At 70.9% G+C, this 55132-nt stretch carries 55 protein-coding genes, 1 tRNA gene, 5 pseudogenes and 2 CRISPR repeat arrays (2 of these 63 running past the window's edge); of the genes and pseudogenes, 23 read left to right on the top strand and 38 right to left on the bottom strand.

The annotated features are described in order from the left end of the window. Nucleotides 1-446: a CRISPR direct-repeat array (repeat unit 29 nt; unit sequence CTGCTCCCCGCACGCGCGGGGATGGTCCC) (it extends 372 nt beyond the left edge of the window). Nucleotides 447-573: 127 nt separating this feature from the next. From OG242_RS10685 to OG242_RS10670, 4 genes are read right to left on the bottom strand one after another with little or no spacing between them, the layout of a single operon-like run. Further along, entirely contained in the window at nt 574-1653 is a 1080-nt protein-coding gene (locus tag OG242_RS10685; RefSeq protein ID WP_405897926.1) for a methyltransferase domain-containing protein, read from the bottom strand. Next, a complete protein-coding gene (gene tgmB / locus OG242_RS10680; RefSeq protein WP_405897925.1) occupies nt 1650-2624 on the bottom strand; it encodes an ATP-grasp ribosomal peptide maturase in 975 nt (324 codons plus the stop codon). The genes OG242_RS10685 and tgmB overlap by 4 nt, the downstream gene beginning before the upstream one ends. Continuing rightward, nucleotides 2624-2845 (bottom strand): hypothetical protein, encoded by a 222-nt coding sequence (locus OG242_RS10675; protein WP_405897924.1) that lies wholly within the window; start codon nt 2843-2845, stop codon nt 2624-2626. Before OG242_RS10675 ends, tgmB begins: the two co-directional genes overlap by 1 nt. After that, nucleotides 2842-3375, bottom strand: a complete 534-nt coding sequence (locus OG242_RS10670; RefSeq protein WP_405897923.1) for a hypothetical protein — start codon at nt 3373-3375, stop codon at nt 2842-2844. The genes OG242_RS10675 and OG242_RS10670 overlap by 4 nt, the downstream gene beginning before the upstream one ends. Before the next feature lie 98 nt (nt 3376-3473). Here OG242_RS10670 and OG242_RS10665 point away from each other — a divergent pair, with 98 nt between their 5' ends. Continuing rightward, nucleotides 3474-4844, top strand: a complete 1371-nt coding sequence (locus OG242_RS10665) for a hypothetical protein (protein ID WP_405897922.1) — start codon at nt 3474-3476, stop codon at nt 4842-4844. A 235-nt stretch (nt 4845-5079) separates the two neighbouring features. Then, nucleotides 5080-5413: direct repeats of the CRISPR family, unit length 29 nt; unit sequence CTGCTCCCCGCACGCGCGGGGATGGTCCC. Nucleotides 5414-5646: 233 nt separating this feature from the next. After that, nucleotides 5647-6375 (top strand): DUF2625 family protein, encoded by a 729-nt coding sequence (locus OG242_RS10660; RefSeq protein ID WP_405897921.1) that lies wholly within the window; start codon nt 5647-5649, stop codon nt 6373-6375. 6 nt (nt 6376-6381) lie between these two features. Here OG242_RS10660 and OG242_RS10655 read toward each other — a convergent pair. Beyond that, nucleotides 6382-6641: pseudogene (locus OG242_RS10655) on the bottom strand (IS5/IS1182 family transposase); the annotation flags it as partial. A 402-nt stretch (nt 6642-7043) separates the two neighbouring features. Between OG242_RS10655 and OG242_RS10650 the strand changes: the two are divergent. After that, nucleotides 7044-7967, top strand: a complete 924-nt coding sequence (locus OG242_RS10650) for an aminoglycoside phosphotransferase family protein (protein WP_405897920.1) — start codon at nt 7044-7046, stop codon at nt 7965-7967. A gap of 169 nt (nt 7968-8136) precedes the next feature. Here OG242_RS10650 and OG242_RS10645 read toward each other — a convergent pair whose 3' ends face one another. The 9 genes from OG242_RS10645 to OG242_RS10605 all read right to left on the bottom strand — a co-directional run bounded on the left by OG242_RS10645 (nt 8137) and on the right by OG242_RS10605 (nt 14349). Next, entirely contained in the window at nt 8137-8325 is a 189-nt protein-coding gene (locus OG242_RS10645; RefSeq protein WP_405897919.1) for a hypothetical protein, read from the bottom strand. Between the two features lie 358 nt (nt 8326-8683). Further along, nucleotides 8684-9538 (bottom strand): class I SAM-dependent methyltransferase, encoded by an 855-nt coding sequence (locus tag OG242_RS10640; protein ID WP_405897918.1) that lies wholly within the window; start codon nt 9536-9538, stop codon nt 8684-8686. Between the two features lie 178 nt (nt 9539-9716). Continuing rightward, a complete protein-coding gene (locus tag OG242_RS10635; protein WP_405897917.1) occupies nt 9717-9917 on the bottom strand; it encodes a DUF397 domain-containing protein in 201 nt (66 codons plus the stop codon). A 380-nt stretch (nt 9918-10297) separates the two neighbouring features. Beyond that, complete coding sequence (locus tag OG242_RS10630; protein WP_405897916.1) at nt 10298-10936, bottom strand: DUF6879 family protein; 639 nt, start codon at nt 10934-10936, stop codon at nt 10298-10300. Further along, nucleotides 10929-11198, bottom strand: a complete 270-nt coding sequence (locus OG242_RS10625) for a hypothetical protein (protein ID WP_405897915.1) — start codon at nt 11196-11198, stop codon at nt 10929-10931. Before OG242_RS10625 ends, OG242_RS10630 begins: the two co-directional genes overlap by 8 nt. A 112-nt stretch (nt 11199-11310) precedes the next feature. Next, nucleotides 11311-12366: a cell wall protein gene (locus OG242_RS10620; RefSeq protein WP_405897914.1), complete on the bottom strand. Its 1056-nt coding sequence runs from the start codon at nt 12364-12366 to the stop codon at nt 11311-11313. 666 nt (nt 12367-13032) lie between these two features. Further along, complete coding sequence (locus tag OG242_RS10615; protein ID WP_405897913.1) at nt 13033-13230, bottom strand: DUF397 domain-containing protein; 198 nt, start codon at nt 13228-13230, stop codon at nt 13033-13035. A 73-nt stretch (nt 13231-13303) separates the two neighbouring features. Further along, on the bottom strand, nt 13304-13504 hold the full coding sequence (locus OG242_RS10610) for a DUF397 domain-containing protein (protein WP_405897912.1): 201 nt from the start codon (nt 13502-13504) through the stop codon (nt 13304-13306). Beyond that, nucleotides 13501-14349, bottom strand: a complete 849-nt coding sequence (locus OG242_RS10605) for a helix-turn-helix domain-containing protein (RefSeq protein WP_405897911.1) — start codon at nt 14347-14349, stop codon at nt 13501-13503. The genes OG242_RS10610 and OG242_RS10605 overlap by 4 nt, the downstream gene beginning before the upstream one ends. Before the next feature lie 222 nt (nt 14350-14571). Between OG242_RS10605 and OG242_RS10600 the strand changes: the two genes are divergently transcribed. Then, on the top strand, nt 14572-15225 hold the full coding sequence (locus OG242_RS10600; protein WP_405897910.1) for an ATP-binding protein: 654 nt from the start codon (nt 14572-14574) through the stop codon (nt 15223-15225). Between the two features lie 400 nt (nt 15226-15625). Here OG242_RS10600 and OG242_RS10595 read toward each other — a convergent pair whose 3' ends face one another. Both OG242_RS10595 and OG242_RS10590 read right to left on the bottom strand, forming a co-directional pair. Next, nucleotides 15626-18784: a DUF3427 domain-containing protein gene (locus tag OG242_RS10595; RefSeq protein WP_405901573.1), complete on the bottom strand. Its 3159-nt coding sequence runs from the start codon at nt 18782-18784 to the stop codon at nt 15626-15628. Nucleotides 18785-18864: 80 nt separating this feature from the next. Then, a pseudogene (locus OG242_RS10590) lies at nt 18865-19125 on the bottom strand (very short patch repair endonuclease); the annotation flags it as partial. A 135-nt stretch (nt 19126-19260) separates the two neighbouring features. Between OG242_RS10590 and OG242_RS10585 the strand changes: the two are divergent. Then, nucleotides 19261-19824 carry an HD domain-containing protein gene (locus OG242_RS10585; protein WP_405897909.1) on the top strand — a complete coding sequence of 188 codons (564 nt, stop codon included), beginning with the start codon at nt 19261-19263 and terminating at the stop codon, nt 19822-19824. Here OG242_RS10585 and OG242_RS10580 read toward each other — a convergent pair. Together OG242_RS10580 and OG242_RS10575 are read right to left on the bottom strand one after the other, a co-directional pair. Next, nucleotides 19812-20279, bottom strand: a complete 468-nt coding sequence (locus tag OG242_RS10580) for an NUDIX hydrolase (protein ID WP_405897908.1) — start codon at nt 20277-20279, stop codon at nt 19812-19814. The two genes, OG242_RS10585 and OG242_RS10580, sit on opposite strands and share 13 nt — an antisense overlap. Beyond that, nucleotides 20266-21039, bottom strand: coding sequence for an XRE family transcriptional regulator (locus tag OG242_RS10575; RefSeq protein WP_405897907.1), 774 nt, complete (start codon nt 21037-21039; stop codon nt 20266-20268). Before OG242_RS10575 ends, OG242_RS10580 begins: the two co-directional genes overlap by 14 nt. A 62-nt stretch (nt 21040-21101) precedes the next feature. On the opposite strand from OG242_RS10575, the pseudogene OG242_RS10570 reads away from it, so the two are divergent. Continuing rightward, a pseudogene (locus OG242_RS10570) lies at nt 21102-21357 on the top strand (HAD hydrolase-like protein); the annotation flags it as partial. A 143-nt stretch (nt 21358-21500) separates the two neighbouring features. Further along, nucleotides 21501-21911, top strand: a pseudogene (locus tag OG242_RS10565) (radical SAM protein); the annotation flags it as partial. A gap of 316 nt (nt 21912-22227) precedes the next feature. Here OG242_RS10565 and OG242_RS10560 read toward each other — a convergent pair. Further along, a pseudogene (locus tag OG242_RS10560) lies at nt 22228-22332 on the bottom strand (hypothetical protein); the annotation flags it as partial. A gap of 27 nt (nt 22333-22359) precedes the next feature. Between OG242_RS10560 and OG242_RS10555 the strand changes: the two are divergent. The 3 genes from OG242_RS10555 to OG242_RS10545 are packed head-to-tail and all read left to right on the top strand — an operon-like array spanning nt 22360 to nt 24183. Further along, the gene (locus OG242_RS10555; RefSeq protein ID WP_405897906.1) at nt 22360-22992 is read left to right on the top strand and encodes a hypothetical protein; all 633 of its coding nucleotides are present in this window, start codon (nt 22360-22362) and stop codon (nt 22990-22992) included. After that, entirely contained in the window at nt 22919-23599 is a 681-nt protein-coding gene (locus OG242_RS10550) for a class I SAM-dependent methyltransferase (RefSeq protein WP_405897905.1), read from the top strand. Before OG242_RS10555 ends, OG242_RS10550 begins: the two co-directional genes overlap by 74 nt. Beyond that, entirely contained in the window at nt 23596-24183 is a 588-nt protein-coding gene (locus OG242_RS10545; protein ID WP_405897904.1) for a class IV adenylate cyclase, read from the top strand. The genes OG242_RS10550 and OG242_RS10545 overlap by 4 nt, the downstream gene beginning before the upstream one ends. 83 nt (nt 24184-24266) lie before the next feature. Here OG242_RS10545 and OG242_RS10540 read toward each other — a convergent pair whose 3' ends face one another. From OG242_RS10540 to OG242_RS10465, 16 genes are all read right to left on the bottom strand, one after another. After that, complete coding sequence (locus OG242_RS10540) at nt 24267-24584, bottom strand: putative quinol monooxygenase (protein ID WP_405897903.1); 318 nt, start codon at nt 24582-24584, stop codon at nt 24267-24269. Nucleotides 24585-24725: 141 nt separating this feature from the next. Beyond that, the gene (locus OG242_RS10535) at nt 24726-25217 is read right to left on the bottom strand and encodes a hypothetical protein (protein WP_405897902.1); all 492 of its coding nucleotides are present in this window, start codon (nt 25215-25217) and stop codon (nt 24726-24728) included. A gap of 103 nt (nt 25218-25320) precedes the next feature. Next, the gene (locus OG242_RS10530) at nt 25321-26835 is read right to left on the bottom strand and encodes a serine/threonine-protein kinase (protein ID WP_405897901.1); all 1515 of its coding nucleotides are present in this window, start codon (nt 26833-26835) and stop codon (nt 25321-25323) included. Between the two features lie 84 nt (nt 26836-26919). Beyond that, nucleotides 26920-27447, bottom strand: a complete 528-nt coding sequence (locus OG242_RS10525) for a GNAT family N-acetyltransferase (protein ID WP_405897900.1) — start codon at nt 27445-27447, stop codon at nt 26920-26922. 112 nt (nt 27448-27559) lie between these two features. Further along, nucleotides 27560-28390, bottom strand: coding sequence for an endo alpha-1,4 polygalactosaminidase (locus OG242_RS10520; RefSeq protein ID WP_405897899.1), 831 nt, complete (start codon nt 28388-28390; stop codon nt 27560-27562). Further along, nucleotides 28387-29049 (bottom strand): spherulation-specific family 4 protein, encoded by a 663-nt coding sequence (locus OG242_RS10515; protein WP_405897898.1) that lies wholly within the window; start codon nt 29047-29049, stop codon nt 28387-28389. Before OG242_RS10515 ends, OG242_RS10520 begins: the two co-directional genes overlap by 4 nt. Continuing rightward, entirely contained in the window at nt 29046-29972 is a 927-nt protein-coding gene (locus OG242_RS10510; protein WP_405897897.1) for an NAD-dependent epimerase/dehydratase family protein, read from the bottom strand. The genes OG242_RS10515 and OG242_RS10510 overlap by 4 nt, the downstream gene beginning before the upstream one ends. A gap of 7 nt (nt 29973-29979) precedes the next feature. Beyond that, complete coding sequence (locus OG242_RS10505) at nt 29980-30693, bottom strand: NDP-sugar synthase (protein ID WP_405897896.1); 714 nt, start codon at nt 30691-30693, stop codon at nt 29980-29982. Nucleotides 30694-30725: 32 nt separating this feature from the next. Beyond that, a complete protein-coding gene (locus OG242_RS10500; protein ID WP_405897895.1) occupies nt 30726-31727 on the bottom strand; it encodes an SDR family NAD(P)-dependent oxidoreductase in 1002 nt (333 codons plus the stop codon). Nucleotides 31728-31848: 121 nt separating this feature from the next. Then, on the bottom strand, nt 31849-33321 hold the full coding sequence (locus OG242_RS10495; protein ID WP_405897894.1) for a hypothetical protein: 1473 nt from the start codon (nt 33319-33321) through the stop codon (nt 31849-31851). Beyond that, a complete protein-coding gene (pelF, locus tag OG242_RS10490; RefSeq protein WP_405897893.1) occupies nt 33318-34841 on the bottom strand; it encodes a GT4 family glycosyltransferase PelF in 1524 nt (507 codons plus the stop codon). The genes OG242_RS10495 and pelF overlap by 4 nt, the downstream gene beginning before the upstream one ends. A gap of 99 nt (nt 34842-34940) precedes the next feature. After that, nucleotides 34941-37088: a hypothetical protein gene (locus OG242_RS10485; RefSeq protein ID WP_405897892.1), complete on the bottom strand. Its 2148-nt coding sequence runs from the start codon at nt 37086-37088 to the stop codon at nt 34941-34943. A 415-nt stretch (nt 37089-37503) separates the two neighbouring features. Continuing rightward, a complete protein-coding gene (locus tag OG242_RS10480) occupies nt 37504-38028 on the bottom strand; it encodes a hypothetical protein (RefSeq protein WP_405897891.1) in 525 nt (174 codons plus the stop codon). A gap of 483 nt (nt 38029-38511) precedes the next feature. Next, nucleotides 38512-38880, bottom strand: coding sequence for a hypothetical protein (locus OG242_RS10475; RefSeq protein WP_405901572.1), 369 nt, complete (start codon nt 38878-38880; stop codon nt 38512-38514). Between the two features lie 8 nt (nt 38881-38888). Beyond that, nucleotides 38889-39146, bottom strand: coding sequence for a hypothetical protein (locus tag OG242_RS10470; RefSeq protein ID WP_405897890.1), 258 nt, complete (start codon nt 39144-39146; stop codon nt 38889-38891). A 69-nt stretch (nt 39147-39215) separates the two neighbouring features. Beyond that, nucleotides 39216-40223 carry a hypothetical protein gene (locus OG242_RS10465; RefSeq protein WP_405897889.1) on the bottom strand — a complete coding sequence of 336 codons (1008 nt, stop codon included), beginning with the start codon at nt 40221-40223 and terminating at the stop codon, nt 39216-39218. Nucleotides 40224-40352: 129 nt separating this feature from the next. Here OG242_RS10465 and OG242_RS10460 point away from each other — a divergent pair, with 129 nt between their 5' ends. From OG242_RS10460 to OG242_RS10440, 5 genes are all read left to right on the top strand, one after another. Next, entirely contained in the window at nt 40353-40550 is a 198-nt protein-coding gene (locus OG242_RS10460; RefSeq protein WP_405897888.1) for a DUF3311 domain-containing protein, read from the top strand. After that, nucleotides 40547-42046 carry a sodium:solute symporter gene (locus OG242_RS10455; RefSeq protein WP_405897887.1) on the top strand — a complete coding sequence of 500 codons (1500 nt, stop codon included), beginning with the start codon at nt 40547-40549 and terminating at the stop codon, nt 42044-42046. The genes OG242_RS10460 and OG242_RS10455 overlap by 4 nt, the downstream gene beginning before the upstream one ends. Nucleotides 42047-42112: 66 nt before the next feature. After that, complete coding sequence (locus OG242_RS10450; protein WP_405897886.1) at nt 42113-42448, top strand: DUF6412 domain-containing protein; 336 nt, start codon at nt 42113-42115, stop codon at nt 42446-42448. 240 nt (nt 42449-42688) lie between these two features. After that, on the top strand, nt 42689-43459 hold the full coding sequence (locus tag OG242_RS10445; RefSeq protein WP_405897885.1) for a YidC/Oxa1 family membrane protein insertase: 771 nt from the start codon (nt 42689-42691) through the stop codon (nt 43457-43459). A gap of 137 nt (nt 43460-43596) precedes the next feature. Next, nucleotides 43597-44457 (top strand): fumarylacetoacetate hydrolase family protein, encoded by an 861-nt coding sequence (locus tag OG242_RS10440; protein ID WP_405897884.1) that lies wholly within the window; start codon nt 43597-43599, stop codon nt 44455-44457. Nucleotides 44458-44519: 62 nt separating this feature from the next. On the opposite strand, the gene OG242_RS10435 is transcribed toward OG242_RS10440, so the two are convergent. Both OG242_RS10435 and OG242_RS10430 read right to left on the bottom strand, forming a co-directional pair. Beyond that, nucleotides 44520-44999, bottom strand: a complete 480-nt coding sequence (locus tag OG242_RS10435) for a heme-degrading domain-containing protein (protein WP_018518004.1) — start codon at nt 44997-44999, stop codon at nt 44520-44522. Next, nucleotides 44996-46108 (bottom strand): Gfo/Idh/MocA family oxidoreductase, encoded by a 1113-nt coding sequence (locus OG242_RS10430; RefSeq protein ID WP_405897883.1) that lies wholly within the window; start codon nt 46106-46108, stop codon nt 44996-44998. Before OG242_RS10430 ends, OG242_RS10435 begins: the two co-directional genes overlap by 4 nt. A 55-nt stretch (nt 46109-46163) precedes the next feature. On the opposite strand from OG242_RS10430, the gene OG242_RS10425 reads away from it, so the two are divergent. The 5 genes from OG242_RS10425 (at nt 46164) to OG242_RS10405 (ending at nt 51185) form a co-directional block, all read left to right on the top strand. Further along, complete coding sequence (locus tag OG242_RS10425; RefSeq protein WP_405897882.1) at nt 46164-47279, top strand: ROK family protein; 1116 nt, start codon at nt 46164-46166, stop codon at nt 47277-47279. 381 nt (nt 47280-47660) lie between these two features. Further along, entirely contained in the window at nt 47661-48722 is a 1062-nt protein-coding gene (locus OG242_RS10420) for a hypothetical protein (protein ID WP_405897881.1), read from the top strand. 306 nt (nt 48723-49028) lie between these two features. Beyond that, the gene (locus OG242_RS10415; protein ID WP_405897880.1) at nt 49029-49817 is read left to right on the top strand and encodes an HAD-IIA family hydrolase; all 789 of its coding nucleotides are present in this window, start codon (nt 49029-49031) and stop codon (nt 49815-49817) included. 125 nt (nt 49818-49942) lie between these two features. Continuing rightward, complete coding sequence (locus OG242_RS10410; RefSeq protein ID WP_405897879.1) at nt 49943-50503, top strand: hypothetical protein; 561 nt, start codon at nt 49943-49945, stop codon at nt 50501-50503. A gap of 1 nt (nt 50504) precedes the next feature. Next, on the top strand, nt 50505-51185 hold the full coding sequence (locus OG242_RS10405; RefSeq protein WP_405897878.1) for a class F sortase: 681 nt from the start codon (nt 50505-50507) through the stop codon (nt 51183-51185). Between the two features lie 310 nt (nt 51186-51495). Here OG242_RS10405 and OG242_RS10400 read toward each other — a convergent pair. Next, nucleotides 51496-51569 (bottom strand) — tRNA-Lys (locus OG242_RS10400). A gap of 184 nt (nt 51570-51753) precedes the next feature. Here OG242_RS10400 and OG242_RS10395 point away from each other — a divergent pair. The 3 genes from OG242_RS10395 to OG242_RS10385 form a co-directional block, all read left to right on the top strand. Beyond that, a complete protein-coding gene (locus OG242_RS10395) occupies nt 51754-53064 on the top strand; it encodes a peptidoglycan-binding protein (RefSeq protein WP_405897877.1) in 1311 nt (436 codons plus the stop codon). Nucleotides 53065-53089: 25 nt separating this feature from the next. Then, nucleotides 53090-54856: an SPFH domain-containing protein gene (locus tag OG242_RS10390; protein ID WP_405897876.1), complete on the top strand. Its 1767-nt coding sequence runs from the start codon at nt 53090-53092 to the stop codon at nt 54854-54856. 166 nt (nt 54857-55022) lie between these two features. Further along, on the top strand, nt 55023-55132 hold the start of the coding sequence (locus OG242_RS10385; protein ID WP_405897875.1) for a lytic polysaccharide monooxygenase. The gene runs 481 nt beyond the window's last position; the window shows 110 of its 591 coding nt (coding positions 1-110); it begins with the start codon at nt 55023-55025; its stop codon lies off the right edge, out of view.

The following is a 55132-nucleotide window of genomic DNA, read 5'->3' as shown; positions in this document are numbered from 1 at the left end:
CCCGCACGCGCGGGGATGGTCCCCCGGCCTTGGAAGCGGGCGACGTGGTGGAGGTCTGCTCCCCGCACGCGCGGGGATGGTCCCGCGCTGGCATGGCTGTTCCCCTCCGACGAGGACTGCTCCCCGCACGCGCGGGGATGGTTCCTCGACCAGCTCCTCGCCCGCGGCCGCCACGCCCTGCTCCCCGCACGCGCGGGGATGGTCCCTTGAGCCCGGCGGGCTGGGCAGTGCGCCCCATCTGCTCCCCGCACGCGCGGGGATGGTCCCCCCACCACCCGCCTGCCCGCGTCCGCGATCGACTGCTCCCCGCACGCGCGGGGATGGTCCCAACGCCAAGGCCGACGTCGCCACCAAGGCCGCCTGCTCCCCGCACGCGCGGGGATGGCCCTCCGCACACTCGCGAGCCGGGACCAACGGCTGCCCCCGGCCCGCGCGGGGGCGGTCCCGGCATGGCCCTGAGGCTACCGCTGCCGCTTCCGTACGCTCGGGGACAACCGCCACCGCACCGCGACAACGGCCGAATTCAGGGCTCCGCCCGACGTACTGCACACGCCCCCTCCCGCACCGCAGCAACTACATCGCCCACGAAGGCCCACCCACCTCCCCGTACCAAGCCCGCTGCTCCGCCGCGTTGACCGTAAAGCCGAAATCCTCCCGCGCAGGCTCACCGTCGGGAAACACCGCAGCCAGTTCCTCCACGACCTCCCAAAGGTGCCGCGGCCCCGTCTGTCGGACTCTCCCCGAGACGTGGACCGTGGCGGTCGAGCCGTCCTCCGTCCAGAGCCCCACTCCGGTCAACTCGCCCTCGTCGTCCCGCCAGGAACACGAGCGGTAGCCGGGAAGGGCCAAGGACAGGGGGAACCTCAACCGGTCCAGTACGTCGGTCACGGGCACCGACGTGGTCCTCCCGAGCTGGGTCTCCAGCCCCGCGAAGTCCGGTGCCTTGCCGGGTACGCGGCGCGGCATGAAGAATGCGGGCACCGGCAGGAACCGTCCGGACGCCTCCCCGCCCTCCGAGACGACGGCCTTCGCGATGCCGAAGCCGATGGGGGCGACGACGACCGCTCCCGTACGGGCCTGCTCCAGCAGCGCGGGAGGGATGCGCCGCAGAGCGGCCGTCGCGATGACGCGGTCGTACGGAGCCCGGTCCGGGCAGCCTTCCGCACCGTCCCCGGCGAACACGTGGGGGCGATAACGCCCCCGCTCCAAATGCTTCCGCGCACGCCGGACGAGCTCCGGATCGACATCTACGCTCACCACGTTGTCGCTTCCGAGGAGCGCCGAGGCCAGGGCGGCGTTGTACCCCGTACCGAGCCCGAGTTCGAAGAGCCGGTGGCCGGGCTCCGCATCCAGGGCGTCGAGCATGGTCAGCATCAGCCGGGGCTCGCTGGACGATGACGTCGGCACACCGTGCTCGTCGAGCTGGGTCGTCAACGCGGTGTCCGAGTAGACGGCTTCGAGATAGCCGGGGTCGCTCTCGGAGACCTCGTACCAGCGGCCCTGCTCGTCCTGCTGAAAGAAGCTCGGTACGAAGTGCTCCCTCGGAACGTCGGCGAACGCGGCCAGCCACCGGCTCTGCCGGCCACCTTCACCGAGGGCGGCGGCGAACCCGGCGCGCAGCGCGGCCGACGTGAGGTCGTTCGTGTCGGTCATGTCGAGCTTCCTTGCAAGTAGTCGGCGTGCGCAGCCGCAATGGGCAGCCCGGTGCGATTCTCGACCCACGACCAAGTGCCCGCCGGGTTGTTTTCGAAGAACACCCATTCATCGTCGGGCGTGACGGCGAAGTCGAACGAGCCGAACACGATCCCGTACGAATCCATGAATCGCCGGACGGCCGCACCGACGGCGTCGGGCACTTCCGTCGTGCCGTACTGAAGGTTTTCGTAGTCGGTGCGCCAGTCGGTTCGAGCCTTCTCGGAGGTTCCGATGATCGTTCCCCCGAACAGATTGCCGTCCACGACGACAAGGCGCACTTCGTGCTTTTTGGGGATGTCCTCCTGGAAGTAGTGGGCTGTCAGCCGCACACTTTCGTCGAAGTCGGCCGCGTCGACCCGATGGGTGGCCACCATCAACTGCCGGTCACCGCCGGTGTCCAGACGGCCCCCGAGCACAGGTTTGCAAATCAGCGGGCCGCCTGCCGTCTTGGCGAAGACGCGTGCCTCGTCGGGGTCGTTCGTGATGATGCTGCGCGGTACGCGGAGCCCCGCACGGGTTGCCGCGACCAGCTGTTGTGGCTTGTGGGCGGCGATGCGGTCGTGGTGCGGATTGTTGATCCAGCGGACAGGCAGGGCGGACAGCAGATTGAGCATGGCCGCGTCTGCCTGGTTCTGAGCCCAGGTCGCGTACGGCTCGGTCACGGTGTCGGCGATGAGGGGGCGTCCGGGCCGCCGGTAGTAGACGGCCCGAACGTCCTCCAGCCGCACCGATCGGTGCTCGTCGGTCAGCGTGCCTTCCCATCCCGCCGCAGTCGGTCGATGGCCCGCCGTGAGCGAGACGTGCTGGGGGAAGTCGGCCGAATCGAACCGCATTACGGCAACGCCACGCTGATTGAGCTGGTCCACGACCATGTCAGCGGCGGCGTCGAGCCGTTCTGCGACGACGAGAACCGGACGGGCGGCGCCCATCAGGAGGCAGGCGCGAAGTAGGGGTCGGCCACGTCGTCGCCCTTGCCGTCCAGGTTGGTGTCGGTGGTGGATGCGGCGTGGTCGGCCGTGTGCCAGGCGGAACCGTCCGGCTGGACGTTGAGCTGGCGGTCCTCGTCCCATGTGACACCGGCGATGGAGGTGGTCACGAGGCAGGGCGGCTCAGCGGCGCGAGCGGCGAAGGGGATCGTGGTGGTCGTCATGTCTTCTCCTTGATGGTTGTGCATCGGCTTTCTGGCGGTCGCGCGGAAGGAGGCGTGAAATCCAGGTCCGGCGTTCTTCGGCTGGTCGCTGGATTGGTTGCGACCAGCCCTGGTTCCTGCACCGGGTGGACGGAAGGGGCGGAGCGGTGCGACGGCACTTTCCGGAGCCGTTCGAAAACGTCCAAAAAGTGCTGGGTAACGCGGGCCGTCTCGCGGAGATGCGCGAATGCCTCGAACGCCGGGCTTGCCTCGATCGGGCGTCGGCCGAGGTCGAGCAGGGCGTACGCCCGCCGGAAGAGCTCACGGACGGCGACGTCGGAGTCGTATCCGAGGTCCTCGCCCATGAGGAGGTTGAGATGGCCGCGGACCTGGCGAATGTTCGCGTCGATCGCCTCCCGTGTAGAGGTGGCGAGGGGTAGTTCGAGCGCGTGGATCAGCCCGTCGCGGATGCACTCCACGTCCACCGGAATGCTGTCCACTTCGGCTTCGGCGGTTGGGTTGTCGCGTTCCTGCGCCATGGTGATCACCATGAATCTCCCTCGGGGCCGTTCGACGGCGGTGTGTGAAGAGGCAACCGCGGAGAGTGCGGGGACGGGTACCTTGGAAGCGAGGGCAAAGCATGAATCCCATGAATGCGCGGGGAGTTGACGTGGCTACAGCGTCCGAGAAACAGCGCAACACCGGCATGAAGAACCTTCTTGGCCAGGCGCAATGGTCCGAGACGCAACTTGCTCAGGCCGTGAACCGACTCGGCACCGAGGCCGGCATGGGTCTCACGTACAGCCAGTCCACGGTGGCGCAGTGGATCAGGGGCGCGCAGCCGCACGAGCGCGTCAGGCCACTGATCATCGAGGCATTCGAGCGCAAGCTCGGGCGGCCGGTCCCCTATGCCGAGGCCGGACTCAAGCGTCCGAAGGCGGCACCGGGTGCCGCGCAGGGTGACGCTGTTGAATCGCTGCTGCAACTCGGGAAGGCGGACATGGACCCCTCACGCCGTGGCGTACTCGCTGCCGGTCTGTATTCGGCCGTGCTTTCCGTTCCGCTGTTCGCCGACGTGGCCCACGCCGACGACGGCGAGCGGATCACGAAGCCCACGGGACGTATCGGCAGGGGCGAGGTCGAGACGGTCAGGAGGATGACCGACAAGATCGCCGACATCCTGGACGAGCTCGGTGGCGGACACGCACGGCCCATGGCAGCCGCGTTCCTGGTCAACACGGTGGCCTCGTACCTCAAGGCCGGGGCCACGGAGGAAGTCCACAACGAGATGCTGTCGGCGGCCTCGGACCTCACGTACCTGACCGGTTGGATGGCCATGTACGAGCGGGCCCATGGGCTCGGGCAGAAGTACTACCTTCAGGCGCTCAGGCTCGCGGGGGAGTCCCGCGACCAGGTCACGTACTGCCGAACGCTCCGGGGCATGAGCCTGCAGGCGTCCAACCTGCGCCACGGCCGCAAGGCGCTGGAACTGGCCGATTCTGCCGCCGAGGCGGCACCACAGGCCGGCCCCCGGCTGGTCGCCTTCCTGCGTGGCCAGCAAGCACATGCGTCCGCGATGGTCGGAGACAAGCGGACCGCCGTCGCGCGGCTCCGCGAGACGGAGGCCGCGCTGTCGAGGGCGGACTCGCGCCGGGAATCCGTCGGCGGATACGGCCAGGCCGCCTACCTCTTCCATGTCTCGCATGTGCACTACGAGAACCGGGAGCTGGCGCAGTCCATCAAGGCGATGAAGCAGTCGATCAAGGCCACGCCTCGCCAGGAGAGGCAGGGGCGTCTGCACGCCAACGCGGTCTTGGCGCAGCGGCAGTTCGAGTTCGGCCACATCGAGGAGGCGTGCGCCTCCTGGCGGACGTTCCTCGACGACTACGCGGTGCTGTCGACGGCGCGTGGGGACGAGCACTTCGAGACGATGCGCAGGAGCCTTGCGCTGCACGGGAAGTCTCGTGCCGTGCGAGCGATGAGCGAACGGGTGCGCACGGTGGCTGCTTTGAAGGCGTGAGCCGACTGGGAAACGGTGGGCCTTCTGCTGGTGGAGGACGAGCGTGGTGGGGAGTCGATGGAATGGCCCAGGTCTGAAGCTGCCCAGGCAAGAAGTGGTTAAGGGCGGGGCAGCCGTGTTGCTGGCCTAAGGTGCTTGGTATATCGGTTGTGACGCTGTTGAGGTGGTTATGTCGGAATCGGCGAAAGTGGTCAGAAACGGCGCCCACGCGAGGTAAAGGTGCAGGTCGCGGAGCCTGCTCCCCGCACGCGCGGGGATGGTCCCAACCCGACCCGAAGGGGCCCGCCATGGACTGCCTGCTCCCCGCACGCGCGGGGATGGTCCCCGTGGCTCCGCAAGCTGGTCGAGGACCTCCGGCTGCTCCCCGCACGCGCGGGGATGGTCCCCGCGCATACCGTGCGCTCAAGCAAGAGGGTCTCTGCTCCCCGCACGCGCGGGGATGGTCCCTTGCCGGGGTGCCGACTTTCGATAAGGCTTCGCTGCTCCCCGCACGCGCGGGGATGGTCCCAGGCCGGAACCGGGCGGGTGCTGGACGATGCCCTGCTCCCCGCACGCGCGGGGATGGTCCTCCGCACACTCGCGAGCCCGGATCAACGGCTGCCCCCGGTCGCCCGGGGGCGGTCCCGGCATCCCCCGAGGCTTGCGCTGCCGCTTCCGTATGCTCGGGGGCAACCGCCACCGCACCGCGGCGACGGCCGAATGCAGGGCTCCGCCCGACGCATTGGACGTCATCTCGTTTGGTGATTCGAAGCCAGGGCGACCCGGCGGGCTGGGCATGCGGCGGTGGTGCGACGATGCCGGGATGCGCGAGGTCAATGAGCTGATCAACGTCGACGATCCGGCCTGGCCGGCCATTCTTGAGGAGCTGTCCGGTACCGGCGTTCCTGTCGAAGTGCTTCCCGGTGATGCCGAGGTGGGCCGCGCCGGCCTACGGCAGTTGCAGGTCTCCGCCCGGTCGAACCTGGGCGGAATCGTGTTGAACTGCGGCGGTCTGCTTGTGGACAGCGGGTGGCTGCGGATCTTCGGCAGTCCGCGTGGCACCGAGGCTGAGGCACTGCCGAGCCTGGCGGAGGTCAACGCCTTGCCCTCAACGTTCGATCCAGCATGGCGGCCCGGTGGAGGACTCGTGGTCGCGCACGATGTGCTGGGCGGGGTCTTTGTCCTCAATGGGGCCGATCCCCGTGCGGCCGGTCGGCCCGGCGAGCCGGGCGAGGCCGTTTACTTTGCCCCCGACGCCCTTGGCTGGACGTCTCTGGGTGCCGGTCACTCGGCCTGGCTGTCCTGGATTCTCGCGGGAGGACTTGAGGAGTTCTACGGGAACCTGCGGTGGGACGGCTGGCGCAGCGAGGTCTCCGCGCTGACCGGGCGGCAGGGGCTGTCGTTCTTTCCGCCGTTGTGGTCGGCCGAGGCCCGCCAGGACCTGTTGGCGACCAGCCGTCGCGCGGTGCCCATGGCAGAACTTCTGGGCCTGAGCCGTGACTCGTGCCTGCAGTTCGACGGCGTGGACCCGGGCTTCCTCGGCGTCGCATGAAATGGCTCACCCGCCCAGGCGCCGGTAGCGGATGAGGGTGGCGGCGATGCCGGCGAAGGCGAGGAGGGGCTCGGCCTCGCGTTCGTAGCGGCGGTGCAGGCGGCGGCACCCGGCCAACCATGCGACGGTCCACCGGGTGACGGCCCAGGCGCCAGGGACTCCACGCCCTTGCGCGCGATGCGCGGGGTGATGTTCCGGGAACGCAGCCAACGGCGCAGGTGGTCGTAGTCGTCGCCGTGGAACTGCTGCTCCCACCCTGGGCGCTTCAGAGGGAGGCGGGCAGCCCATCTGCTACGCGGCTGCCTGGGGAGCAGGAACAGCGCTAGGGAACCTGGTTGGCGGGTAGAGAGGTCTGAGTGGGTGGCCACAGCATTGCCCATGCCCATACGAACAGGACAGGATGGTGGCTGACTCACGGGACCGAGGCGCTCCAGACGGCCTGGATCTTCGGCCAGGGCCGTACGGTCCAGGTCGGTCCGACGGGGAAACGTTGGGTCAGCAGCGTGCTCGGGAACACCGGGATTCGCTGTCGGCGGCTGCCGTACGAGCCGTACCGCCGAGGGCTGCCGGGCCTGTGCTTGACGGCAACACCTACGTGCTGACGCGCACGACGAGGAGGAATAAATAGCCCTCCCCGCGCCGCAGTTCGCCCGACTACCATGGCCCGCATGCCCCAGACTCACGCCCCCGCCGACCTCACCCCCGACCTCATCCGCGCGCTCCTCCGCGACCAGCACCCCGACCTCGCCGAGCACCCCCTGAGCCTCGGCGCGCGCGGCTGGGACAACCAGTTGTGGCGGCTGGGGGACGAGCTCGCCGTGCGGTTGCCGTGGGCGACGGAGTCCGCGGACGAGCTGTTGCTGAAGGAGCACGCGTGGGTGCCCGTGCTCGCCCCGGGCCTCCCGCTGCCGGTTCCCGTGCCGCAGCGGCTCGGCGTGCCGTCCGAACGGTTTCCGCGGCCCTGGCTGGTCACCACCTGGGTGCCGGGCGAGCCGGCCGACCGTGTTCCGGCGACGCGCGCCGAGGAGGCGGCAGACACGTTGGCCGGGTTCCTCACGGCCCTGCACCGCCCGGCCCCTGCCGGAGCGCCGGCCGGCCGGTGGCGGGGTGGGCCGCTGGGCCCGTACGGGGAACACTTCGAGCACTCCCTCGGCCTGGTCACCGAGCGGGGCCTGACTTCCGACCCGGGCGGCATCCGCGAGGTGTGGGAGGACGCGGTCGCCGCCCCCGACTGGGAGGGGCCCGCGCTGTGGCTGCACGGCGACCTGCATCCCGCCAACGTGCTGACGGCCGACGGCACGTTCTGCGGGGTCATCGACTTCGGCGACCTCTTCGCGGGCGACCCGGCCTGTGACCTCTCCGCAGTCTGGGCCCTGCTCCCGGACGGCGCAGCCGACCGCTTCCACGCCGCCTACCGCCCGGCCCCCGACGTGGCAACCCTGCGCCGGGCCCGCGGCTGGGCCGTCCTGCGCGCGCTGGGCGCCCTCCTCATCGCGGACGACGGCGACCGGGGCCTGCCCAACGGGAAGCCGACGTGGGGGCCGCCGGCGCGGAGGGCGCTGGAGCGGATGGTGGCGTCGGTGGGGCGGTGATCCTCCTGCTCGGGGGCCGCGGACGGCGTACGGTGACGGGCGCGGCAACCATCGACGCCGTACGCGGGCCGGACGGCGGCGACCCTCGGAGTCGTACAAGGGTCAGAGCGTCGTGACCGCCAGCAGCGCACGTTGAGCGGAGCGCCGGTCCGGGCCCGTGGTGGGCGGGTCAGCCCCCGTACGGCCCTGTGCCCTGGCTCTGTGCGTGCCCCTGCGCCAGGCCCTGCGCGTGCGCCTGCTGCGCTGCCCCGCGTGCGGCGGCCCCGCGCTCGCCGGCTCCGCCCCGGCGGCGGAGGACGATGAGGCAGACGGCGACGGCTACGACGAGTACGGCCACGATCGAAACGATCAGGAGCATGATTTCCCCCGTTCTGCTGGAGGGGCCGTGGTACGGCTCCTCGCTGTTGCTCCATGGTCTCCTGCCGGCCGCTCCAGGGGAAGCACGGTTGTGATTCGATCGCGGACCGGGCGTGCTCAGGCGGCCCCCGCGGAGGCGGCGAAGGCCGCGAGCGCGGTGAAGTCGTCGTCCCGCAGTCCGATGCGCGGGTTGACGTGGTGGAGGAGCGCGGGGGCCGGCTCCGGCGCACCGACAGCGGATGGCGCATCAGCCGGATGGCGGTTCGGGCGGTCTGGACGACGGGGCAGCCGGCGGAGTCAGCCGCGCGTGTACGGGAGTTGGCGGGGGCGGAGGCGCCGGTCGGCCCGGCCTGACGCGCTCAGGTCACCGGCAGGCGGGTGGTCGCGATGTTGAGCCGTGTGCCCGCCGCAGCCCGCCCGTCGGTGTCCAGCAGGGCGGGGACGGCGGCGAAGAACTCGGCGCGCAGGCTCGCGGTCTGCTCCTCGTCGAGCTCGACCATGTTGTAGAAGGACCGGGTGGCGGCCGCCCAGATCTCGTCCGGGGTGCCGCCCATCTCCAGCACGACGGTGTCCCAGCTGACCGGCGCGAACCCGGCCGGGCAGAGCAGCTCGTCCAACGCCTCGCGGGTGAGGAGCCTGCCGCTGCCGAGCTGGGGCAGGGACCGCTCGGGCGGCGCAGCCCTGAAGTGGGGGCGGGCGAGTTCCAGGAACAGGCGCATGGCCTGACCCTCGACGGCCCCGCCCCCGACGGCGACGGCGAACCGCCCGCCGGGCACCAGCACCCGGGCCGCCTCGGCCGCCACCCGGTCCACGTCGTGCATCAGCATCAGCGCCATGTGGGACACCACGGCGTCGAAGGAGCCGTCGGCGAACGGCAGCTCCTGGGCCCGCCCCTGCCGCAGGTCCGCGCCGCGGAGTGCGGGGCGCGCGTGGGCCAGGGCCAGCTCCTGGTCCGAGAGGTCGATCCCGGCCAACTCCTCGGCCCCGGCGGCACCGAGCACCTCCAGCAGCGCACCGTCGGCGCACCCGAGGTCGAGCACGCGGCGCGCTCCGGCGACCTGTGCGGCAAGGACCTGGTAGCTCGTACGGCCGTCGGCGAGGGGGGCACCCTGGACGCCGGCCGACTGCTGGCCGGGGGTGGTGTCGTGGAAGTTCCGCAGGAACGTCTCGGCGGCATCGGCGGCGGAGCTGGGCGACGCGGGGGTCGTAGTCATCTGCCGCACCCTACAGACGGCCGCCGGAGGCCTGCGCCTTGACCGGGAGGCGCGTCCGTTCCGCCGCGCGCCGGGGCATTGGCCCGGACACTTCTGACATGGCCGGCTGCGTGCGCCATGACGAGACGCGGCATACGAGGGCGCTCGCCGACTCACCAGTCGCTGGGGGAACCCCGTTTCACCACAACCCGCCCTGGCGCACCGAACGCACGAAGTCGCCCCACGTGGACGCCCGTACGCGGGACTGGCCCTGCTCTGGCTGCTTGCTGTCCCGTACGGCAGCACCGTCGTTGACGAACGTGGTTTGGACGCACTCCGTGCCGCTTCCACCGCTGTATGACGACTTGAACCATTGGTAGCCGTCTTCGTGTTCCAGCACAGCCCCCTGCAGACGTCGTTCACAAGCTCCCTCTGCCAGCAGCCTTGGGTGAGAGTCTCACTGCCAATGGCTGGACGTTCAGCGCCCTGTGAAGCAGGTTCCGCAGTGCTCGCGGATGTACGCCAGGCCGCGCGGGTGCGGCTCGCAGGCCGCGACCGGACGGTCGAGCGGCGTGCAGCTGGTTGTGGACGGTGGCCCTCGGCGCGCTCCAGGCGTCGGCCGTGGCCTGGGAGAGTGCAAGGGGGAGAAGGCGCTCATGTACCGGTCGGACTCGTCCCACAGGGGCGGAGTACGAGATCAGGACGACGCGCATGCGTAGCCCTCGTGTGCGAGCGGTATTGGCCGAAAGTTCACGTGCCCCGCGCGGTGGCGCCGCTGGGTTACGGGTGGGCGGTCCGGCGTTGACCGGCGGGCACCGCCGGGGGAGGCAACGAGGCGACCCGGCGGCTGAAGAAGCCGTCCAGCGGCTCGCCGGACCGGTGCATCTCCTGGATCGCCCGTCGGTATCGGGAGACGTCACGTGGATCGTCGAAGCGGATGCCGCCGACGAGCTCTCCGGAGTCGTCGTAGAGGACCTCGTACATCACCGAGGAACCGAGGACCACGATCTCCGGGAGCGGGCTCTGGTCCTCGTATCGGAGGAGGCCGTCCTTGCTGAGGACTCTTGTGTCCTCCCCGCACTGAGCCTTCAGGTGCAGCAGATGGAGCTCCCACTGGAGGTAAGGAGAGAGCGGCTCTTCCACACAGCGGACACGGTGCAGGGCGAACCCGCTTGTACGGATGCGCTGGAGGTAGTCCTCGTAGTGCCCTCGCTGCCCCTCGATCAGCGCCAGGGCCCCGGCCCAGTCCCCCCGGTGGAAGGCCTCCCAGCTCGCGACTCCGGGCTCCCGGAAGCTCTGCCGGCGTTCGAGCTTCCAGAACCCCTCGGAGCCGGATCGCCAGAAATGGCGCTCGAAGTCCTCGGAGTAGTCCTGGAGCCCGAGGCGCTGACCCTGGCTTTCGGTCTGCAGGCTAGGCATCGGGGATGTCCTCCTTAGCCGCGGCGGCCGTCCTGCGGGGAATGATGACGATCCGTTCGTCGGGGGCGACGACGAGCCCCGGTGGAAGGTGTGGCAGGTAGGAGTCGGTGAGGTCGCGGCCGACGACGGCGATGTCGCCGTTTGCCAGCTCCCAGATGTCCGGGCACCCCTGTTCGCCGCCCGTGGTGCCCAGTTCGGCGGGGGATTTGCCCAGACGGCGCACCAGCGGCGAAGAAGGATCGGCTTCCCAGCCCCGAGTCATCACAGCCCTCCCATCAGTCCTCCTGAAGGTAACGCAGGTCACATCCGGTGCGGCTTCGAAGAACGTCTTTCGGTCACCGGCACGTGGAGCCGCAAAGCGTGGCGCGTCCGCGTCACGGTCTCCGCCAACCGCCCGATGCGCGTTTGACCGCGTACGCGCACAGGCGGGTGCCGTAGAGGTCCAGCGCGTCATCGGGGTCGGTGGCGTAGTGGGCGGCGACCTCCTCCCAGCGGTCCCAGCTGTAGAGGCGGGCGTGGCGACGGTCGTCGTCGGTGCGCTGGTTCTCGCTGAACTCCGCGGCTTCGGAGCGCTGTTGAAGCCATTCCTGCCATGCGGGGTTGGCGGTGGGTTCGGTGGTCTGCGGGTGGGCGTCTGCCGGCAAGTCGTCGTACGGAGAGGCGGACGCCCGGTCGCGGAGTCGCGCGGTGATGTACGCGGCGGGGTTGGCGGGGCGCCAGGTGAGCCACCAGGCGGTCAGTTCCGCGGCAATATCGTGGGCGTCGAGGCCCCGGTCGATCAACGGCCGCAACGCGTGGGCGAGTCGGCGCAGTCCCTCGCCTTGCGTCCATGGGACGTGCGGTCGGACGCGGGCTGCGATCCGGATGTCGGCGGCGACCCGCATCGGGCTCCTCGGCGCCGAACCTCCGGGACGGTCGGCGGTCCGCGCCCTCGCACGCGTGCGCGGGGTGTCTTTCAACCTCCCCCTCACCTCAACTGCGCCTGTACGGGGGTGAGTGCCGAGAGAATGGGGCTCACGCCCACGCCGACCCGCCCTCTCCGCCACGGTGTTGCTCGCGGGCGCCACCGGCACCCCGACCACCCGGGCCCCGAACCCCCGTCCGCCGACGCGGTGGCCGTGTGCCCGGTCGTACGCGTACGGGATGGTGGCCGCGTAGACCGTCGCCGTGCCCGCGTACGCCCGACCGGGCAGCCGGAGGTTGCGTCGCGACCCGTGACGGGCCCAGGCGAGGCATCCCAGCTCCCGGAGGTAGGCGACGTGCCGCTTGACCGTCGCTCTGGACAGCGCGCAGCGTGTGGCCGTCCCGTCGAGGTCGTACAGGACGGTCCCCTCGATGTAGTCCATCCGCCGCGCCAGGTCCCGCGCGACGCGTAACGTCGCCTCGCCCGCCTTCGGATGGAGCCGGGCCTCCTCCACCAGCCACACCACAGCACGCAGCCACGCCCGGGGCTGAGCATGCCGGGCGGCGGTCGCCGCGACCTCCTGTATCGAGGCGGGAACGGGCTGCCAGTGGGAATCGGGGCACGGGTGAGAGACGCGGCTCGGGGCCGCGCCGGGGATACGACGCATCACAGTCCAGGGGTGGGAACGGGGCAGGCCGCGGCGGGCGCGGGCCATGGGGACCCTCAACAAAAATGATCCCATGGTGCGGTCGGTTAAGTGGCGGCTTACGGAATTTCCACAACGAACACGCAGCCGCCCACCGGCCCCTCGGTATCGTTGCCCTCACGGCACGGGCGAAGGAGAGACATGGGCACCCCACCCGAGCGACTGCTTGACACCGGGGGGGTCGCGGAAGCCGCGGGGATCACGGCCGCCACGGTCCGTCTCTATCTCAAGCGCACGCGCAAGCGTGTGGCCGGCGACCTTTGCCTGAGGCCGGCGGACTTCCCGCTCCCCGACGACCAGTTCGGGCGTTCTCCCGCCTGGCGGGAGAGCACCATCAGGGCGTGGCTCGCAGTCCGCCGCAGGCCGGGCCGCCCGACTCCGGGCGCGTAGGCGATCCGGGGGGCGCTATCGATCGGCCCAGTCCCGGGCGGGGTGTACTGGGCCAGTGGCCGAAGCTATGCGGCCGAGGGCGCTACGGGAGACGGTTCAGCCCAGTTCGCGGGCGCGGGCCGACCTGACGAATTGCGCCCAAGCCCTCGCGTTGACGCGGATTTGTCCCTGCAGGGGCCGCTTGCTGTCCCGTACGGCGGCACCCTCACCGACGAACGCGGCCTCCACGCACTCCGTGCCGCTGCCGCCGCTGTACGACGACCTGAACCACCGGTGGCTCTCTTCGCGTTCCATCACAGCTCCGGTGAGTCCGCGCGATGCCGGCCGATTGGCTCAGCGTCTGCGCCTGTGGGTGCGGCCTGCTGCGTCACACCAGTGTTCCTCCTCGTACCGAGCGCACGAAGTCGCCCCATGCGGCGGCTCGTACGCGGAACTGTCCCTGCTCCGGCTGCTTGCTGTCGCGCACGGCGGCACCGTCACCGATGAACGCGGCCTCGACGCACTCGCCCCCCGTCCCGTTGCTGTAGCTGCTCCTGCGCCACTGGGGGAGGGCGGGGGCCTGTCTCATCGGTCATGCTCCTTCAGGATGGTGCGCATCAACGAGGCCGACCGTTCGGGGCCGAGCGCGAAGGCTCTCAGAAGGTCGAACGCCTTGTTGTACATGCTGACATCCGCAGCGCTTTCGAGGTAGACGGAATCGGTCAGCCCCTCGCGATAGACGACGTCCGGGTCCTCCTGCTCAGGGAAGCCCAGGATGGTGAACGGGCCTGTCGCGGGGTAGGAACCGGCGTCGAACGGCAGGATCTGCACGGTCACGTTGCGCAAGGACGCGGCGTCCAGGAGGCGTTCGATCTGCTCGACCATGGTGGAGCGGTCGCCGATGACGTGGCGGAGGGCGCCCTCGTGGATCACTGCCCACAGATCCGGCGACGGGGTCGCGGTGAGCAACCGTTGGCGGCGCATTCGTACCTCGACGAGGCTCGCGATCTCCTCGTCCGACTGGTCTGCGGATGCTCGGCTCAGTTCGGTGGCGTACGCGGGTGTTTGGAGCAGGCCCGGGACGAACTCGCTCTGGTAGCTGCGGAGGTCGGACGCCGCCTGTTCGAGGCCGACGTAGACCGAGAACCATGCGGGGACCGCGTCGCCGTGGCCGTGCCACCATCCCTTGGTCTTGGACTCCTTGGCGAATGACTTGAGCAGGTCCCTGAGTTCGGCGGACGTTCCGTAGAAGCGGCACAGGGCGTCGACGTCCGAGGGTTGGACGCGGCCGAGGCCGGTCTCCAGCCGGTTGACCTTGGACCCGCTCCAGTCGAGCTCCTTGCCGACGGTATTGCAGGTCAGGCCGCTCTCTTCGCGGAGTTTCTTCAGTTCGATCGCCAGTCGTCGGCGACGGGCGGTGGGGGAACCGGCCACTTCAACACCTACTCCAAGTCGGGGAGTTACATCCCATCGGAAACGGCGAAGTTCGCCAATCACTCGTTGGAGGGAATCGCTTCCTGCACATTGCACGGCGGGATGTGTAGATGTCACCGTGTGGCGCATGGCGTCTGTGAGTCACCGCCCTTGGGCACAGGGTGAGGGCAGGGGCTCGATGGAGAAGGGGCGGTGTGCGCGGTGAATGGAAACGACGGATGCATGACGCGGAAGCCTTGGGAACTGTCGTTCCTGGCCGAGTCCGCGGGGGTGGGCGCGGTGAGACGAGCCGTGCGCCTGTGTCTGAGGCGGTGGGGACTCTCGTGTGTCGCTGACGTGGCCGAGACATGCGTCAGCGAACTCGTGGCAAATGTGATCGGACACGTCGGCGAGGGCACCCCGACCACCCTCGTGGTCACGATGAACGGTACGCACGTACGGGTGGCGCTACGCGATCCCGAGACGCAAGCCCTTCCCACCCTCGTGCACGCGGGACCCGATGACGAGTCGGGACGCGGCATGGCAATGCTGGAAGCGGTGTCGGACCGGTGGGGCGTGCTCCTCGGCGCGGAGTCGAAGCTCGTCTGGTGCGACCTCGCCACTTCCCTCGCTACGCCCGACGGGCACGTCGAGAGCAGGAACATTGCCCGGGGCGAGGCGTGCCTGACGCTTTACGCCGACGGCGCGGGTGCGGGCTCAGCGCGGCCGGGCCGAGCGAGCGCGGCTGTCCTGGAGGAGGCGGCGATCAGCCTGATCACCGACCTCCTCCACTGGCTGCACGTCCACGGTCGTGATGTCGACGAGGCCGTGGACCGGGCGCAGGACCGGTTCGAGTCGGACAGTCGTGGAAGCTGTCGACCGTTCCGCAGTTCGTGACCAAGGTCCGTGACGTGATGGGCATCTACCTGTCGCCGCGAAAGAAGGCCCTGATCCTGACGATGGAAAGAAGTCGCAGACCCAGGCCCAGGACCGGGCCCAGCCGGTGTTACCGATGGCGCCGGCCACGCCGGCGAAGACGACCCGTGACCACGTCCGGCACGGCACGACCAGCCTGTCCGCGACCCCTGGGCACCGTCTCCGGCTCGGTCACCGCCAGCACTACCGCCGCCCACCGCCACCAGGAGCTCCTCCGCTTGCTGGAGGTAATCGACGCCGCGGTCCCCAAGAACCTCGAACTTCACCCGGCCTGGGCAACTACGCCCCGCGGCGACTGTTCCACCCTGGGGCACTGCGCGCCTTCCTGCGCCCCCAAGACGGTTGGCCTGCCGAATGCCTCTCATCCAGAAGCGATTGCGGAATATGTCACCACGTCGGCGGGCATCTCGTGGCGGAGCTTCCAAATGATGCCCATGGGGTTGCTTCCCTCGTGCGTGACGTAGTCAGCTGGTCCGAGCAGCATCCAAGGATGAGGGCCTCCGATGTCCGTCTTCTTGTACCGCCGGGCGAAAAGGAAGATGTGGGTGGCCTTCTCCTGATGGGTTTGGTAGCGAACGCCCGTCGCGGACGTCTCTGAGGTTTGATTCTGGGACTCCCAGTGGAACTCGGACTCGTTCAGCGCGTAGTCCTTGTACCGGGTCTCCGGAGAGAAGTCCTTCTCATCCTTCTCCAGGGTGACGAAGAGGGCGTCCGTCTGGGTGTTCTCGCACCACTTCGCCCCTTCGCGGAAGATCCCGGGCAGGAAGCCGCCCAGCTCCGCCTTCTTCAGGGCTGTGAGGATCTCTTCGCGGCTGTACGAAGCATGCACGGTCAGGGGTAGATCGGCGTGCGCACCGCGGAGTGGGATGGGCAGGTGGTCGGCCAGCTCCAGAGCATGGGCGAGGACCTGGCGGACCTCGTCCCGGAGGGCATGCTGATCGCGGAGGGATTCCAAGCCCTCCTCGTAGCTTGCGAACCCGCCGGCCAGGGGCCAGAAAGAGAAAAAGAGCATGCGGGCGTACGCCTGCTCTTGGCTGGACAGTTGGTCGTACGCCGGGGCGTCGTCGCTGAGAAGCTTGGTGTACGCCGAGACACGGGCCGGGTCGTCGACGTGGAGGAACGCCGGTACACGCTTCAGGAGCGCTGCCTCGCCCTCGGGCGCGGTCGGGTCCAGGAGCTTGGCGCGGCGAAGGAGGCCCGTCCAGGAGTTTCCGTTGCCGCGGTACAGCTCCTTGATCTCTCGACCGCTCTCCCGGAGGTAAGCCGAGAGCCGCAGCTCCGCATACTCGGAGACTTCGCGCGCGAGCTGCGTGACGTTGACCTTGAGCTGGTTGCGGACGTTGTCGAGGATCAGCTCCTTGGCCTTCTTCTCAAGGATGATGTGGCAACCCGAGGGCAGTTGCGGGAAGTCATGTTCGATGCTTGTCAGCAGACGGTTGCGTGTCAGGTTGGTCAGGGCCCGGAGGGGTGCTTCGAACCGAAACTCCTTGCGGTGTTGACCGATGAAGTCGAGGACGGTCAGAACGGCCTTGTTCTCGGTCCTGCGCAGCCCACGCCCCAGCTGCTGAAGGAACACGGTGGCGCTTGAGGTCGGCCTGAGAAGGAGCAGGGTGTCGACATCGGGGATGTCGAGTCCTTCGTTGAGCAGGTCGACGGAGAAGATCACTTGGAGCGCCCCGGTGCGGAGCTCTTCGAGTGCAGTCCTGCGTTCGGCCGGTGGGGTCTCACCGGAGAGAGCGACCGCCTTGAGGCCAGCGCGGCGGAAGAAGTCGGCCATGAACTCGGCGTGAGCCACTGTGACGCAGAAGCCCAGAGCCCGCATCGTTCCGGGGTTGGTGACCTTGTCCTTCACGGCCTTGACGACGAGCCTGGCGCGAGCATCGTTACCCGTGAACAGGTTGCCGAGCGCCTTCGTGTCGTAAGCCCCCCTCTTCCACGTGACGGCACTCAGGTTGGTGTTGTCGGTGATGCCGAAGTAGTGAAACGGGCTCAGCAGTTCGTTCTCAAGGGCTTCCCAGAGCCGCATTTCAGCTGCGATCCGGCCGTCGAAGTACTCATCCTGGATGCTCTTGCCGTCCATCCGCTCGGGAGTGGCGGTGAGGCCGAGAAGTTCCATGGGGGCGAAGTGCTTCACGATCCGCCGGTAGGTGTCCGACGTGCCGTGATGGAACTCGTCGATCACGATGACGTCGAAGTGGTCCGGAGCAAGGCGGTCCAGCGTATGGCCCTTGAGTGACTGGGCGCTTGCGAACACGTGCGTCCAGTTCTCGGGCACCTCGCCGCTGTAGCAGAGCTCGCCGAAGTTCGCGTCCACCAGAACGTTCTGGTAGACGCGCAGGGACTGCTCCAGGATCTCCTTGCGATGGGCCACGAAGAGCAGGCGGAGGTCCCGGCCGTGCTTCTGCCGCAAGTGCTTGTAGTCCAGGGCGGCCATCACCGTCTTGCCCGTGCCGGTGGCTGCGACCAGGAGGTTGCGGTGCCGCTCGTGGACTGTGCGCTCGACTTCGAGGCGTTCCAGCATGTCGCGCTGGTGGGGGTAGGGGCGAACCTCCAGCCCCGAGAGCGTGATGACGTTGTTGCCCCGGCGGTCGGAGGGAGCACCGGCCTGGGCAAGAGCCTCGTCCAAACGCTGACCGTCGGTGTCGGGGTCGTACGCCTCGAAGGAGCGCTCGCTCCAGTAGGCATCGAAGGTCGCCTCGAACTTGCGAAGGACCGAGGGGGTTGCCACCGAGGACAGTCGGACGTTCCATTCGAGGCCGTCGAGGAGCGCTGCCTTCGACAGGTTGGAGCTGCCGACGTACGCCGTGTCGAAGCCGCTCTCACGGCGGAAGAGCCAAGCCTTGGCGTGCAGGCGAGTCGAGCGGAGCTCGTAGTTCACCTTCACCTCGGCGCCGAACTCGCGGACCAGGCGGTCGAGGGCACGGCGCTCCGTTGCTCCGATGTAGGTCGTCGTGAGCACCCTGATCGGGACGCCGCGGTCACGGGCGGAGGCGAGTGCCTGCTCAAGCACGCGTAGGCCGTGCCATTTCACGAACGCGCAGAGAAGGTCCACGCGGTCCGCTGTGGCCAGCTCCGCCCGAAGCTCAGTGCCGAGGCTCGGGTCCTCGGGTGCGTTGGTGATGAGGGCTGTGTCGGAGAGCGGGGTGGCCGGCCGTATGGCGTAGACGCCGGGGGCTTCCTGTTCGGCGACCGCGAGCAGTTGTCGCGGTCCGTCGAGGACCACGTCGACCCACTCAGCAGCGCCCTTGACGGTTTTGATTGATTCGAGGATGTGATTCGCGGCCACGACTTGCTCTGCGGGCTCGAGTCCTTGCAGTACCTGACGCACGGTGTTCGCGATGTGGCGGGAGAGAACGTGAGGCGTGGAGCCGGCTCCCACGACATCGTCGATCGCGCGCCAACCTGCGGCGTCGAGCTGCTTCATCCGCTCCTCGAGCCGCCGGGTGATCAGCGTCTCGTACAGCCCAGCCACCGGCGTCGCTGCGTTCAAAGCACTACTGGCCACGGGCCGCCCCCTCATCGCGATACCTACGCACGCAGTTGTATCAAGGGGGTCTGACACGCTGCGCGGCGCTCCCAGAAGCGCAGGACCGTCTACCCCTCGGCGTTCGACTTCGGTTGCGTCGCGTGCTCCGGACAGCCGTGCCAGAAGCACCCGTCCAGGAACACCGCCACCTTGGCCCGGGTGAAGGCGATGTCGATCGTCCGCCGGGACATGTGGGGCACCCGCTCGTTGAGGCGGTATCGGTAACCGGACGCGTGCAACAACTTCCGGACCGCCACCTCGGGCGCGGTGTCGCGGCTCGCCTGATGGCTCATACGGTCGGACACGGCGGGGGAGGAAGGTCTGGCAGTACTCATCACGGCCAAGTCTCCTACGCCGGTCTGCTTCGCGGTCGCCGACGGCGGAATCGCCCTTGCTCTAATCGATGGTGCGGAAGCGTCGGCATCCTGGCATGCGACTGACCTCGGCCCCCGCTGGGCATCGAATGGGCCATGGACGAAACGATGTCGGCGTGGGCGACGCAGGTAGCCGAAGAGGAGCTCAGTGTCACGCTTCCCCGACGGTGGGCGCACTCGCAGGGCGTGGCTGCACGTGCCGCCGGGCTCGGCCCTGCCCTGACAGGGAACGCTGAGCTGTTGATCGCTGCGGCTGTGCTGCACGACGTGGGTTACGCGCCTCGGCTGGCAGAGACGGGTTTCCACCCGCTCGACGGGGCGCGGTTTCTCCGGGACGAGCACGGTGCCGATGAGCGGCTGGTCCGATTGGTAGCGAACCATTCGTTCGCGCTGCTGGAAGCCGAAGAGCGCGGGCTGGCGGATGTTCTGGAGTGCGAGTTCCCCTCGCTGGATGAAGGGCTACTTGTGGATGCGCTCGTGTACTGCGACATGACAACGACGCCCGATGGTGAGAGCACCACCGCAGCTGAGCGGGTGGCGGAGATCGTGGGTCGCTACGGGGCGGACAGTCTCGTGGGGCGGTTCATCCGCAGGGCGGAGCCGGACATCCGCGCAGCTGTCAGCCGGGTGGAAGCAGCATTGGCGGCTCAGCCCAGATAGGGGTACGCGCCGGTGAGGTAGTCGCCGATCTGCTGGCGCATGCTGGGGTGGATGTCGTAGTGGTCCAGATCGCTCGGCTGGACGTAGCGGACGCCGTCGGCTTCGTCGTTGACCGTGGGCTCGCCGCCCACCGGCCGGCCGATGTAGGTGTTCTCGTACTGCTGGCGGATCTCGCCGTCGGTGTAGGCGACGATGTGGTTCGGGTTCGTGTAGACCCCCAGGAAGCCGGTGATCTCGGCGATGATCCCGGTCTCTTCCAGGCACTCCCGCACCGCGCACTGCGCCGCCGTCTCGCCGATGTCCTGGGCTCCTCCGGGCAGGGCCCATTGGCCGGTGTCCCGGCGGCGTTGGAGGAGTATGGCGCCGTTGTCGTCGACGACGAGCAGGTTACTGGCAGGGATGAGCGTGTTCGCCTTGGGGGCCTCGGGGTCGTTGTAGTACTCAGTCCTGCCCATGTGAAGAGGGCCCCTCCTGGTCGGGTGTCCAGGGCCGTGCAGTGGCCCAGACAGCTTCGAAGCTCTGAGCGTAGTTGTCGAACCAGCCCGCGGTGTCCGCTCTGCGGAGATGAAGCAGGGGGTTGGCGCTGGCCGGCTGGCCCCAGACGTGCGGGTTGATCAGAAGGTCATCGTCGTACCGGAACATGGAGGTGTAGAGCGTGGTGTCGTGCAGGCGCACTTCGCAGCCGGCCTCGGACAACAGGGGCCGGTAGTAAGTGAGGGAGGCGCGGATCTTGGCGGCGAGTGTGTCGCCGATTCCTTCTTCGTGGCCCCGGATTGCTGCGGCCCGGCCCTTCGAGTCGCCGAAGCAGAGCCGCACTCGCACCCCGCTCGACGCGCGCTCGGCGAGCATCTTGGCGACGTGGGGGTTGGACTGGGCGAAGAAGGTGCCGGAGAAGACAAGAACGCTGATCTGCTCCTGGGCGCCCTTGAGCAGCGACAACCACATGTCCCGTGGGACGCTCGCCCGGTTCTGGTAGGTCCCGACCAGCTTCTGCCCTGACCCCGTGAGCTGCTGCGGAGTGCTTGGCGTCGGCGTGGGCCAGAGGAACAGTTCTTCCACCCGTAAGTGCTTGGCGACGCGGAAGCGGTGGCGGGGATGGGGAACGCGTCCGCCGAGCCACCGGCCAACGGTCTTCGGGTCCACCTCGCAGACTTCGGCGAGTGACTCGGGTGGGATTCCGCGCTGGGCGAGCACGGAGCGCAATCGCTCGTTCACGGAAGCCATACAAGCCGAGACCGGTCAGGAGCGGCAAGGACGTTTCGGGACGTTCCACAGAAGACCTGGTCGCTGTCGCCCGGGAGCGTGCCCAGCGGCTGCGGGGCGCCCCGGATGGCGTGCCCGTTGTGCTCGTCGGAGACACCCCGAGGGACGTGGAGGCCGCACTCGCCACGAGCTCCGAGATCATCGCGGTCGCCTCCGGCGTCCACGGCCCCCAAGGGCTGGCAGACGCCGGTGCCCATACGGCCGGCCCTGCCCGACCTGACGGACATCGGCCGTGTGCTCGGGATTCTGGAGGCGCTCTCCGCGCGCTGAAAACGTCCCAGGACGTCCTCGAAGCGTTCCGATACGCGGTGACGAGGTCCGTGCCTGTCCCTCCAATATCAGGTCTCCCACCAGGCGAACGCCCGAAGGAGGCCGTCGTGATCAGCGAGGTCACCGGGATCCGCAGGATCCGGATGCTGTACCTGCAGCTGCTGTACCGCTGCAACTTCGAATGTCTTCACTGCTTCCATGGCAAACGGCTCCAGCACGCCGACGCCTTCACCACGAGCGAGGCGGTCAACCTCCTCACGCTGATGCGTGACGAGTACGGCACCGAGGCCGTCACCCTGCTGGGCGGCGAGCCGTTCGTCTATCGGGACCTCGCCCAGGTAGTCCGGTACGCCAAGCGGGACCTGGGCATGCAGGTCGAGATCTGCACCAACGGCTACCGGATCGAGCGCCGGTTGACCGAGATCGCCCCCGACTTGGACCTGCTCCGGGTGTCGCTGGAGGGCATCGGTACGACCAACGACAAGATCCGGAAGTTCGGAAGTTACCGCAGTGCCCTGAGCGCACTCGAAATCGCTCAGCAGCTCGGCGTCCGCGTCGGCGCGACCATGACGGTCACCTCTCGCAACATCGACGAGGTTCTGCCGCTCGCCCGCACATTGCAGCACTACGGGGTGGAGCAGCTGAAACTCCACTGCCTCCGGCCGGTCGGCAACGCAGCGGATCACCCCGAGCTCCTCGTGAACGACGCCACGGCCTACACCCGTCTGCGGGAGCGCCTGGCCTCGGCCGAGCTGGGCATCGAGGTGATCCTCGACGAGGACCTGTCCGAGCTCGGTGCACCGGAGGCCTGCCTCCCCGTCGGAGGCCCTGTGGAGATCGAGCGGATCGAGGCCGACCCGCGCGGCGCGCTCACCATGTCCTGCAAGGCCGTCGGCAAGGACTCGCACGCCTTCTGGTACGACAAGCTCGCCGATCACATCGACCACCGGCCGTCCGCCACCGACGAACTAACCCTCGCGGTGCCGGACGTGGTGTACGGACGTGTCTGACCCGACGTTCTTCGCGAGCGTCGAAGGGCTACGCGGCACCGGCAAGTCGACGCTCGCCCCCCTGCTCGCGGCCGCCCGTGGCGCGGTACTGGTCCCGACCGTGCCACCCAACTACCAGGTACTGCGGCAGGAGGTCGACCGGCTGGGAAACGTAGAGGCGCGCATGTGCTTCTACCTCTCGGCCCTGTTCACTGCCACCGATCAGATCCAGCGGTACCTGTCCGCCGGCATCCCGGTCGTCGTCGAAAGCTACTTCGCACGCTGTCTGGCCAACCACCGCGCTTTCGGAGCCAACCTCTCCGTGTCCCTGCCGCCGGGCATCCCGCGTCCCGTCACCTACTACCTGGTCTGCGCGGAGGACGAGCGCCAGCGTCGACTCGCCCGGCGCGACAAGCCTGTCTCGCGGTGGGACGCGCTCGCCGAGATCACCGCAGACAAGATCACCGACGGCTACGCCTCGTTCCCGATGCACCGCGTGAACACCACCGGTCTCACCTCTGACGAGGTACTCCGAGCCGTCCTGAGCACCCACCTTCAAGGAGAGCAAGCCAGTGCAGACACCCAGCATGTGGCGGCACACCCTCACCTTCTTTCCTCAGTTCCTCGCCGCGCTGAAGGAGCGTAGGGAGCCTGACTCCACCGTGACGGTCGTCGGCGCGAGTGACGGCAGACTCGTCGTGCCACTGGCAGCGGCCGGCTACCGCGTCATCGCCATCGAGCGCGACCCGCTCGCCCTCCACGGCGGTGAGGTCCAACTTCCGGGTGGCAGAACCGGTCACGCGATGGGAATGATCGAACGCCTGAAACAGGAAGGGCTCTACGACCGCGTCCAGGTCGAGGAGGAGGACTTCCTCGCCTCCGAACCCATCACTACCCCCTGTGATGCCGTCTGGACGAGCTGCTCGTGGCATTACAGTGCCAACCATCATCGGCCGTTGGGCGAGTTCGTCGACCGCATGCAGCGCCTGGTCCGGCCCGGCGGTCTGTTCGGCGCGGAGTTCATGATGCCCCTCACGCAACGCCACCACGTGCTGGAGCACTACACATCCCCCGAGAAGCTGCGGCGTTACTTCATTGGGGACTGGGACGTCCTGCTCACCCTGCGGACCAACGAGTTCACCGAGCAGGCGCACGTCGGACAGTTGCAGGACCACAACCACCGCATGGGCCTGCTCCTCGCCGCCCGTGCCTCCTCCGCCCCCTCCCAGAGCTACGGAAAGAAGGACCTGTGAAGCACGAGTACGAGGCCAAATTCCTCTCCGTCGACGTCGAGGGCCTCCAGGCCAAACTGGTCGCGCTCGGAGCCGTCCAGGCATTTCCGCGCACCCTCCTCACCCGGAAGATTTTCGAGAACGACGCCCTCGAAGGCGGCGCCTGGGTCCGACTGAGGGACGAGGCCACCCGCTCCACTCTCACGCTGAAGCAGGTCACCGACTCCACGACGATCGACGGCACCACCGAGATCGAGACCGAGGTGTCCGACCTGCACGCCATGGCCGAGATCCTCCGTAACGTCGGCCTGCGCGAAGTCCGCTACCAGGAGAACTACCGCGAGGAGTGGCGCCTGGGTGAAGTCGCCTTCGACTTCGACACCTGGCCGGACCTTGCCACCTTCGTCGAGATCGAAGGACCCGACGAAGCATCCGTCCGACAGGCTGCAGATCTGCTCGGCCTCGACTACGCACTGGCCCGGTTCGGCAGCGTTGACGAGATCTACAAGAGCGAGTCCGGCCGGGACATCCTCGCCGAACCGACGCTCCTCTTCGCCGCCGCCGACAAGCAGGAGCGGGCAGGGGCGGCTGCACCGAGCCAGTGAGCCCTCTCCACCCTGGGTTCTGCGTCGGGGCGTTGGCGAGGACGGCGTCGAACCCCCGGGGGCCCGGGGCGCCGCCCCCCGGACTACCCCCCGGCCGGTCGGACCGCGGCCTGCTGGTCGTACAGCTGGACGTCGCGCGCGGTCGCCAGTGGCATCAGGCGGGCGAGGCCGATCTCGCGGAAGTGGTCGGAGTCGCGGTGGGCCGCGAACGCCGCCGCGTCGGCGTACTTCTCCAGGCTCACGTATCGCTCGGGTGAGTCCTCGGAGCGGAACACCTCGTAGGAGAGGCAGCCGGGTTCCGCGCGGCATGCGGCGGCGAATTCGTGGAGGACCTGGCCGAACTCCTCGGCGTCCTCCGGCTTGCATGAGACGTCGGCGACGACAAGCACGTGTGAATCCATGGTCAGCACTCTATGTGCGGGGTCCGCGGGGCCGAAGCAGCTTCGGCCCGACCGCCCCTCCCCTCCCCCTGCGTCCGGCGAATCCCCAGGTGGGCGACTCAGTTCGAGACACTGTTCGTGGCCGGAAGAAAAGGAACAAGCTCAGGACAGAGTCGAGCGAGCCACGAAGTCCTCACCGCCGTAGAGGGACTCGTACCGGATCTCAACGCGCAGTCTCGTGGAGATGAGCTCCCAGAACCATGCGGATTCCTGCCCGTTTCGCTCTTCGAGATGCAGCAGGTAGCTCCTCTCGCCCGGGATGAGAGCTGCCCCTGTGACCAACGTCTTCACTTTCGGCAGCTGGGGGAGGCCCTGGGCTATCTGGTAATACGTGGGCAGATCCCACTGGCCGACGACCCGCCTGTCGAGAGTGACCGACGTTCGCGTCACGACCGCCGGTCCGATCCCCGCGTTGATCACCTCCAGGCCGGCCACGTCGTCCCGGTATCCCGCACGAACTGTGCGGATCAGCAGCAACGGCCGCACCGACTGCCGGTTGTGTGTCCGGGATGCCCGCGCCTGCCCCCAGCTGATCCAGAAGGATCCCAGCGCTATGACGGTCGCGCACACACCTACACCGGTTTCGACATTCATCCAGACCCTCCCGCGACTGGTCCCGTAGAACAGCGAAGACGCGTCGGTCCGTCAGGCGGTTCTACCGTGCTGCGGCCTCCGCGGCCGCCACCGTTGTTGACGGTTACCAGCCCTCCTCTGCTTCGAGCGGGCGCTTCATATGAGTGGCTACCGCGTTCCGCAGATCGATGCGGCGGGGCTCGGGGAGCGGTCCGAGCACGCAGACGGGCACCCAGTCGTCCTGCCCGGGGGGTTCGGAGCCACGGCTGACCTCCGGGACGGGTATCCCGCCCGGCCAGCCGGCGGGACGGTACAGGACCGAGGGTGGCGCCCCTGCGGTCGGCTCGGACAGCCGCAGGTGAAGCGCGAGGATCGCGTATCCATCACTCGCTTCGGTGCTGTGTACACGGGCCAGAGTGGTCGCGGCCCATGGGATGTGCTGTGTGCTGAACGGGTCGGTGGTCGTGATGCCGTCCTTGTCGACGCGCAGCGACCTGGGAGCCATCTGTTTCTTCAACGTCCTGGCCATGAACCATGTCGTGAATTGGTAGCCGAACACGGCCCCGAACATGAGCTCGAGCCCCGCTGCCGACCGCATGCCTTGGCCCCACAGGTAAGCGGCGGTCATGAACACGGCGAAGAGAACCAAGTGGTAGACCCATTGGTTCCAGACCGTGGTCGTCTTGTGCGTGCAGAAACTCCACGGGGACTCGTCGCCGGTCCAGGACACCGTGAAGGCGTGCGCCGGTTGTTCCTCCCGCTCGACAGCAGGTCCCTGGGGAGAGGTCTTCTCCTCGTCCCTCGGGACGGTCCTCCTTCTCTTCCTGGCGCGCGGAGCGTGAAGAAGATCGAGGGCTTCGGTGACGGTGGGACGGGCGCGGGGATCCTTGGCCAGCAGCTCGCGCAGGAGAGGTGTGAGGCGTCCGGCAAGGACGGGTGGCGAGGGAGCCTCCCGGGCGACGGCTGCCAGTGTGGCGGTATGGGAATCGCGCCGGAAGGGGGAGACGCCTTCGACGGCGTGGTAGAGGGTGGCGCCGAGGGAGAACAGGTCGCCGGCATGGGTACCGGGACTTCCGCCGAGTCGCTCCGGGGCCATGTACTCCAACGATCCGATGACGGAGCCGTCCGTGGTGAGGCGGGTGTCGGCCGGGTGCGCGGCGATGCCGAAATCGGTCAGCATGATGCGCCCGTCCGTGGCCAGCATGATATTTGCGGGCTTGACGTCACGGTGCACGACGTCGACCTGCTGCGCCGCGCCCAAAGCTTTGAGGAGTACGTCGGCGAGTTCGACGGTCTGTGCCACCGACAGCGGTCCCTTGTGAAGCCGGTCCTCCAGGGAGCCGCCCTCGACGAGTTGCATGACGATCCAGGGCCGGCCGTCCTCGACGGCGACATCGTAGACGGGGACGATGCCCGGATGGTGGCGCAGTCGGACGGCGTTACGTGCTTCCCGCTCCGCGTACGCGAGGCGTTTCGCGTGCTCCCCGGGGCGGGCAGCGGAAGGGAGAAGGACTTCCTTCACCACCACATGGGCGTCCAGCAGCGCGTCGTGTGCCCTCCAGACCCGTCCGAAGCCGCCTTCGGCGATCGGCCGTAAAAGCCGGTAGCGGCCGGCGATCATTCGTTGTGAGCCTGACATGCTTCAGCTCCCATCAGTACCCGGACGCCCGACGCTGACGTGAGCGGTCCTCATTTCCCGGCGTTCAGGTAACGCCAATCCGGGTCAGAAGGAAAGGGGCCCGGACTGAGCGCCGGGCCCGCCCGCCCCCACCTCCCGCACATAGGCCAACCCCCGCTCCCCGCTCAGCTCCACCTCTTCGCCCGTCTCCACGAATCCCGTCCTCCCCAGCACCGCCCGAGACCCCGCGTTCGTCACCGTCGCCCTCGCCCGGAGCGTCGTCAGGCCGTACGCCGTACGGCACAGGTCGAAGAGCTGGCGCACCGCGGTCGTCGCCAGGCCCCGGCCCGTGGCCTTCTCCGCGAGGCGGAAGCCCAGTTCGGCGGTGCCGTCCGCCACGTCCACCAGGTTGAAGCGGCCCAGGACCTCGCCCGTCTCCTCCGCCACCAGGACGTGGAAGTGGCAGGCGCCCGAGTCCTGTTCGGCGAGCAGGGCCGCGTGGCGGGACGGGTAGTCCGTGAAGAAGGCGTCGCCGCGGTCCGGGACCGACGCCGCGAAGAAGGCGCGGTTGGCCTCCTCGAACGCGAGGACGGCGGGGGCGTGGTCGGCGCGCAGGCGCTGGAGTCCGGACATGGGCGCAGCGTACGGAGACGGGGGCGGCCCGGCACCCCGTATTCGGACCGCCCCCCGCCGGCCCTGTCCCAGGTCCAGGCCGCCCGGAGCGAAGCAGAGGCGTAGCGCACGCTCAGCAGGGCCTGCGCCAGGTCCCCAGCTCCCACTTCTTCCGCATGGAGGAGAGGCCCAGCTTGCGGGACGTGGGGCAGAAGCGGTCGGTCGGCTCGGTGTACTCCACGTGGAAGACGGCCTTGCCCGCCTCGATGAACGGTGTGAGCCTCGTGCACTCGCCGTACTGCGCGCACTGCTCGTTGACCGCGAAGTCGAAGGTGCCCACCAGTTGCGGGATCTGCGCCAGATCGTTCTTCAGGCCCACCGCCAGGCCTCGTTCGTGGGCGATGCCGGCGATCATGCGGTTGTACCGCAACTGGTCCCGCGCGGTGAGCGGGAAGCCCGTGTCCTCGGTGTACCCCTCCACGAGGTCGGGCTCCACCGCGTCGAAGCCCTTCTTCCGGCACATGTCGAACCGCCGCTCCATGATCGGCCGGAGCAGGGCGGTCTGCCGGATGTCGAGCCAGCGCTCGCCCTGCCAGCCGTTCCGCCCGCCCCGTACCGAGCGGGGGAAGGCGTCCTTGTCCGGCCGGTAGTCCTCCCAGGCGCCCACGTTGATGTAGCAGATCACCTTGCGGCCGGCGCGGTGGAGCCGGGCGACGTCCGCGGCGTCGTTCTCGAAGCCGTCGATGTCATAGACCGGCACGTCGGCCGCCGTGGCGTCGACCTTCCCGTCGAGCTGCCACTGCCAGGCCAGTCCCGGACGAGGCTGCCACCGGCCCCCGCCCGGTCCGCCCGACGCCGCGTCCCGGCTGCCGCCCGTACCGGAACAGCCGGACAGCAGGGTGGCGGGAACCGCGACCGTCAGCACAGCCAGCAGAACGCCCCACGTCCGGGCTCCGCGCCTCACCGCCCCGCTCCTGACAGCACCGGTGTCAGCCGGGCCCACGGGTTGGGCGGCTCCCCGGTCACCGGGCCCGACACAGCGGCGCCACGCTCGTGGGCGGTGCGCACGGCCAGCGGGGCCAGTGCCTCGGGTACGCCGTACACCAGGTGACAGAAGCGGTCGGGCGAGCAGCGTGTCGTCCAGTCGGGTCTGCTGAACGCCGACACGTAGGTGGACCAGGGGCCCTCGAACGTGACCAGGAGATCGGCGATCCTGGCGTAGCCGGGAGCCGGATGCACCCCCGGGTTGAGGACCACCGGCGACGCGCCCCGCCGGCGCAGCGCGCGTACCAGTTTCCGGTAGGCGGGCAGCGCGTCCCCGGCGGAGCTCACCCGGTCCAGGAAACAGCCGTCGGTGGCGTACCACTCCCGGTGCCGGGCGGCATCGGCCATGACATCGGCGGCCGGCCGGACGCCGTAGTCGGTGTCCACGTAGCCGAGCACCCGGGCGCCCGCCCCGCGCAGAGCGCCCGCCGCGGAGACGAAGGCGGGATCGGGAGCGCCGCCCGGCCCGTCGGCGGGATTGAGTACGACCGCGTAGGTGCGGTCGGCCGCCTCGATGAGCCGGTGCCAGGCGGCCGGGTCCACAGCCGGGTGGACGTACAGAGGGATCAGCAGGCTCACGACGGCGGTTCGCCTCCCTCGCGCGGGGCCGGCGGGCGTACGGGGGCGGACCACAGTGCCGTCAGGGACTCCCGCAGCGCGTACGAGGGACGCCAGCCGAGGGCCGACCCGGCGGCGGAGATGTCGGAACACTGCCAGGACACCTGCTCCGAGCGGGCGGAGCCCGCGCCCTGTTCCTCGACGCGACCGCCGAAGCCCGCGATCTCCGCGAGGGTGTGTACGAGGTCGCGCACCGGTACGGCGTCTCCGCCGCCGATGTTGAGCACGCGCGGCAGCGGCCCGGACGCGGTCACCGCCCGCTCCACCGCCCGCGCCACGTCCCGTGCGTCGACGAAGTCGCGGTACGCCGACAGGTCCCCGAGGCGGAGCACCGCGTCCGTGTCCGGACCCGCCTCGCGCAGGAGGCGGGCGACCCGGCCGGGCAGTCCGCCGGGAGGCGCCCCGGGCCCCACCGGGTTACCGACCCGGAGGACGACTGCGTCCAGAGCCGAGGCCGAGACGGTGACCGTGCCGGCCAGTTTCGTGGCCCCGTAGGCGCTGAGCGGGCGAGTGGCCGCCGACTCCGCCGTCGGGACCCTGCCGGTCCCCGGGCCGTACTCGGCGGCCGAACCGAGATGGACCAGCCGGGCCGAGGGGCAGGCCAGAGCCATCGCCTCGCACAGGACGGCGGGCCCCCGGGCGTTGGCCTCCGCCAGCGTCACCGGGTCCCCGCCGGTCGCACCGGCGCAGTTGACCACGGCGTCCGGCGCCGCCGACGCCAGGGTCTTCGCGAGCCGGCCGGCGGAGTCGGTGGCGAGGTCGACGGGGACACCGGCGGCGGGGGACCGTCCGCCGGTGAGGACCCACGCGCCCTTGAGAGCACCCAGCCGCTCGGCGACGTGGGCTCCCAGATAGCCGGTGGAACCAAGGACGAGAATGCGCATGCGGTGCTCAGGCTCCCTTGAGCAGCAGGGACTTGCGGGTGGTGAACTCCGCGTTGGCCCGGTCGTAGTCGTCGGGACGGCCGATGTCCAGCCAGTAGCCGTCGAAATCGTAGGCGCTCGGCGGGTTGCCGGAACCCAGCAGGTCCAGGACCAACTCGTCGAAGCCCAGCGGCAGCCCGGCGGTGTACCCGTCGAGCGTGGCCCGGCTCAGCCCGTACACCCCCATGGAAACGCGGTAGTCCACGCTCGGCTTCTCGGTGAAGCCCACGACCTTGCTCGCGTCGGTGGTCAGCACACCGAAGTCGATGCGCACCTGGCGCGCGTACGTGGCGATGGTCAGAGGCGCTCCGGAGCTCCGGTGGCTGTGGAGGACGTCGGCGTAGTCGAGGTCGGTGAGGATGTCCCCGTTCATCACCAGGAAGTTCTCCGGAAGCCGTTCACGCATCGTCAGGAGCGGTCCCATGGTCCCCAGCGGGGACGCCTCGGTGGAGTAGTCGACCTTCAGGCCCCACTGGGATCCGTCACCGACGTACGCCCGGATGATCTCGCCGAGATGGCCGATGGCGATGGTGCAGCCGGTGAAGCCGGCCGAGGCGAGCTGGCGCAGGACGATCTCGAGGATGGCGTGCTGGTCGCCGATGGGCACCAGCGGCTTGGGCAGGGCCGTGGTGTAGGGCCGCAGCCGGACACCCTTGCCGCCGGCCATGATCACTGCGTACATGGTCTTCCCCTTGCTCGACGTACCGGATGCGGTCAGATGTTGTAGATGCCGGTCTTGTAGCGGGCGAGGTTGCCCGGCTCGCGGAAGAACTCCACCGTCTGCGCGAGGCCCTCCTCCAGGGTGTGCGCCGGGCTCCAGCCGGTCGCCGCACGCAGTCGCCCGGCATCCGCGACCAGACGCATGACCTCGGAGTTCGTGGGCCGCAGCCGCTGCGCGTCCTCCCGGACGTCGAGCGCGGTGTCCATCACCTTGCCGATGAGGGCGACCAGGTCGCCGACGGAGATCTCGCCGCCCGTACCGGCGTTGAACGTACGGCCCACGACCTGCTCGGCGGGCGCGGAGCCGACCGCCAGGAACGCCTGCGCGGTGTCCTTGACGAAGGTGAAGTCCCGGGTGGGACGCAGGTCGCCGAGGGTGATGGTCCGCTCCCCGGCCGCGACCTGGCCGATGACGGTCGGGATCACGGCCCGCATGGACTGCCGTGGCCCGAAGGTGTTGAACGGTCGCAGCGTCACCACCGGAGTGTCGAAACTGGCGTGGTAGCTGTCGGCCAGCCGGTCCCCGCCCGCCTTCGAAGCCGCATAGGGGGACTGGGTGTTGATGGGGTGGTCCTCGGTGATCGGCACGGTCCGCGCGGTGCCGTAGGTCTCACTGGTGGAGGTGTGCACCAGCCGTGGTGTGCCCGCGGCCCGTACCGCCTCCAGCACGTTCAGCGTGCCCGTGACGTTGGTGTCCACGTAGCTGTGGGGTGCCCGGTAGGAGTAGGGGATGGCGATGAGCGCGGCCAGGTGGTAGACGCTGTCGGCCCCTTCGACGAGATGACGGACCGAACCGGGGTCCCGGACGTCGCCGAGGACGATCTCGACCTGGTCCAGGACGGCGGGGGAGAGGGTCTCGAGCCAGCCGTACGAGGAGAAGGAGTTGTACTGCGCCATGGCCCTCACCCGGTGCCCGGCGGCGACGAGCGCCTCGGTGAGGTGCGAGCCGATGAAGCCCTCGGCTCCGGTGACGGCGGCAAGCGGTGGGGCGTTCACGATGGATTCCTCCGGTGGTCGGCGGTTGGTGTTCGGTCGGCGGCAGGTGGTCGGTGGTGGTCCGTGGCGGCTGGGCAACGGACGGCTGCGCTGTGGCGTGTACGCGGCCGGAGGAGCCCCCTCAGCCGTGCGCGGCGGGCCGGCCCAGCTTCCGTACGGCCACCGCTGTGAGACAGAGGACGGCGACACCGCAGCTCAGCGGCAGCGCCGCAGCGCCCGGTGGGGCGCCGGTCAGCAATCCCGCACCGGGGAACGCCGCCGCGGCGAGACACACGGCGGCAGGCGGCCAGGCGGTGCCGAACGCCTGAAGCAGCAGGGAGATCCACAGCGTTCCGGCGAGCAGCAGCAGGGTGGCGGTCTCGGCGCCCACGAGCATCGCCGCCGGCGCCAGAGGGCCGAGGTACACCAGCAGGCAGCCGCCGAGAACGGCGGCGGAGCGGGCCCGGAACCCGCCGAGCGTCCTCGCGGACCGCAGCGCGGCCACCGACAAGCCGCGGTAGCGGTAGAGCAGCCACTCGGCCGGCCCCATGCTCAGGGTCAGCACGATCACGGCCCAGGGATGGTCCCGGCCCGCCAGGAACACGAGTGATCCGGCGGCCAGCCCGAACAGGCCGTACGGCAGGGACGGCCACAGCCCCGGACGCGCGGTGCCGGGCGCGGCGGGGGCGGAGCGGGTTGCGCGCAGCACCCAGCCGGCCGCGGCGACGGCGCCGAGGAGCGACAGCAGCGGCAGCCCGGCGCGCAGCACGCTTCCGGGTTCCCACCACAGCAGGGACGTCCCACCGGCGGCGACCGGCAGGAGGACCGCCAGCAGGAGACGCTCGCGGCCCAATACGAGCAGCACACCGGCCGCCGCGAGGTAGGCCGACTGGACCGTGACGACCAGGGCCGTCACGCCCGGCCCGGAGAGAGCGGCCCCGGAGGCTGCCGCCACCGCGGCGCCCAGCGGCGCCCCCTTCGCGAGGGTGCGGCCCGCCTCCCGCCGTCCGGTCGCCAGGCGCACGTACGACCGGTGGCCCAGCGCCTGGTTCCAGGCCCAGGAGATGAGCCCCGCCACCACCAGCGCCCGCACCGTGCCGTCGGGAGGCAGCAGCCGCCCGGCGAGTGCGTACGCGAGGCCGGGGAGCGCGAACAGCAGTCCCCGCAAGGCGCAGCGCAGATGGTCGGGCCGCCAGGGGTCCTCGGGACGGGGCGGCTCGGGGAACGTCCGCGGTACGCGCCGGTACAACGCCGTCGCCAGCGAGAACAGGTCGGCGTGCCCGTACTCCTCCCGGATCACGTCGCCGGTGAGGCCCTCGGACTCCAGCAGTGCGGCGACCTCGTAGGGGTGGACCGCGGGCGCGACCCGGTCGGCCAGTGCGGCGGCCAGCCCGTCCACCGCGTCGGCCTGCGCCCTGCGGCGGGGCAGGACGGTGGCGCCGGGGTTCAGGTCGGCGAGGCGCAGGGCCAGGGTGCGGTCGTCGGCGAGGCGCAGGGCCGGCGTGTCCTGCCGCGCGTCGGCGAGGCGCAGGGCGAGGGTGCGGTCGTCGGCGAGGCGAAGAGCCAGCGTGTCCTGCTCCGCGCCGCCCGGTTCCAACGACATGGGTCCACTCATACGGCCGCGCTCCTCACCGGGAGTCTGCCCACCGTCGCCGGCACCTGTTCCTCGACGGCCGAGGGCGCTCTCCGGCCGCCGGACTCGGACAGCTCCTCGTAGATGGAACGGAAGGTGTCGATGGTCTGCCGGAGGGTGAACTGCTCGATCACCCTGAGCCGGGCCCTCTCGCCCATGCTCCGGCGTCGTCCGGCGTCGGCCAGCAACTCCAGGGCCGCGGCGGCCATCGCGGCCGGATCGCGGGGCGGCACGACGAGACCGGTGTCGCCGACGGCCTCCCGGACGCCGCCCACGTCCGTGGAGACGGTTGCCCGCCCGCACGACATGGCTTCGATCAGGGTGAAGGGGAAGCCCTCGCTGATGCTGGAGAGCATCACGACGTTTCCCGCCGCGTAGGCGTCCCTGATGTCCTCGACGCGGCCCTCGAAGGTGACCGCGGTGGCATGTCCCAGCTCCGCGGCCAGCGCCTCGCACCGGTCCCGATAGGCCTCCCCACCGCGCGGCGTGCCGCCGAACAGGCGCAGCCGCGCGGCCGGCACCCGCGCCCGTACGAGGGCGAAGGCGCGGATCAGGGTCTCCAGGTCCTTGATCGGATCGACCCGGCCGGCCCAGCTGAGCACGGGGTCGGTGGGTTCCGGGCCGGCGGGCGGGAACGCGGCGGGGTCCACGCCGTTGTAGACCGTGCGGATCGCGTCGGGCGCGGCGCCTCCGTGCTCCTCCCAGAGCCGGTTGTAGCGGTTGCCCGGGGTGATCAGGGCGGCTCGCCGGTACGTCTCCTCCGCGAGCAGCCGGAAGAAGCCCAGCACGAGAGCCTTCACCGGCCACCGGTACGGAGCGGTGCGGTATCCGAGGTAGCGCTCGCGCAGATACACGCCGTGCTCGGTGAGCAGCAGCGGAACACCGTGCCGTTCCAGTGCGGCGAGGCCCGGCAGGACCGCCACGCCTCCGCTGACCGCGTGCGCCACCCCCGCCTCCGGGTACGGCGCGGCCAGCGGCCGCAGGGCGTGCTCCAGGAGCGCGGTCGCGGTCACCGCGTCGTGCAGGGTCGGCCGGGCCTCGCGCACCGCGAGCCCGGACCGGTTCCAGACGGCTGTGAGGATGCCGAGCGCCTGGTCTCCGCGCAGGAAGGGGCTGAGCTTGCCGTCCTCGCCGGCCCGTGCCAGCGCGTACAGCGCCGGGCCGAAGCCGCTCTCCGCGCGCGGGTCGAGCATCGCGGTCAGGAACCGCTCGTAGGACTCGGCGAGCCGTCGGCCGTGGCGCCCGGACGGCGCCTGCCCCTCGGGGGCGGGACCCCACATGGGGACGGAGACGACGCGGCCGACGTGGGCGGGGACGTCCCAGACGACCGGTTCGCGGCCGGTGCCGGTGACGGCGAGCACGTCGAACGCGATGTCGGGCATGCCGGTGACGAGTTGGTCGCACCAGACGCTCACACCACCGTGACTGTGCGGGTAGGTGCCTTCGGTGAGCAGGGTGACGTGCGACGCGCCGGTGCGTCGCGCGCCGTGGGGAATGTGCATCGATCTGCTCCACGGCCGGGAGGTGGGATTGTCGGGCCCGGGGGCGCGGGCCCGCCCCGGCCGCCGCGGTGGCGACCGGGACAGGAGGGCGTACGCCTGTCAGCGCTCCGCGTCGTGGGGGACCTGGGCCACGACGCCGGACGGGACCTTCGTCCGCGGTGCGGTGTCCGTCGGCGCACCGGTCACGGCGGGTGTCCCGTGCGGTCCGTCCGCGGTGGCCGGCGCGTCCGCGGACACGGGCAGGTCCAGGGCGTAGGGCAGGTTGCCGGCCGCGTCCCAGCCGGAGACCCGGCCGGCGTAGGCGGACCCGAAGCCGGTGCCGTCGTGCCGGGTGCCGGCGGGCATGGTGGCCGCGATCGCCACGCCCGCGGGCGTCTGCACGGTCACGCTGTCGCCGATGCGGTAGGCGGTGACCTGGCCCGCGTCGAGGGCGGCCCGCCAGGCGGCCCGGCGCTGCATCTCGACGCCGATGTCCTTCATGCGGAGGTTCACCACGGGGGTGTCGGCGGTGAACAGGTCGTCGTAGCCGTCGAGCACACCGTCGAGCACCGGATAGGCGATGCGGTCCTCGGCGAGGTTCGCCTGGTGGATGAAGTGGGGCTTGGGATCGTTGGAGAGGACGTGCCCCAGTGCGATCCGGGTCTCCAGCGGGACGATGTAGCCGGTGTAGCCGGTGGCGACGTCCAGCGGCGCGTCCAGGCAGGTGGAGGTGGCGGGGTTGTCCTCGCAGATCCCGCCGCCGCCCTGGGCGCGGCTGGTGTAGAGCCAGTTGTACTCGTCGACCTGTTCGGCCTCCCGCCCGGTGTTGTAGAAGATGTTCATCGGGTAGCGGGAGATGGTCGTGGCGGGGCCGACCTGGCGCTGGACGGGATCACGGGAGTTGTCCGAGCCCAGCCACTGGATGCCGGTGTCGGCGAGGGCGAGCTGGAGGTTGGGGTTGTCCACCGGCTGCTGAGGGGCCACCTTCAGGCCGGAGTGCTCGCCGGTGACCAACTCCTTCTGTTCGAGGGGGAGTCCGGCCGCCACGCCCCACGCCTCGTTGGTCGCGATCTCGTCGACGATGTCGTTCCGGCTGACCCACCGGGTGGATCCGTCCGCGTTCGTCGCGCACTTCCACGGCACCACGCTGATGTCCTGCACGCAGCCGAGGAAGGCGTGGGTGTAGGTGTGGTTGATCCAGCGGAACCGGCCTCGGTCGGCGATGAGCTTGTCGGCGAGGAGGTCCTGGCCGCCGTTGTCCTCGCGGTGGTCGGCGCTGCCGGAGGCGTTGTAGGCCAGGTCGAAGGTGAAGTCGTGGCTGTTCTGCCAGGCGATGGCGTGATCGACGTCGGCCGGGACCATGCGGATCGGGTCCGGGGTGCCCTCGCCCGGCTGGCAGTCCACGTCGCCGGGGGTGCAGTTGAGCTCGGTGTCCCAGCGGTCGTCGGCGGCGAACACGTCGTCCACGTGGACCGCGAAGTAGTTGCGGTCGGCGCCGAGGTGCACGCCGCCGGTCATCCACTCCACGATGCCCCTGGCCAGCAGCCGGAACTGCTGCTGGTAGCGGTTGTAGACGAAGGTGACGACGAGTTCCTGCCGTCCGTCGTGCCGGTACTCGCCCACCAGGGAGCCCTTGGTGGCCCTTCCCGGGATGGCCGCCTGGACGTACGGGGTGAAGTCGGTGCCCGTCACCGGCGTCGAGAGGTAGGCGTAGGACTCGCCCACGGTGGGGGAGTTGTCCTCGAACGGAACTGTGCCCTCCAGGTAGCCGAAGGGCCCGGCCTTGCCGGCCTGCGTGACCTCGGCCCGCAGCCCGTCGACGCTGCCGGCGTAGCCCGTGCCGACCGCCGCGTTGAGCCCCACCTGCGGACGGGCGTACGTGTAGGCGTCGACCTGGGGGATCGAGTACGCCTGCTCGTAGGCCACGAGGGTCGCCATCTCGGCGGAGCCCGTGGGGAAGGGGTTGTCGTTGGGCAGGACGACGGCCTGGTACTTCGCTCGCGGCCGGCCGTCGACGGTGTCGGCGAGGAAGCCCGCGTCGATCACGGCCCGCCCGGAGTCGTTCAGATCGACTTCGGTGTACGGCGTTCCGGCGTCCTCCAGTTCGGCGGCGATGGCGTCGGTGGAGGGCCCCCCGTCGCTCACGACGAGCACGCGCAGATCGACGCGCGGTGCCGGATCGTCCGCCTGGGCGGCGGCAACGGGTAACCCGATGGTCGCCATCAGCGTGCCCACTACGAGTGCGGTGGTGCGAATGGTCCGCTTCATGCGGTGGAAATCCCTCCCCAGGGCAGGGGAGGTCGGGCCCCTTCCGGAGCCAGCCCCACCCCATGACCATGCCGCTGCCCCTTCAGGGCACCGGTCGTCGACGCATCCGTCGAGTCACATGATGAGGTCTGTGTGGAGTTTTTGTGTGACTACCAGGAAACTTGACGGAAAAGCATATGTCTCGATCAATCCGACAAGGTGGTCGTCTTCGTCGCCTCCGACGCTCTCCGCCCTGGGTTCGAGGGTGGGCGGCATCAGTGGACTAGACCAAAAGGCGGCCGGCTGTGGAGCGGGATCAAGTCACTGCCGGACGGCAGGCCGACGGCGGCCGGCGTGGAGCAGGGGCCGGCCGCCGTCGTCCATGGGGTCCCCGCTCAGTGGGGGCGTGCGCCGCCCGCGATGCGCGGGGGTGCGGTCACGCGCACAGCACGCGGGTCTCGGGCGTGTAGACCGGGCCGCCGCTGATGCTGGTGCTGTCGCTGAACTCCGCGTAGAAGTAGGAGTAGAAGCCGATGTTGCCGTTGCAGCCGGAGTCGGCGGCGACCTGCAGGGTCAGGGTGACGGTACGGCTCTGACCGGGCGGAATGGTGGTGCCGTAGTTGCCGCCGAGGTTCGCCGGCCCGACGCCGGAACACGGGACGGCCCCCGCGTCCGTCGCCAGACTGCACCCGGCGAAGCTGTACTTGAGGTCGGGGCGCTGGGTGGTCAGCCAGGTCGGATCGATGGACTGGTAGATGAACCAGATGTCGTACGTCTGATTGTTCTTGATCGTCATCGACAGGTTCACCGCACCGCCGGGCGTGGTGGTGGCCGCGTCGGTGGTGAACGACAGTTCGGCCGGAGCCGGGTCGGCGCTCGCGGAGGGTGCCAGGCCGAAGAGCGAGAGGGCGACGGCGACGATTGCGGCGAGACCGAGGCGTCTCGTGCGAGTGAGTCTCATGGGCCGGGACAGTAGGTGCGGCCCGCGCGCACCGTCTGCACCCCGAGCCGCGCCGTGTTCATGGTGCGGCTGAAAGTGACCGGATGGTGAAGGTCTTGTGTGCCCGTCTTCACGCGGTGAGGTGGAGGGGTGTTTCCGCACGACAACGCCATGATGCGGCGCGGTTGCGGAGAGTTGCCGCGCGTGGCCCTGCCGGGAGGTGCGGGCGCGAGCTCAATGGCGGGATCCGAGGGCTCGCGACCCGCGCAGCGGTGCGGGAAGGCGCCCGTTCATGGAGGGGGCGGCTTCGGCGCACCCTTCCGGCTCCGGGCTGAGGCGGAAACCGCGCCCGCGAGCGGTCAGCCGCTTCGAGCGCATAGCGCGGACCCAGTCGGCTGCCCTCGCGGGTGGGCGTGCCCGGCACGTACCGCATGCCGATCTCGTCCCCGTAGTAGATCGCGGGCAGCGTCGGGCGGTTGCGGGTTGCGGGTTGCGGGTTGCGGGTTACGGGTTCAGGTCCAGGATCCGGACCGGCTCACCCAGCCATGTCCGGGGGGAGGTGGTGGCGATGACCGCGCCGTCGGGGCGATCTGCGGTTGGCTGTGCGGCATAGCCGCTGTGCGCGGTGGACCACGTCTTCTGCCGGGCCACTGCCAGAGCCGCGGGGAGGTCCAGGTCGAGCACCGTGATGCCGGGCAGGGCGGCCAGGTGCTCGGCGGTCCCGGGGCGGTCGCGGTCGGCTTCGACGAGCGCGCAGGTCGGGGCGTAGAGGAACCAGCCCGATTCCGCGTGTGCTCGGTGGATGAGGCGGGAGGCGAGGACGTTGCCCTGGCCGGCGGCGGTCATCGCCGTGGCGTCCAGGACGATGTGCATGGCGTCGGTCACCGGCTCGTCGCCCGTGCCAGTCGGCGGTCCAGCTCGCTGTCCAGTTCGTTCTGTTCGGCGGAGGTCGGGGCGTAACCGTTCCACTCGTGCAGCATGGTGCGGGCTTGTTCCGCGCGCTGGGCGCGCTCGGCCGGCGTCAGCATGGTCTCGGCCAGTCGGGCCAGGTAGGCGCGCAGTGACAGGCCCTCGGCGGCCGCGATCGCCGCGAGCCGGTCCTTGGCCTCTTCGGGGATACGGATATTGGCATCGGACATCGTCGTGTTCCTTCCCATGCGGCGAGGGTACGGGTACGCACCCGTACCCGTCCAATCGGTTGAGGTCCCCTACCCCACCCGCCCCCCATGGCACTCCCGGTACGAAGCCCCCGACCCGCACCAGCACGCCCCGCTCTTCGGCGGCGGCCACGGCACCGCGCGCCCCCGCGCGGCCAGGGTCGTCGCGTACTGGGGGAGCAGGTCCGGGTCCGCCGGGGACGCGGCCTCGGAGGCGGCGAAGGCCTCGTACGACGGGACCGTGCCCGTGACGATGCCGAGGTTCGGGGTGCCCGCTGTCTGGAGGTCGCGGAGGGCGGTCTCCAGGCGGGCCAGGTGGTCCGGGTGCGAGGCGTATTCGCTGCCCAGGCCCGGGTACGCGGTGAGCAGTTCGCGCAGTTCGTCCGTCGGCCAGTGCAGCACCGCCACCGGGAACGGGCGGGACAACGCCGTCCGGTACGTGCCCAGTTCGGCGCGCAGTCGGGTGATCTCGGCGCGCAGCTCGCCCGGGTCCGACGAGCCCAGCGACCACAGGCGCTTCGGGTCGTGGAGCTCGTCCAGCGGGACCGCCGCCGTGTGCAGGGTGTCGGCCAGCTCGTCCCAGGCGTCGTGCGGGGAGCCCATCAGGCGGCGCACCCGGTGGCGGCCGGTCAGCAGCGACTGGGTCGCGTACGGGACCTCCTCGCCCGGGGAGATCAGCAGGCGCAGGGCCGTCGAGAAGAGGTCGTGGGCCGCGTCCAGCTCGTCGTGGGCCTCCAGCGTCTCGGCCGCGATCTCCCACGGGGCCGCCTCCCGCGGGGCCGCCACGCGGACGCCGTCGATGAGCGCGCGGGCCTCCGCCTCGTGGCCGTACTCCCAGAGGTTCGCGGCGCTGAGCGCCTTCACCAGGAGGGGGTGCTCGGTGCCGGGGGCGTTGAGCAGTTCGTCGTAGAGCGTCGTGGCGCGGGCGCGGTCACCGGCGAGTTCCAGATGGGCCGCGGCCTGGAGGAGCAGCGGTTCGTGGTCCTCGGGGTACTGCGCCGCGGTGCGGAGCAGACGCTCGGCTTCGGTGATGTGGTCGGCAGGGGTGTCGGGGCGCATGAACCACACCGTACTGCTGTGCGGGTGCGCGGCGGAGGGCTTGTCCGGGGCCCGGGGGAGTGACCCGCGTCCCGGTCCGGGGACGTTGACGCCGCACGGGGTGAAGGGGCGCGCCGCCGACCCTCTAACGTGCTCCTCGTGCTCAGACGACGTCCGCAGTTGTTGTGGTTGCTGGTCCCCTACGTCCTCTACCTGGGGGCGCTGCCGCTCGTGAACCGGGTGAGACCTGTCGTTCTCGGGCTGCCGTTCCTCTTCTTCTGGCTGCTCGGGGCGACCCTGCTGACCCCCGTCGCCGTATGGCTGACCCGGCGGGGTGACCGCCGGTGAACGCCGCCGTCGCGACCTCCGTCTTCGGGGTCTTCATGGTCGCCACCGTCGCGCTCGGGCTGCTCGCCGTACGCGGCAGGCGCGGCGGGGGAGGGCTCGCCGAGTGGTCGGTGGGCGGGCGGAGCCTGGGCACCGTCTTCATCTGGGTGCTGATGGCCGGTGAGGGCTACACCAGCTTCAGCTACCTCGGCGCCGCCGGCTGGGGCTACAACTACGGGGCGCCCGTCCTGTACGTCGTCGCGTACATGTCCTGCGGGTACGCCGTCGGCTACGTCGTCGGGCCGATGCTGTGGGCGTACGCGCGCAAGCACGGTCTCGTCGGGATCACCGACATGGTGGCGCACCGCTTCGGGCGGCCCTGGCTCGGCGCGCTCGTCGCCGTCCTGGCGACCGTGTTCCTGCTCCCGTACATCCAGCTCCAGATCACCGGCATGGGCGTCGTCGTCTCGACGATCTCCTACGGGGCGATCAGCCTGAACTGGGCGTACTTCATCGCCTTCGCCGTCACCACCGGCTTCGTCGTCGTCAGCGGGCTGCGCGGCAGCGCCTGGGTGTCGGTGCTGAAGGACGTGCTGGTCATCGTCACGCTCGGCTTCCTCGCGATCTACGTGCCCGTGCACTACTTCGACGGCTACGGGCCCTTCCTCGACCGGATCGTCAGCGAGAAGAGCGAGTGGCTGACCTTCCCCGGCCACGGGGACAGCGGCCTCGGACAGGCGTGGTTCATCACCACCTCGTTCCTGAACTCGCTCACCGTCGTGATCTTCCCGACCACCGTCGCGGGCTACCTCGGCGCGAAGAACGCGGACGTGCTGCGCCGCAACGCGATGTGGCTGCCCGCCTACAACGTCCTCCTCTTCGTCCCGATGCTGCTCGGCATGGCGGCCCTGTTCGTGGTGCCGGGGCTCGTCGGCGCCGAGTCCAACCTCGCCCTCTTCAAGCTGGTCACGGACTCGCTGCCCGCCTGGTCCGTCGGGATCATCGGGGTCGCCGCCGCGCTCTCCTCGATCGTGCCCATGGCCGTGTTCATGCTGGTCATCGGCACGATGTGGGGCCGCAGCGTGCTCTCGCTCGTCCCGCGCTGGGAGCGGCGGCAGAAGGGCGCCGCGCAACTGGTCGTCGTGGTCGCGGGGGCGCTCGCGCTGCTGCTCACGTACACCGCTCCCAACACCCTCGTACGCCTCTCGCTCATCTCGTACGAAGGCATGGCGCAGCTGCTCCCCATGGTGCTGCTGGGGCTGATGTGGCGGCGGCTGACCCTGCTCGGGGCGATGTCCGGGCTGGTCGTCGGGGTCGGCGTGGTGTGCGGGTTCGTGTTCACGGAGAACGATCCGGTGTGGGGTGTGAACGCGGGCATCGTCGCCCTCGCCGCCAACCTGGCCGTCGCGCTGGCGGTGACGTACGCGGGTCCGCGCGAGCGCGACGAACGGCCGGACGACGAGGTTCTGGCCCGGGACGAGTTCGAGGCGGACGGGGTGGTCGTCAACGCACGTTGACCCGCTCGGCCGGTCGTGTATAACGGATGGACCGGCGGAAGCGAGTACGGAAGGGAGGCACCGTCCATGGACGCCAGCAGCATGAACCGCGTACGCGGCGGTCTCTCCCGCGTCCTGCGCCCCGCGGGCCTGCTGCTCTTCCTCCTCACCGAGGTGCTCCTCGCCGAGGGCGGCAGCCTCTCCGCCGCCGTCGCGCTCGCCGCCACCGCGGCCGCCGGCACCGCGCTCGTCGCCTGCTCGGTCATCAGCGCCCGCTGCGCCACCCCGGTGCCCCGCACCCGGGTGCGCACCGCCATGCGCGACCGGGAGAAGCGCACCGCGTTCCTCCCGCAACGGGACCCGGACGCCCAGGGGCGCAGCCGCCCCCGAGCCCCGGGCCGTGCCCTCCTGACGGCCGCGTAAGGGCGCACCGACCCCTTCGCGGACCCGTCACGCCGAATCAACATTCCCGGCTCGACGAGACCCCCGGAGGGCCTAGGGCCTTTCGTTTGGATCATGCCGGGCTCGCGGGGCCTGGTGCCGCGCCTCGCGGCGTTGTCGTCAATCACCAACGCTCCGCGTTGTCTCAATCCTCCGCCTTGCGATGCACGGCACCAGGCCCCGCTCCCTGATCCGGCCTGATCCAAACGAAAGGCCCTGCCCATGTCCGCCTTCATGTCCGCTTTCGCCGCCCTGGTCGGCGCCCTTGCCGACCTGCTCCACCCGCTCTTCCAGAACGCGTCCACCGCCGCCGCGATCGTCCTGTTCACCGCGCTCGTCCGGCTCGCCGTGCACCCGCTCTCGCGGGCCGCCGCGCGCGGTCAGAAGGCGCAGCGCAGGCTCCAGCCGCAGATCGCCGAGCTGCGCAAGAAGCACGGCAAGGACCGCGAGCGGATGCAGAAGGCGCTCATGGAGCTGCACCGCGAGGAGAAGGTCTCGCCGCTCTCCGGCTGCCTGCCGAGCCTGCTCCAGATGCCGGCGTTCTTCCTGCTCTACCACCTCTTCTCGAGCCAGAGGATCGGCGACAAGGCCAACGCGCTCCTCGGCCACCAGCTGTTCGACGCCCCGCTCGGCGAGCGCTGGCACGACGCCCTCGCGCACGGCGGGATGTTCGGCGCGCAGGGCCTGGTCTACCTGGGCCTCTTCGCGCTCGTGGCCGCCGTCGCCACGTTCAACTACGGGCGGACGAAGCGCCAGATGGCCGCCAACCCGGTCACCCCGGCCACCGGCCCCGACGGGCAGCCGATGCCGGGCATGGGCGCGATGAACAAGCTCATGCCGCTGATGTCCTTCTTCACCCTCTTCACCGTCGCCTTCGTGCCGCTGGCCGCCGCGCTGTACGTCGTCACCACCACGACCTGGACCGCCATCGAGCGGGCCTTCCTCTACCGCGACATGCCCGCGCCGGCCGCCGCGGTCGCCACGGCCGCGTAACGAGGGCAGCGGGGCGGTCCGGTCCAGGTTGTGAACAGGGTCTTGCGGAGTGATCGGACGTCTTGGAGGATCGGACAAGCCTGCGATGGCCGCCACCCATCCGACGGGCCTGATCCCGACCGAGGAGACAAAGACTCGTGAAGCTGCTTCGTGTGGGTACGGCCGGCGCGGAACGACCGGCGCTGCTGGACGAGGACGGAACCCTGCGTGACCTGTCGGGAGTCGTCCCCGACATCGACAGCGCCCTGCTCGCCGACGAGGACGCGCTCGCCCGGGTACGCGCCGCCGCGGCCGCCCCCGACGGGCTGCCGGCGCTCGACGCCGAGGGGCTCCGGGTGGGCCCGCCGCTCGCCCGGATCGGCAAGATCGTGTGCATCGGGCTGAACTACCACGACCACGCCACGGAGACCGGGGCGCGGATACCGGACGAGCCGATCCTGTTCTTCAAGGCCCCGGACACCGTCGTCGGGCCCGAGGACACCGTGCTCGTGCCGCGCGGCAGCGCGAAGACCGACTGGGAGGTCGAGCTCGCCGTCGTCATCGGGCGCACCGCGCGCTACCTGGAGACCGCCGAGGAGGGCCTCGCCCACGTCGCCGGGTACGCGGTCGCCCACGACGTCTCCGAGCGCGAGTTCCAGATAGAGCGCGGCGGCACCTGGGACAAGGGCAAGAACTGCGAGACGTTCAACCCGCTGGGCCCCTGGCTGGTGACCGCCGACGAGGTCGCCGACCCGCAGGCCCTCCCGCTGAAGCTCTGGGTCAACGGCGAGCTCAAGCAGGACGGCACCACCGCCGACCAGATCTTCCCGGTCGGCGAGGTCGTCCGCTATCTGAGCCGGTTCATGACGCTCTACCCGGGCGACGTGATCAACACCGGCACCCCGGCCGGCGTCGCCATGGGGCAGCCCGAGCCCAAGCCGTACCTGCGGGCCGGTGATGTCGTCGAGCTGGAGATCGAGGGCCTTGGCCGGCAGCGCCAGGAGCTGAAGGACGCATAGAGCGCCCCGATACATCGGAGGGGTGGGGTCCGTCGCGTACGGACCCCACCCCTCCGCGTACGTCAGCCGCCGATCCGCGACGCGAACTGCTCCAGCGCCTCCACCACCAGCGCGTGGTCCTCCGCCTGCGGCAGGCCAGAGACCGTCACCGAGCCGATGACACCCGCGCCCTCGACCGCGATCGGGAACGAGCCGCCGTGCGCCGCGTACACGTCCGGGTCCAGCCGGGACGCCTCGTCGAACGTCGTCCCCTTCGCCCGGAACCGCGTCCCCACCAGGTAGGAGCTCTCCCCGTACCGCTCGACGACCCGGCGCTTGCGGTCGATCCACGCGTCGTTGTCCGCGCTCGAACCGGGCAGCGCGGCGTGGAACAGCTGCTGCGCCCCGCGCCGGATGTCGATCGCGACCGGGGCGTGCCGCTCCCGGGCCAGGGCGACCAGCAGGCCGCCGAGCGCGTAGGCGTCGTCGTAGCCGAAGTGCGGCAGGGTCAGCCTGCGTTCCTGGGCGATCAGCTCGGAGATGGTCGGAGCGGTGGGGTTCATACGGGCTGCTCCTCGGATACGTGGGCGGAGGCGCCGGCGGGCCGCAGGGTGACGGTGACCCCCTCGCGGGCCGAGCGGCGGGACGCCTCCAGGACGTCCAGCGCCTCGGCGGCCTGGAGGGCGGTCACCGGATTGTCGCCCTTCCCGCGCAGCGCGTCGCCGACCGCCGCGTAGTACGCCGGATAGTCGCCCGGAACCGTGCGGACCGGGGCGCCGCCGCCCGTGAGCGGGGACTCGCCCGCGCCGAGCCGGCCCCACAGCTCCTCGGGCTCCTCGCCCCACGGCTCGCCCCGGGTCGGCCGGGCGCCCTCGCGCAGGGCGGCCTCCTGGGGGTCGAGGCCGTACTTCACGAAGCCGGCGCTCGACCCGAGCACCCGGAAGCGCGGCCCGAGCTGGGCCGTCGTCGCGCTCACGTACAGGTGCGAGCGGACGCCCGAGGTGTGCGTGATCGCCACGAACGTGTCGTCGTCGGCCGCCGCGCCCGGCCGCCGCAGATCCGTCTCCGCGTACACCTGGGCCGCCGGGCCGAACAGGGTCAGCGCCTGGTCGACGACATGGCTGCCCAGGTCGTACAGCAGCCCGCCGATCTCGCGCGGGTCGCCGGACTCGCGCCAGCCGCCCTTGAGCCGCGGGCGCCACCGCTCGTACCGGGACTCGAAGCGCTGGACCTCGCCCAGGGCGCCGTCCGCGAGGAGCGCGCGCAGGGTGAGGAAGTCGTTGTCCCAGCGGCGGTTCTGGAAGACCGAGAGCAGCAGCCCGCGCTCCTCGGTCAGCGCCGCCAGCTCACGCGCCTCGGCCGCCGTGCCCGCGACCGGCTTGTCCACGACCACCGGAAGCCCGGCCTCCAGCGCCGCCCGCGCGAGCGGTACGTGCGTCCTGTTCGGCGACGCGATGACGACCAGGTCCAGCTCGTCGGCGCGCCGCCACAGCTCGTCGGGCGAGGCGGCGAAACGTACGTCCGGATACGCGGCGCGGGCCTGGGCGCGGCGCTCCTCGTCGCGGGTGACGACCGTGTCCAGGACGAGGCCGTCGGTCGCCGTGATCAGCGGGGCGTGGAAGACGGACCCCGCCAGGCCGTAGCCGACGAGTCCGACGCGCAAGGAGGTCATGGGCCCACTTTGGCAACGCTGTTGCCAAAGTGCAAGCGCGGGTCACAATGGGTCCGTGAACAGCAGCAACACCGGCGTGAACCTCCCCGCCCTGCGCAGCCACAACGCGGCCCTCGTCCTCGACCTGCTGCGGGTGGCCGGCGAGCGCGGCATCAGCCGGCTCGAACTCGCCGAGCGCACCGGGCTCACCCCGCAGGCCGTCAGCAAGATCACCGCCCGGCTGCGCGCCGAGGGCCTGGCCGCCGACGCCGGCCGCCGCGCCTCCACGGGCGGCAAGCCCAGGACCGTGCTGCGGCTGGTCCCCGAGGCGGGGCACGCGGTGGGGCTGCACCTGGACCGCGACGGGCTGACCGTGGTGCTCGTCGACCTCGCGGGCGCCGTCGCCGCGAGCCGTACGGCTCCGCTGGACTTCGGGGCCCCGGCGGACGAGGTGCTGGCGGCCGCCGCCGGAGCGGTCGGAGCCGTGCGCGGGGACGGGGCGCCGCCGGTGCTCGGGGTGGGCGTCGCCGTGCCGGGGCCGCTCGACCACCGGGGCGGGGTGCTGCACCGGGTCACCGGATTCCCGCAGTGGGACGGGTACCCGCTGCGCGACGCGCTCGCCGCCCGCACCGGGCTGCCCGTCGTCCTCGACAAGGACACCAACGCCGCCGCCCTCGGTCTCGCCCTAGGAGCGGACGGCCCCGCCGACTTCGCCTACCTCCACCTCGGCACCGGCCTCGGCGCGGGGCTCGTCCTCGGCGGGACGGTGCACCGGGGCGTGCGGACGGGGGCGGGGGAGTTCGGCCACCAGACCGTGCAGCTGGACGGCGCCCCGTGCGACTGCGGAGGCCGCGGCTGCCTGGAGGCGCTGTGCCTGGCCGCCGTCCACCGGGGCGACGCCGCCGAGGCCGCGCGGGTGCTCGGGACCGGCGCCGCCAACCTCGTCGGGCTGCTCGACATCGACCGCGTGGTCCTGGGCGGCCGCACGGTCGCCGCCGACCCCGACGCGTACGTACGAGGGGTGCGCGCGGTCCTCGACGAACGCGCCCGCCGCGATGGGGCGCGCGGCACCCCGGTCCCGGTCACCGCCCACCGCGAGGGCGACCGCCCGGTCGCGGAGGGCGCGGCGCAGCTGGTGCTGGCCCCGGTGTTCGGGCGGGTGGGCGCGGCGGGGGCGCCTGCGGCGGGCTGACCGGGGGGCGTGCGGCGGGCGGGGGGCACCTGCGGCGGGCTGACCGGGGGCGTGCGGCGGGCGGGGGCACCTGCGCCCGGGCACCCGCGCCCGGGATGCCCGAGCGTGGGCACCCGGCACCCGCGCCCGGGATGCCCGAGCGGGGGCACCCGCGCCGGGTGCCCCTCCTCCGCCTCGCATCGTCCGGGCACACGCCCCGCACCCCCTCCGCCGTCCGGGTGCACCCGCGCTCCCCTCCGGGCGGCCCCCGGCACGCCTGCGCCGGGCGCTCGCGTGCGCGTGGCAGGGTCGGGCACCGGCGAGGGGCGTCCGGAACCGCGCCGCCAGCGGCGCCCCGCGCCCCGACAGGCCGTTGCCGTACGAAGTGGAGGCTGCCGCGCCATGCCCCCCGAAACAGCTGAGCCCCCCGAGCCCACCGAACCCCCCGGCACCGGCCGCACCCGGCACGGGCTCGCGCTCGGGCTCGCCGCCGCCAGTGTCATGCCCGTGGTCCTCGGCGGGGCGACCGCGTCCGCCGCACCGCAGCGGAGTCCGCTCGCCGGTCCCGCCACCCGGCTGACCCCGGCGGCCGCGCCCGGATCGGCCGCCGCCGACCAGCGGCCCGCCTGCGGGAACCCCGCGTCGGCCGACTTCCCCATCGACACCCGGATCCACGGCGGACCCGACACCTACGCCTCCGGCGGCGGCTACGGCACCTGGTTCCTGGACCTGACGAACACGACGACGGAGTCCTGCCGCGCGATCCACCCCGTGCTCGTCCTCACCGACGAGGACCGGGCGCTGACCTCGGACCAGATCCAGCTGCAGTTCTCCGAGCGCGCCCGGCCCGGCGTCGAGCACCGCGTGACCTGGGAGACGACCGACCGGGACGAGCACATCGGCGTCTTCGGGGGCGACGGCGACGACGCCTTCCCCGGGTTCACCGTGCCCGCCGGACGCACCGTCACCGTCCAGGTCCGGCTGGCCTTCACCTCGGACACGAGCCCGGGCCGGATCACCGCGAACGCCGCGATCGTCCAGCGCCGGGGCGCGGGGAGCACGTCGGGCGGCGACGGGGAGTGGGTCGGCGAGTCCGAGGACTACCCGTTCACCGTGGTCGACGAGCACAGCGCCGGGGACGGCACGGACACCGGTGACACCGGCGGGACGGACGGCGACCGCGAGAGCGCGGACGCGACGGGCAGGGAGAACGTGGGCGGCACCGGCGAGGACGAGGAACAGGGGAGCGGCACGGTGAAGGGCAAGGGCGACGAGGGATACGCGGACCCCGGTTCCAGTCGGCGCCCCGTCCCGCCCGGCACCGACCCGGCGGGGGTCCCGCAACTCGCCGCCACCGGCATCCCCGTCCCCGTACCGCTCCCGGCGCTCACCGTCTCCGGTTTCCTGATCGGCGGCGGCGCGATGGTCCTGACATCCCGCCTGACCCGCCGCACGCAACGCTGAGCGTCGCGGCGTCCCCTGCTGATCATCCGCGCCGCTCACCAGTACCTCCAGCCCGAACACTCGGCCTCAGGTGGTCCGGCAATTGGGGGGCGGCGTCGCGGGGCTGGGCACGCACATCTGCGGCGTTGTCGTCAATCAACAACGCTCCGCGTTGCCTCAATCCTCCGCCTTGCAGCTGCACGCACCCAGCCCCGCTCCTTCCTCCACCCCCCAATTGCCGGACCACCTAAACTCGGGGGCGTCGGCGCTGCACAACGCGGTGCCGCCGGCGTCCCCGCACCTGGCGTACGGCAACTGGAGTCCCACATGGCAGAGCGCAAGCCGATCTCGTCCTGGCTCACCGACATGGACGGAGTCCTCATCCACGAGGGCACCCCGATCCCCGGTGCCGACGCCTTCATCAAGCGGCTGCGTGACTCGGGGCTGCCCTTCCTGGTCCTGACCAACAACTCGATCTACACCGCCCGCGACCTGCATGCCCGGCTCCAGCGCATGGGCCTGGACGTGCCCGTCGAGAACATCTGGACCTCCGCGCTCGCCACCGCCCAGTTCCTGGACGACCAGCGCCCCGGCGGCACGGCGTACGTCATCGGCGAGGCGGGTCTCACCACCGCGCTGCACGACATCGGCTACGTCCTCACCGACCACGACCCCGACTACGTGGTCCTCGGCGAGACGCGTACGTACTCCTTCGAGGCGCTCACCAAGGCGATCCGGCTGATCAACGCCGGGGCCCGGTTCATCTGCACCAACCCCGACGAGACCGGCCCGTCCGCCGAGGGCCCGCTGCCCGCGACCGGCTCCGTCGCCGCGCTGATCACCAAGGCGACCGGCAAGGCCCCGTACTTCGCGGGCAAGCCGAACCCGCTGATGATGCGCACCGGGCTCAACGCGATCGGCGCGCACTCCGAGTCCAGCGCCATGATCGGCGACCGGATGGACACCGACGTGCTGGCCGGCCTGGAGGCGGGCATGCAGACCTTCCTGGTGCTCACCGGGCTGACCACGGTCGCGGACATCGACAAGTACCCGTTCCGCCCGTCCACGGTCGTCGACTCCATCGCGGACCTGGTCGACCTCGTCGACCTGGGCTGACAAGGGATTACGCGGGGGAGCGGGCCCGTACGGCGCCCGCTCCCCCCACTCCACCGGCCCAGCGCCCCCGCGCTGCGGATGCGAAAAGCCCCGGCGCGCGTGAACCTGCCATCAGGAGGTTCACGATGCGTTCCATACCCCTCACGTTCTGTGCCGCCGCACTGGCCGCGGCGACCCTGGTGCCGATCCCCGCGGCACTGGCCGAATCCGGCTCCGGCCACGAGGACTCACGGTCCCGCGCCACCCTGTCGGTCTCCCCCTCGTCCGTCGCCCCCGGCCGTGAGGTCGACCTGGAGCTGTCCGGCTGCAAGGCCAAGGAGGCCAAGGGGAACTCCGACGCCTTCGTCTCCGAGGTGCGCTTCTCGGCGGGCAACGACCGCGCACTGTTCGCCGAGGCGAGCATCCGCTCGGACGCCGAGCCCGGTGACTACGACGTCGAGGCGGTCTGCAAGGACGGCAAGCACACCAAGGCGACCGCCACCGTCACCGTCGTCCACCGCGAGCGACCCATGCCCGTCGCCCCGGTCCACGCGGGCGGCGGCGGCACCGCCGTGCTCGCGAGCGAGACCGCCGAGCAGGACGGCCCCGGCACCACCCACGAGGTGATCGGCCTCGGCCTGGCCGCAGTCGCGGCGGTCGCCGTCGCCTACCGCAGCGTGCGCCGTCGCCGCCCGGCGGCCGACTGACATGTCTGCATCGGAGGACTCGGCGGGTCACGGCAGGCTGCTCACCGGAGTGGCCTGGGCCGTGATCCTGCTGGGCCTGTGGCTGTGGGGCCACGGCATCACCGACGGCTCGGGCATCGGCTCGGCCCCGACCACCGGCGACGTCGCCGCGGTCGGGCGCCCGCTCGGCGTCCCGCTGCCCCCGGCGCACGCGCCGATCAAGGGCGTGACTCCGAGAAGCGTCGAGATCCCCTCGCTCGGCGTCCGGGCCCCCGTCGTCCCCCGGGGCCTGGACGCCGAGGGCGCCATCGAGCCGCCGTCCTTCGACACGCCCCGGACGGTCGGCTGGTACGGCAGCGGCACCCGGCCCGGCGCCGAGGGCCCGGCCCTCTTCGTCGGCCACGTCGACACCGAGACCAAACCGGCCGTCTTCTACGGGCTCAGCGCGGCCCGCCCCGGCGCGAAGGTCGACGTCACCCGCACCGACGGCACGGTCGCCGAGTTCACCATCGACGACGTCCAGGTCCTCACCCGCGCCCGGTTCGACGCCCACAAGGCGTACGGGCCCCGCAAGGACGGCCGGGCGGAGCTGCGGCTGATCACCTGCGGCGGCACGTACGACCGCGAGTCGCACTCGTACACCGCGAACGTGGTCGTCTCGGCCTACCTCACCGCCGAGAAGCCCGCGGCCAAAGCCGCCTGAGTCGGTCCCCGCCGGTACCCGGCCCGGCCGCCGCCCGTTCCCCGGGTGGCGGCCGGGCCGGTCCTCGACCGCGGTGCGCGGGCCGCGGGAGTGGCCCGGCGCGGACACGGGAGGTCTGCGGACCCGGAATGCCTGGGGCGTCCGGTCCGCCGCCCGCCCCACTGTAGGGGGACACGCCCGGCCCGCCCACCGGACTTCTGACGTTACGTCGATAACCAGTCACCCTCCGCACGCGGCGAAGCGCTTGCGGAGTCGCATCCGGGAACGACCAAGGCCCCCTCGCGCGAAGCGAGGGGGCCTTGGCTGTGCGTGCGCCGCCAGGGACTCGAACCCCGGACCCGCTGATTAAGAGTCAGCTGCTCTAACCAACTGAGCTAGCGGCGCCTGCTGACCTGGAGAACTCTACCCGATCCCGAGTGGTGCTCCCGACCGATGTGCCGCCCTCCCGGCCTGTCGGATGGTCGTTTTTTCCCTTCCATCCGTCAAACTGCGGTATGTCACGACTGTAGCCACACCGACGCCCGAGCAGATGCGCCCGAAGATCCTGACGACTGCGGAGGGGAATCGCATGACTGTGCCGGCCTTCGAGGAGTACGTACCCGCCGGCGACTGCCCCTGTCCGGGCTGCGCCGACCGGCGGCGGACCGCCGCCGGGGGACTGCCCGTGCGGTACGGGGGACACCCGGCCGCGCACGGCGCGCGGCGCGCGATGGTGCTGGTCACCGCCGCGGGGGTGGTGCTCGGCGGCGGGGTCGCGGAGTCCGCCGGGGCCCCGGCCGACCCCGCCCCGGTGCCCGGGACGGGGTTGCCGAACGACATCAACCCGTTCCCGGACAGCCCCCAGGGCGTCCCCGGACCACTGCGCGGGTCCGGCGCGGCGGGGCCGCCGGCGGCCCAGTCCGCGGCGTCGGCGCCACGGGCGACGACCCGGGCCGACATCATCGACCGCGCCAGGAAGTGGGTCACCGCGCAGGTCCCGTACAGCATGACGAAGTACTGGTCGGACGGGTACCGGCAGGACTGCTCCGGCTATGTCTCGATGGCCTGGAACCTGCCGGGCAACGAGTGGACCGGCAGCCTCGCCGCGTACGGCACCCGCATCGCCCGCGAGGACCTCCAGCCCGGCGACATCCTGCTCTTCCACAACCTCGCCGACCCCGGGAACGGCTCCCACGTCACGATCTTCGGCGGCTGGACCGACTCCACGCACACCCGCTACACGGCGTACGAGCAGACCAAGCCGCACACCCGCAAGCAGACGACGCCCATGGCGTACTGGACCAACTCCGCGAGCTATGTCGCCTACCGCTACAAGGGCCTGAGCACGGGGAAGTCCGGCAGTGAGGCCACCACGGAGCCGTTCCCCGGCACCGCGGAGTTCGGCCCCCGCGCCGACAACGCCTTCGTCACCCGGCTGGGCACGATGCTCGTCGCGCGGGGCGGGAAGCGCTTCTACAGGATCGGCCCCGATCCGGTCTGGACCGGCGCCGACCGCAGGGCCACCCAGGCGTTCCAGCGGGCCCAGGGATGGAAGGGCGCCGAGGCCGACGGCATCCCCGGCCCCGACACCTGGGAACTCCTGGTGACCGGAACCGGCCACGACATCCCCGCCGCGCGCGGGCAGAGCGGCTCCAAGGCGGTTCCGGCCTTCCCCGGACGGGGCTATTTCCGGCCGGGTCGGTCCAACAGCCATATCGACGAGCTCGGAAAACAGTTGGTGAGGAAGGGATACGGCGCGCACTACCGGTCGGGCCCCGACCCCCGGTGGACCGAGGCGGACCGGCGCAATGTCGAGGCCTTCCAGAGGGCCCAGGGCTGGCGGGGCAAGGAGGCCGACGGCTATCCGGGGCCGGACACCTGGCGGCGACTCTTCGCGTGACACGACGGACATGACGGAGGCGGTAATGCGATCCACGATGGACAGCTCCGGGAACCCGGAGCACGGCGGGGAGACGGAGTACGGGACGGTCCCGGTACGGGAATGGGTCGGCCCGGGCGGAGCGGGCAGCGTCACGGACGCGTGGGCCGCGGACGCGACGGGTGACGGTGCGGCGGACGAGCCGCCGGCGGGCCCCGTCGCCGAGGGACTGCCGGTGCGGGGCGCAACCCCGGCCGCACCCCGTGCCCCGGAGCCGCCTCCTCTCTTCGGACCGGTGTCGGTGTCGGTGCCCTCGGACGATGAGGTGGTGGTCCAGGTCGCGGGGGAGGCGCCGCCCGTTTCGGACTGCGGTGGGGACGCCGGTGGGGACGCCGGTCCCGATTCCGTCGTCGATCTGGTGCTCGATCTTGTGCCGGGCGACGACGACCGGACGGCCCCGCTCGGTGCCACCTCGGCTTCCGTGTCGGTGCCGGCGGGGGCGGAGGAGCCTGCGGACGCGGTGCCGGAGGACGCGGTGCCGGAGCACGCGGTGCCGGAGGACGTGCGCCCCGCGGAAGCGCCCGCGCCGGAGCCCGTGAAGGAGCCCGTGAAGGAGCCCGCACCCGTCGCAGATGCCTTCCGGCCCGAGCCGGTCCTCGCCCTCAACGGTGCCCGTGTCCCCGGTCCCGACCCGCTCCGCGACAGCGGCCGCCACCAGGCCGTCATCGCCAACGAGCGCACCGCCTCCATCCCCGTGCACCTCCTCTTCCGCGAGGACCGCACCGATGCCGCCACCGTGCCGGCCACCGTCGTACGGCCGGGCGGCGGCGAGCCCGGGGCAGGCGTGCGGCGGCCGCCCGTGCCGAGGAGCCCGCAGGTGCGGCCCTCGACGCGGCCCGCTCCGGACGCCGATCCCCGGCTGCACGAGCGGCCGGGCCCCGCGCTGCCCGGCTGGGCCGCGCTGCTCACCGGCGTCGGCGGGACCGCGGCGGCGGCCTGGGTGCTGTGGTGGACCGGTGTGGTGCCGGCCGCCGTGCTCGCCCGCTTCGGGCTCGGCCCGCGACCGTACGACGGACTCCCCACCGGCGCCTGGGCGGCGCTCGTGTTCCTGGCGGCCGTCGTGCTGTTCGCGCTCGGCGGGCTGACCCGGGGCCGGGTCGGCCACGCCTGGGTGCTCACGCTGTTCGGCCAGTACCGGGGGAGCGTGCGGCGGACCGGGCTGATGTGGATCAGCCCGCTGCTGCTGCGCCGCCGCATCGACGTACGCCTGCGGCACTGGCGCAGCGAGCCGCTGCCCGCGGTGGACGCGAACGGCACGGCGCTGCGGGTCGTCGTCCAGGTGGTGTGGCGGGTCAAGGACACCGTGCGGGCGGCGCTGGGGATCGAGGAGCACGAGACGTATCTGCGCGAGCAGGTGGAGGCCGCGATGGCGCGGGTCCTCTCCCAGCTGCCCGCCGACGCCTTCCACGAGGACGCGCACACCCTGCGCAACGCGGAGGCGGTCGGCGACGCGCTGACGCGGATGCTGAAGGCGGACTGCGAGCCCGTCGGCGTCGAGGTGTACTCGGCGCAGCCGACCGGGATCGAGTACGCGCCGGAGGTGGCGGCGGCCATGCAGCGGCGGCGGATCGCGGCGATCGACGCCCAGCACCGGGACAGCGTCCTCACCTCGGTCGTGGACGCGGTGGACGACACCGTCAGCCGGCTGACCGAACGGGGCCTCGTGGAGCTCGACGACTACGAACGCAAGTCGCTGGTCAAGGACTTGACGGTGGCCTTCTACACCGGGCGGGCCGGGGGCGACGGCGCCTGAGGACGCGCGGGGGAGGTTCCGGGGCAACCGGAATCCCGCGCTCATTGGTCTGGACATGGTCAAGGCGCGGCAATAATCTAAGCCTTGGTCTAGACCGCAGGACGCGCGTACGCAGCAGTGCTCATGGAATCCCCCCTCCCCCCACGCATCCGAGGAGCAACATCACATGCGTATGAAGGCAAGTGCGGCCCTGGTCGGTCTCGCCGTAGCGGGCGTCTCGATGTTCGCGACCAGCAGCGCCAGCAGTCACGGCTACACGGACAACCCGATCAGCCG

This window comes from Streptomyces sp. NBC_00727 (genome assembly GCF_045161745.1).
GTDB lineage: Bacteria > Actinomycetota > Actinomycetes > Streptomycetales > Streptomycetaceae > Streptomyces.
This window is presented reverse-complemented; position numbering and strand designations above follow the sequence as displayed.

Bases quoted from the DNA above. Each gene is read 5' to 3' on its own strand.
- OG242_RS10610 (WP_405897912.1), bottom strand. From the start codon at position 13,504: ATGAGACAGGCCCCCGCCCTCCCCCAGTGGCGCAGGAGCAGCTACAGC.
- OG242_RS10445 (WP_405897885.1), top strand. From the start codon at position 42,689: ATGTCCGCCTTCATGTCCGCTTTCGCCGCCCTGGTCGGCGCCCTTGCC.
- OG242_RS10475 (WP_405901572.1), bottom strand. From the start codon at position 38,880: ATGCACATCGTCCTGGACGCCACGGCGATGACCGCCGCCGGCCAGGGC.
- OG242_RS10510 (WP_405897897.1), bottom strand. From the start codon at position 29,972: ATGCGCATTCTCGTCCTTGGTTCCACCGGCTATCTGGGAGCCCACGTC.
- OG242_RS10665 (WP_405897922.1), top strand. From the start codon at position 3,474: ATGAATGCGCGGGGAGTTGACGTGGCTACAGCGTCCGAGAAACAGCGC.
- OG242_RS10660 (WP_405897921.1), top strand. From the start codon at position 5,647: ATGCGCGAGGTCAATGAGCTGATCAACGTCGACGATCCGGCCTGGCCG.
- OG242_RS10625 (WP_405897915.1), bottom strand. From the start codon at position 11,198: ATGACTCGGGGCTGGGAAGCCGATCCTTCTTCGCCGCTGGTGCGCCGT.
- OG242_RS10420 (WP_405897881.1), top strand. From the start codon at position 47,661: ATGCCCCCCGAAACAGCTGAGCCCCCCGAGCCCACCGAACCCCCCGGC.
- OG242_RS10470 (WP_405897890.1), bottom strand. From the start codon at position 39,146: ATGTCCGATGCCAATATCCGTATCCCCGAAGAGGCCAAGGACCGGCTC.
- OG242_RS10670 (WP_405897923.1), bottom strand. From the start codon at position 3,375: ATGGTGATCACCATGGCGCAGGAACGCGACAACCCAACCGCCGAAGCC.
- OG242_RS10480 (WP_405897891.1), bottom strand. From the start codon at position 38,028: ATGAGACTCACTCGCACGAGACGCCTCGGTCTCGCCGCAATCGTCGCC.
- OG242_RS10540 (WP_405897903.1), bottom strand. From the start codon at position 24,584: ATGGATTCACACGTGCTTGTCGTCGCCGACGTCTCATGCAAGCCGGAG.
- OG242_RS10535 (WP_405897902.1), bottom strand. From the start codon at position 25,217: ATGAATGTCGAAACCGGTGTAGGTGTGTGCGCGACCGTCATAGCGCTG.
- OG242_RS10615 (WP_405897913.1), bottom strand. From the start codon at position 13,230: ATGGAACGCGAAGAGAGCCACCGGTGGTTCAGGTCGTCGTACAGCGGC.
- OG242_RS10645 (WP_405897919.1), bottom strand. From the start codon at position 8,325: ATGCTCCTGATCGTTTCGATCGTGGCCGTACTCGTCGTAGCCGTCGCC.
- OG242_RS10395 (WP_405897877.1), top strand. From the start codon at position 51,754: ATGACTGTGCCGGCCTTCGAGGAGTACGTACCCGCCGGCGACTGCCCC.
- OG242_RS10530 (WP_405897901.1), bottom strand. From the start codon at position 26,835: ATGTCAGGCTCACAACGAATGATCGCCGGCCGCTACCGGCTTTTACGG.
- OG242_RS10630 (WP_405897916.1), bottom strand. From the start codon at position 10,936: ATGCCTAGCCTGCAGACCGAAAGCCAGGGTCAGCGCCTCGGGCTCCAG.
- OG242_RS10495 (WP_405897894.1), bottom strand. From the start codon at position 33,321: ATGAGTGGACCCATGTCGTTGGAACCGGGCGGCGCGGAGCAGGACACG.
- OG242_RS10435 (WP_018518004.1), bottom strand. From the start codon at position 44,999: ATGAACCCCACCGCTCCGACCATCTCCGAGCTGATCGCCCAGGAACGC.
- OG242_RS10650 (WP_405897920.1), top strand. From the start codon at position 7,044: ATGCCCCAGACTCACGCCCCCGCCGACCTCACCCCCGACCTCATCCGC.
- pelF (WP_405897893.1), bottom strand. From the start codon at position 34,841: ATGCACATTCCCCACGGCGCGCGACGCACCGGCGCGTCGCACGTCACC.
- tgmB (WP_405897925.1), bottom strand. From the start codon at position 2,624: ATGGGCGCCGCCCGTCCGGTTCTCGTCGTCGCAGAACGGCTCGACGCC.
- OG242_RS10685 (WP_405897926.1), bottom strand. From the start codon at position 1,653: ATGACCGACACGAACGACCTCACGTCGGCCGCGCTGCGCGCCGGGTTC.
- OG242_RS10415 (WP_405897880.1), top strand. From the start codon at position 49,029: ATGGCAGAGCGCAAGCCGATCTCGTCCTGGCTCACCGACATGGACGGA.
- OG242_RS10595 (WP_405901573.1), bottom strand. From the start codon at position 18,784: ATGAGGGGGCGGCCCGTGGCCAGTAGTGCTTTGAACGCAGCGACGCCG.
- OG242_RS10585 (WP_405897909.1), top strand. From the start codon at position 19,261: ATGGACGAAACGATGTCGGCGTGGGCGACGCAGGTAGCCGAAGAGGAG.
- OG242_RS10405 (WP_405897878.1), top strand. From the start codon at position 50,505: ATGTCTGCATCGGAGGACTCGGCGGGTCACGGCAGGCTGCTCACCGGA.
- OG242_RS10580 (WP_405897908.1), bottom strand. From the start codon at position 20,279: ATGGGCAGGACTGAGTACTACAACGACCCCGAGGCCCCCAAGGCGAAC.
- OG242_RS10465 (WP_405897889.1), bottom strand. From the start codon at position 40,223: ATGCGCCCCGACACCCCTGCCGACCACATCACCGAAGCCGAGCGTCTG.
- OG242_RS10600 (WP_405897910.1), top strand. From the start codon at position 14,572: ATGACGCGGAAGCCTTGGGAACTGTCGTTCCTGGCCGAGTCCGCGGGG.
- OG242_RS10390 (WP_405897876.1), top strand. From the start codon at position 53,090: ATGCGATCCACGATGGACAGCTCCGGGAACCCGGAGCACGGCGGGGAG.
- OG242_RS10525 (WP_405897900.1), bottom strand. From the start codon at position 27,447: ATGTCCGGACTCCAGCGCCTGCGCGCCGACCACGCCCCCGCCGTCCTC.
- OG242_RS10675 (WP_405897924.1), bottom strand. From the start codon at position 2,845: ATGACGACCACCACGATCCCCTTCGCCGCTCGCGCCGCTGAGCCGCCC.
- OG242_RS10505 (WP_405897896.1), bottom strand. From the start codon at position 30,693: ATGTACGCAGTGATCATGGCCGGCGGCAAGGGTGTCCGGCTGCGGCCC.
- OG242_RS10485 (WP_405897892.1), bottom strand. From the start codon at position 37,088: ATGAAGCGGACCATTCGCACCACCGCACTCGTAGTGGGCACGCTGATG.
- OG242_RS10430 (WP_405897883.1), bottom strand. From the start codon at position 46,108: ATGACCTCCTTGCGCGTCGGACTCGTCGGCTACGGCCTGGCGGGGTCC.
- OG242_RS10450 (WP_405897886.1), top strand. From the start codon at position 42,113: ATGGACGCCAGCAGCATGAACCGCGTACGCGGCGGTCTCTCCCGCGTC.
- OG242_RS10640 (WP_405897918.1), bottom strand. From the start codon at position 9,538: ATGACTACGACCCCCGCGTCGCCCAGCTCCGCCGCCGATGCCGCCGAG.
- OG242_RS10410 (WP_405897879.1), top strand. From the start codon at position 49,943: ATGCGTTCCATACCCCTCACGTTCTGTGCCGCCGCACTGGCCGCGGCG.